This window comes from Neorhizobium sp. R1-B, from assembly GCF_004368875.1.
GTDB classification, from domain to species: Bacteria; Pseudomonadota; Alphaproteobacteria; order Rhizobiales; family Rhizobiaceae; genus Neorhizobium; species Neorhizobium huautlense.
In genome coordinates, this window is record NZ_SOEM01000013.1 from 57437 (window position 1) to 113912 (window position 56476).

The window sequence follows — 56476 nt, forward strand, 5'->3', positions numbered from 1 at the left end:
ACGTCGAGCATCGTGGCGCCGGCTGCGACTTGCTCCAATGCGTCCTTGATGACCGTGTCGAAGTTGCCTTCGATCATCTCGGCCGCCAGTTTCTTGCGTCCGGTCGGGTTGATGCGTTCGCCGATCACGCAGAAGGGCTGGTCGAAGCCGATCACGATTTCCCGGGTTGCGGACGCGACGATGGTACGTGTCATATGTTCCTCCAGGCGCATGGTCTTGGGCGCCGATTGATGTCAGTGCTTGAGTGTCAGGCCGCTTCGCGCCCGCCGGCCTTCACCAGGGTGACAAGCCTGTCCTTGTCGTAAGCGGCCTCCAGATCGGCGGCGGCCTTGTCCGCTTCGGCTTCGAGATCGTCCGATACGGGAAAGGGCTCCGCCTTTCGCCACTCGGCAAGGTAGTCATCCGTCTCCGATGCGCCCGTCCGCATGGCGCACATGTCGATCGCCTCGGTAAAGCGCAGCGACAGCTCCCGCTTGGCGGTTTGCCTACCCTTCTTGACGATCACCTGCGCCGGAATATCCCGCCAGTAGACGATGATGCGGTCGGCCATGAATTCCTCCGTGTTGAGGGCAGCATGCACGGGTGCGCCGGCCAAGACTGCGCTTGCCACGACGTCGCACAGAGCAAAAAGCGACGCGGCTACCAGATGCGCTTCGTAAGGCCGTGATAGAGCCAGGTCCAGATCGGTGGAGGGAACCGCAAGAAGGAGGGGCCTTGAGGCTGACGGGGCTTCAACGTTCCCGTGATGACGTCCTCCAGTGCTTGTACGCTGATGTCGACGCAGGCGGCCGTCATCAGCAGCGGATATGTCGCAAGGCTGTCGCGCGGCGACGGTTTGAGGCGCTTTTCATAAAGCGTGCCGCCGGTATCGATCCCGTTGTCGACGAGGTGCACCGTCGCACCAAAGTTCCCCTCGTCCCGCTCGACCAGGGACCAGTAACCGCCCATCTGGCCGCGATACATGGGGTTGATGCCGGCATGGAAGTTGATGACCGGGCAGGAGACGGCGGCGAGCGTCGCGGGCGACAGGATACGGCAGGAGATGGTGAAGACTGCCGCGGGTTCCAAGGCTGTCACCGTGGCGAGACATACCGGATCGTTGAGTGATGGCACATGCGTGACCGGGATGGCTGGGTTGGGTTCGGCAGCAAGCCCGTACTCGCGGATGATCTCTTCCATGCGCTTGGCAGCAACGCTCTTCCCGAGTCGTGATGCGACCATGGTCGCAAGCTGCCCAAGCGCGGTGAACCAGCCGAACCGCTTGGCACGGCGCCGCAGCAACGTGCTCTTGGATTCTGGTTCTTCCTGAACGACATGCAGGTCCGGAAAATGCCTGGCCAGTGCGTTGATCATCACCTGCGGGTTTGTTCCCCCCGCGGTCATCACCACGATTCGGGAACGGTTCTGTTCCTGCATATGCAACTCCGATATGTGTGGAGCGCAGTTTTCCCGACAAGCAGAAAGAAACGATTAAGCTAGGTGTAACGCCTGCGTGAGGTCGCCATAACCGGTGTAGCGGTATTCATATTGGAGACCCAAGTAATCGGCCGCCGCCCTTGCTTTTTCCTGCAGGGTTTCGTCCTCCTCTTGGGAGAGGTAGACGAGCTTGCGGTAGTTGCCGAAATACATTTCCTTCAGCTGCGGATGCCTGTCGAGGCCGAGCGGCTCGATGACGAAAGCCTCGAATTGGCGCGCGAGAAAGTCTGTGAGGAAGAAGGAAAGCAGGTCGTCGTCCGCCCTGGCCGCAAACGCCTCGTTTCCGGCGAAAAACGAGTAACAGTGGGGGCCTTCGATGCGGGCAATGTTTTCGCGCTGGCAAAGCCTGTCGATATCGCCGCCCGTGCCGCAATCCGCATAGGCGAAAAAGATCTTCTCAAAACCTCTTGCGCGGGCCTCCGCGACGGCTTGTTCCAATCCGGGAACGATTTTCTGCGGATAGGCGTGCCAAATCGCGGGCAGGCAATGGAGGTCGATATGATGAAGGCCGGCCTGCCTGCAGACGGCGAGAATCTCCCGTGCGATGGCGCCGCAGGCGATCACGTGAACTTTTTCACAGTTTGCACGTTCCTTCGGCGGAAGTTCGCTTCCCGGAACAATTTGATCCATATCCATCGGAGTATTCTATCATGACGGCCAAGACAGTCACGGTGATCGCCGCACTTTTTGCGACAATGGTTTCGCTCTCCTCCTGTGGCAATACCATTCGCGGCATGGGTCAGGACACGGCGAATGCCGTCGACGCTACTCAGGATGCCGGCCGCAAGGTTGATCGCGCTGCCCGCTGATGTCTATTCCGGCAACCTCGCCGTGAGCGGCATCAGCTGCCGGCGGCGAGGCTGTTATGCTTGCGGCGGATGAAGTCCTTCGCGGTCTCGACGGCGACTGCCGCATCGCGGCAATAGGCGTCGGCGCCCACCGCCTTGCCGAATTCCTCGTTGAGAGGCGCGCCGCCCACCAGCACGACATAGTCGTCCCTGATGCCCTTTTCCTTCATGGTGTCGATGACGACTTTCATATAGGGCATGGTGGTGGTCAGCAGCGCGGACATCCCGAGAATGTCCGGCTTTTCCCGTTCGATTGCTTCCAGGTAGTTCTCAACCGGGTTGTTGATGCCGAGATCGACCACGTCGAAACCGGCGCCTTCCATCATCATCCCGACGAGGTTCTTGCCGATGTCGTGAATATCGCCCTTCACGGTACCGATGACCATCTTGCCGAGCTTCGGCGCGCCGGTTTCCACCAGCAGCGGACGCAGGATGGTCATGCCTGCCTTCATGGCATTGGCCGACAGCAGCACCTCGGGCACAAAGAGGATGCCGTCCCGGAAGTCGATGCCGACGATCCGCATGCCCTCGACAAGCGCCTGGGTCAGGACATCGTAGGGCGTCCAGCCGCGCTCCAGCAAGATGTTGGTGGCCTCTTCGATTTCTTCCTTGAGCCCGTCGTAGAGGTCGTCGTGCATCTGTTGCACGAGTTCTTCGTCGGAAAGTTCCGAAAGGATGATTTCATCGTCAGACATGGAATACTTCCCTAGGGTTCGAGGGGCCTGCAAATCAGACGCTCACGTCGTCGACTATCTGTACCTTCAAATTGTTTCGCAATTTCTTTCGTATGCGACAGCGGCGCGTCGGAAAAACGACGAAGCGGTCGTCGCAAATGTCTGTCCTGCACAAACCGGTGCCGCAGAAAGGCAGGGTTCGGCTTGCGCCGCAGCTTAGCATGGCGCATCAGAAGGACAGGCGCAAACGATGGCGCAAGGCGAGGAACATCATGGACGACTTGACCCAGCAGACGGAACCGGCAGGCGGCGCAGGACGACGCGGGCGTGGCGAACGGGGAGCGGCAGGGCGCCGCGCCGCGCGTACGGGCAGCGGTCCCGGTCCGTCGCTTCCTTACATCACCCGCAAGATCAACGTCTATGAGGTGCTGGACGAGGAGGGCCTGCAAATCATCGAGCGCAATGCCGATACTATCCTTGAAGAAATCGGCATTGAATTTCGCGACGATGACGAAGCTCTGGATCTTTGGAAAAAAGCCGGCGCCGACGTGCAGGGCCATCGGGTGCATTTCCCGAAAGGTCTATGCCGCGAACTTCTGAAGACTGCGCCTAGGGAGTTCACCTGGCACGCGCGCAATCCGGAGCACAACGTCCAGATCGGCGGCAACGCGACCGTTTTTGCGCCGGTCTACGGTCCTCCGTTCGTGCGTGACCTCGATGGCAAGCGCCGCTATGCGACGATCGAGGATTTCCGCAATTTCGTGAAGCTCGCCTATATGGCGCCGTCCATGCATTCTTCCGGAGGCACCGTCTGCGAACCGGTCGACGTGCCGGTCAACAAGCGCCATCTGGATATGGTCTACAGCCATATCAAGTACTCGGACAAGCCGTTCATGGGTTCTGTCACCGCGCCGGAGCGGGCCGAAGACACAATCGCCATGGCGAAGATCGTCTTCGGTGACGATTTCGTCGAGAACAATTGCGTGACGCTGAACCTCATCAACGCCAATTCGCCAATGGTCTTCGATGGCACCATGCTCGGTGCTCTCAAGGTCTATGCGCGCCATAACCAGGCATCCGTCGTATCGCCCTTCATCCTGTCAGGCGCGATGAGCCCGGTGACTGTCGCAGGCACGCTGGCTCAGATCCTGGCGGAAGTGCTTGCTGGTGCGTCGATGACTCAGCTCATCCGCAAGGGTTCGCCGGTGCTGTTCGGCACTTTCGCAGCCTCCATCTCGATGCAGTCGGGCGCTCCGACCTTCGGGACGCCGGAGCCCTCGCTGGTATCCTACGGCGCGGCGCAGCTTGCCCGCCGTCTTGGTTTGCCGTTCCGCACCGGAGGGTCGCTTTGCGGCTCGAAGGTGCCCGATGCCCAAGCCGCACACGAATCGGCCAATACGCTGAACACCACGCTGCTCGCCGGCACGAATTTCGTTCTGCATGCCGCCGGCTGGCTGGAAGGTGGTCTGGTGTCGTCCTATGAAAAGTTCATGATCGACCAGGACCAGCTCGGCATGATGCAGAAAATGGCACAGGGCGTCGATCTGTCGGAGGAAGGGCAGGCGCTTTCCGCGATCCGGGAAGTCGGGCCCGGCAGCCACTATCTCGGCTGCGCCCACACCCAGGCGCATTTCCAGACGGCTTTCTACCGCTCGGCTCTGATGGACAACAACTCCTTCGAACAGTGGGAAATCGAAGGCGAGAAGCGCATCGAGCAGCGCGCCAATGCGCTCTGCCGTGCATGGCTCGACTCCTATGAGGCGCCGCCGCTCGATCCGGCAATCGACGAGGCGCTGCTCGCCTTCATCAAAGATCGCAAGGATTCCATGCCCGACGCATTCACCTGAAGAGAGCCCGAGGCCGCCAGGGAGCAAGGCGGCGCCAGGCTGGTCGCCGACTTCATCCAGGAAGGGGTCTGGCGCCCGCACTACAAATATCAGGGGCCGCGATGAGCGACCCTTTGGCCATTCCAGGCTCGATTGTCGCTGTGCTCGGCCTGCATGGCATCTTGGTCCGCGGCGTCGCGAATTTCGAGCGGGGCGAGGGGCCGCTTCTGACTAATGGCAATCACGCGCTCGCCGTCGTTCTGCTCGGCAATGCCGGCGGTTCCATCTGGCCATCGTTCAGGAGTTGGCTCCGAGGCTATAACGGCGTCGACCCGCTCGATACCTGGTCGAAAAGGGTGATCCGGCCGCTCGCCGAAAAGCTCGGAGCGACCGCCTATTTCCCATCCGATCCGCCCTGGCAGCCATTTCAGCAATGGGCCATGCGGGCGGAAGGCCTGAAGCCGTCGCCACTCGGCCTTCTCATCCACCCGCAGTTTGGCCTTTGGCACGGCTATCGCGGAGCGTTGGGTTTTCCGTTCGAGATCGAGGCCTCCGCGAAAGCCGCAGGCCCTCCTTGTGATAGCTGCATCAAAAAACCTTGCCTCACGGCTTGTCCCGCTGGGGTGGTCAACCGGTCCGGATTCGATGTTGTGACCTGTCGTTCTTATCTCGGCAGCGAACCCGGTGAGAAGACCTGCGTCGTCTCAGGCTGTCTCGCCCGCAATGCCTGCCCGGTCGGCACAGAATTCCGCTATCTGCCGGAGCAGTTGAAGTTTCATATGCAGGCGCTGATGGGCTGAGCCGAACATTTTTTGCGAGCCACCCCAAGGAATTGCATCGGGAAACGTCTAAGCTGGAAACGGCGGCAATCGGGCGGGAATCGTGAGCGCGGAAATCCTTCAAAGGGCGTGTGACGGCGACAGGGATGCCTTCGGCGTGCTTATCGAAACCCATTACGATTTCATCCATTCCGTCGCGTGGCGCTGGTGCGGGACGCAGGTTGATGCCGAGGACATTGCCCAGGAAGCCTGTATCCGGCTCGGCCGCTCCATCCGGTCCTTCAAGGGCCAGTCCGCCTTTTGCACCTGGCTCTATGCGCTGACACTGAACGTGGTGCGTGACCATCAACGGCAGTCGTTGCGCCGTCGGCGTGACGAGGGCCGGCTCGCCAATGACCCGATCTTCTTCCAGCAGCTCGAGCCGGAGAACGACGGGCGGGGCGAGTGGCTGTGGGCAGCAGTGCGGCTTTTGCCCGAGAAACAAAGAGACGCGGTCCTGCTCGTCCATAGCGAGGGGCTCAGCCACGCCGCGGCGGCAGAGGTTCTGGACTGCAGCGAAAACACTGTTTCCTGGCACCTGCACGAGGCGCGAAAACGATTGAAGGACCTTCTGAAGAAGGAGGCGGTTTGACCATGACGGACGAATTCGAAAAGCTCGGTACTCTGCCCCCGGCTCCGACTGCATCATCCGAGAAACGCGCCCGTGCGCTCGCTGCCGCCATGCAGGCATTCGGCGCCGAAGAAAAAAACGCAAACCGCGCCCAAGGAAAATCCTGGCGGCAGCGTCAAAGCTCCATCCTCAACCGGATCTGGAGCACCAACATGACCACTCAGCATCGTTATCTGGCAGGCTCGGCGCTTGCGACGCTGCTCATTATTCCCGCGGCTGCCTTTCTCACTTTCGAAATCACACGCGGCAACCTGCCGACATCCGGGCAGGTGGCTCTGCCCGAGATGGCTGATGTGCCGAAGGCCCCTGTGAAGCCCGTCGAGGCTAAGCGTCAACGGGAGGAGGAGGCCGCAAGCCCGCTACCTGCGTCGAAGCCGTTGGACTATGAGGCTGGCCCCTCCGGCGGAGCGGCAGAGCGCATGGCGGAGCCTCCCGCGGCCCTCTCGCCGCCCATGCCCGCCCCAGCCCAACCGATGATGGCCGAGGGTGCTGCGCCGCTCGCCGCCGCACCCCGGTTTGCGCCCGCAGAGCGAGAACTGCTGCCGCCGCTGGAGCAAGGGCGTGACCGTTTCGCCAATGCGGATCCCAATCCCGTAAAAAGCGTTGCGACCGATCCGGTCTCGACCTTTTCCGTCGACGTCGATACCGCCTCCTATGCTTTTGTCCGCCGGTCCTTGATGGATGGACATCTGCCCGAGCCGGACAGCGTGCGCGTCGAGGAGATGATCAACTATTTCCCCTATGACTGGCCGCGGCCGCAAACGGCGGGGGAAGCATTCCGGGCCACCGTGACCGTCACGCCTACGCCTTGGAATACCGGCACGCAGCTGATGCAGGTGGCGATCAAGGGTTATGAGAATGCTCCAGCTGCTGCGCCGCCCGCCAATCTCGTCTTCCTGATCGACGTTTCCGGCTCGATGAACGCGCCGGACAAGCTGCCGCTGCTCAAAAGTGCCTTCCGGCTGCTGGTCGGCAGGCTGAAGCCGGAAGACAAGGTGTCGATCGTCACCTATGCCGGCAATGCCGGAACAGTGCTGGAGCCGACTTCGGCCCGCGAGCGGGACAAGATCCTTGCCGCCATCGACAACCTCCAGCCGGGCGGCTCGACCGCCGGTGCGGAGGGCATCGAATCCGCCTATCGCCTCGCGCGCCAGAGCTTTATCCAAGGGGGCGTCAACCGGGTGATGCTTGCGACCGACGGCGACTTCAATGTCGGCGTATCGAGTGACGAGGCGTTGAAGCGGCTGATTGAACGGCGCCGCAAGGATGGCATTTTCCTTTCCGTGCTCGGCTTCGGTCATGGCAATCTCAACGACAGCCTGATGCAGACGCTTGCCCAGAACGGTAATGGCACCGCAGCCTATATAGATACATTGGCGGAAGCGCAGAAGGCGCTAGTGGAGGAGGCCGGGGCGAGTCTTTTTCCGATCGCAAAGGACGTCAAGATCCAGGTCGAGTTCAATCCCGAAAGGATCGCGGAATATAGGCTGATCGGCTATGAAACCCGCGCGCTGAAGCGTGAGGACTTCAACAATGACCGGGTGGACGCGGGCGACATCGGTTCCGGACATTCCGTCACAGCGATTTACGAAATTACGCCCAAAGGCAGCGCCTCGACCCTCAACGATCCGCTGCGATATGAAGCGCCTGCGGCGGCGTCAACCCAGGCTCCGGTGTCGGATGAGCTTGCTTTCGTAAAGATCCGCTACAAGGAGCCGGAGGGCGACCTGAGCAAGCTCATCACCACACCGGTGACGGACGTGAACGCAATTCGCGACTTTGCGGCCGCGCCGCAGGAGGTGCGGTTCGCCACTGCGGTTTCGGCTTTCGGCCAGAAGCTGCGTGGCACGGATACCCTGGAGGCTTACTCCTACGACGAAATCCTGAAGATGGCGCGCGACGCGCGTGGCGACGACCCGTTCGGATATCGCGGCGGTTTTCTTGATCTTGTGAGACTGGCCGAGACGCTCGACCGCCGTTAGGCGGACCAATCCGCTCAGATACTTGCCTTCGGATAAGCCCGCTCCAGCCCGCCGGAGCGGGTGAGCCCGTCCCGGAAGGCGGCATAGGCGGGATGCTGGCTGGATTTCGCCGCTTCCGCCAGCCTGATCTGCAGCCGGGCAGGGGCGGCATTGCCCACCCATTCCCCGCACTTCTGCAGCTTCAGCGAGTTCAGGAATTTCGCCTCGGAAGCCTGGTCGAGATAAAGGTGCAGTCCGTCCAGCAGCAGATCGTCCGACGACGGGTTCTGCATCAGGAGCGTCAGCCAGGACTGGTTTTCAGGCAGAAGTGCGGCAAGGCTTTCCGCCACCGTCTCCCGGCTGCCGATCGGAGATATGTTCGCCATCTTGGTCCTCCTCGGCCCTGTTTTCCAAGCATCGGATTGACCGATCCGCGCCCGATTTGGAGGCCGATACCCTATCCGCGGCGGCGGCGTCTTTCACGGCCGGACTCGCCGCCCGATTCGCTCGCGGTCTTATTGCGCAGCGGGCCGATCTTGTCGACGATTTCCTCGATCGTCGGGCGGGGACGGGGCGTGTATTCGTCAAGCGCCTTGCGCATCGCAGCGAGATGCTCACAAGACGTGCCGCAACAGCCGCCGATGATCCGCGCGCCGGCATCGCGGGCAAGCCGGGCATATTCGGCCATCAGCGGAGGGGTTCCGGAGTAATGGATTTCGGCGCCGCGATATTCCGGAATGCCGCAATTGCCCTTAACGATGGTGATCGCATCCGGCGCTGCCGCCGTCATGTCGAGAAGGCTCGACAGGATATCGGAAGCCCCGACTCCGCAATTGGCACCGACCGCAACCGGCTCGGCGCCGATGTCTTGGACGACGCCATGGATGTCTTTCGGGTCGAGGCCCATCATGGTCTTGCCCGCCGTGTCGAAAGAGCCGGTATACGTGTAAGGCAGGCCGACCTTGACCGCGGCTTCAGCAGCAGCGCGGATTTCATCGGCAGAGGACATGGTCTCGATCCAGGCGACATCGGCGCCGCCGGCTTTCAAGCCTTCGATCTGCTCGGCGAAGGCGGCGACCGCATCTTCGTAGGAAAGGGCCCCGAGCGGAATCAAAAGCTCTCCGGTCGGGCCGACGGAGCCGGCGACGATGACTTTCCGCGGCGCCTTGTCGGCAACAGATCGGGCGATTTCCGCCGCGAGCTTGTTCAGTTCGTGAACCCGGCCCTCAGCCTTGTGCAATTTCAGCCGGTGGCGTGTGCCGCCGAAGGAATTGGTGAGGATGATATCCGCGCCCGCATCGACAAAATCCTGATGCAGCTTTTCGATCTTTTCGGGTGCCGCTTCGTTCCAGAGCTCGGGCGCATCGCCGGCTTCGAGACCCATCGCGAAGAGGTTGGTGCCTGTCGCGCCGTCGGCCAACAGCACGCCTTTCTCGGCAAGCAGTTCTGTCAGTACATTGGCAGCGGTCATGGCGGTTCTCCTGCGACGTAATCCGATCATATAAAGATTGCTTTATATGATGGCAAGTGACAGCAGGCGCGTCCGTGGGCGACGCGGCCCCTTTTTATTCCGCCGCCATCTTCTCCGTCTCGTGGCTGGCGGGACTGACCATTGCCGTGATGATGGTCCGCAGGTCTAGCATGCCGCTCGGTGCACCATTCTCGTCCAAAACCAGCGCACGGCTGTGGCCGGCTTCCGTCATGAGCCTTGCGGCGGATTCGAGCGTTGAGCTGCCGGGAATGGGCATTCCGTCCGGCGCTCCGTCGATCGGCTGCATGACAGTGCTCGCCCGGATCACGCGGCCGCGATTGACCTCCTTGACGAAGGCAGTGATGTAATCGTCGGCCGGCGATAGCACGATTTCCTGACCCGTACCCTGCTGCACCACTTGGCCGTCGCGCAGGATCGCGATCTTGTCGCCCAGCCTCAGCGCCTCATCAAGATCATGGGTGATGAAGACGACCGTCTTCTTCAGTTCGGCCTGAAGCGTAAGGAGAACGGTCTGCATGTCGACGCGGATCAATGGATCGAGCGCCGAATAGGCTTCGTCCATCAACAGGATATCGGCATCGTTGGTCAAAGCTCTGGCAAGCCCGACACGCTGCTGCATGCCGCCCGACAGTTGATTGGGGTAATGCCGCTCGAAGCCTGCAAGCCCGACCCGTTCGATCCAATACTGGCCGCGCTTCATGCTTTCCTGACGCGGGATGCCCTGAATGTCGAGGCCGTAAACTGTATTTTCGATAACGGTGCGGTGCGGCAGCAGCGCGAATTTCTGGAAGACCATCGCCGTCTTGAGGCGGCGGAAATCCCGCAGGTCCTTTTCGTTCATCCGACAGATATCGTTGCCGTCGTAGATGACCTCGCCGTCTGTCGGCTCGATCAGGCGGTTGATGTGGCGGATCAGGGTCGATTTTCCCGAGCCTGAAAGCCCCATGACAACCGTGATGCCGCCGGCGGGCATGGAGATATTGATGTCCTTCAGGCCAAGGACGTGACCATGTTTCTCGTTGAGCTCGGCTTTCGTCATGCCGGCCTTCACGGCGCCCACATACTCCGCCCCCCGCGGTCCGAAGATTTTGTAGAGCCCTTTGATCTCTATTCCATGGCTAGCCACGAGCAGCCTCCAGACTCAACCGCGGCCGATTGCACGCCCGGTAGTTACAAAGGTGCAGCGCCTGAAGGCTATGCGCCATGAAATTCCCCTCTTGTTTATTGTTTTTGCGCTCCCTATCCGGAACGACGTTACCGGCAGAGGCATTTTAGTCAATTCTGCCCTCAAACCCTTCCGGCCATTTATCCGGAAACGGCCACGCATAGGTCTCAGAGCGACGCCTTGACCTTTTCCACGACCCCCGGCGGCACCCATTTGGTCCAGATGTCCGGCAGCGTTTCAAGAAAATGCTTGGCCGTGTCTTCGTTCGTTTCCCGATTCTCATACTGCCACGCCAGGACGCTATTCACCGTGGCATTGGTCCACTTCCGCTTCTTCATGTATTCCATTGCATCCGTAGCCCGGTCTGCCAGTCCCTTTGTGACTATGGTATAGGCCTGCGACGTCGGATAGGAATTGACCGTGGGATTGGGACAATTGGCAACCGAAGTGCAGGCATTCCAGTCGTTGGGGTCGTGCGGCACGTCAAACGAGAGCTTCACCATCTCGTATGTGCCAAGGATGGCGGTTGGAGCCCAGTAATACCCCAGCCAGCCTGTCTTGTTCGCGAAAGCATTTGATATCGCGTCGTCGAGTTCCGCGGCGGAGCTGGTGTCGACCAATTCGAAATTCTTCTCGTTGGCGCCAAGCGCCCTATAGAGGTTGGCAGTGGAAACCTGACAGTTCCAGCCTCGGGGGCAGTTGAAGATTGCCCCCTTTGCAGGATTTCCGGGAGCCGGGAAAAGTTCAGGATGAGCCAGCGCCTGCTGGACGGTTTTGATGGACGGATGAGAGTCGGCAACAAATTTCGGAATCCACCAGCCTTCCACTGCGCCATCGGAGAGAATCTCCGCCGCAATGACCAAACGGCCGTCCGCAGTCGCCTTGTTGAGCTGGATCCGCGCCGAGTTCACCCAGAACTCCGGCGCGATGTCGGGCTGTCCTTTTTCGTTCATGGAGGTGAAGGTTGTCATCGTGTCGCCTGGTACGAGCTTTACCTTGCAGCCGTAACCTGCTTCCAGGATGATCTTGTCGACATTGGCGGCGACACCTGCCGAAGCCCAGTTCATTTCCGCAATCGAGACGGATCCGCAATCGGCTTGTGCGGTCCCGGCAAGAACGAAAGTCCCGACAGCGAACCCTACGGAAGCGAACAGTTTCTTCATTTCAAACCTCCGTCTGGCGTCGCGATCTTCCAGTTTTTGCGCGTGGGCCGCAAGTGCTGATCGCGGCGTGAAGGAGTTCCAGCTTCGATCGAGTGTGATCGGAAGTGTTTCCCTTGTGCCGTCGCGGTGACGCCCGGTTCACATTTCCGCTTTCTAAAAATGAGGGTACGACTTCCCCGCAGGAAATCAACCTTCAAGAGGTCGGCCGGTTGCGATGGACCGCGCCCAACCTCTTGGAAGCACAGGATTTCCGGTTTCGTGCTGCTCTCAAAGGTCACTTTTAAATGATTGCCTCGAAAGGACACGGCTAGAGTGGTATGGGGCCACCGCTGACAGCTCTGTGCGTCTGGGCGCTGGATATTTCTTGGGCTTGCAGCGAGAAATGTTCTCACAGAGCGATCTCACTAACCATCCGGTAAGAATGTCACGCTATTCGTTGTCATGCAGGCGGTCAGCTTGCCTTCGGCGCCGGATCAGGTAGTGCGTACCGGTCGCCCCGTTGTCGGAGCCATGAATTTCGGCTCGTGCTGTGTTGCCCTCGGGTCAATTCGCTTCTTTTATTCGATCTCGATGGCTCGATCCCCGAGAGATTGACACGTCGTTCACGACGCGGCACCATCTGATGGTAATGAAAATCCAGAGCCAACACCAACAGGGCCGGACGCCTCCTTTGTCTACGAATCGTCCGGTCCCCTCTGGAACAGGCCATATTCTGCCATGAAAACCTCCGGTCAGCTGACCCTCGTCCTTGGCGGCGCCCGCTCGGGCAAGTCGGCCTTTTCCGAAACGCTTGCTCGGGCCACGGGTTTCGAGCGGCATTATATTGCCACGGGGCGTGCCTATGACGAAGAAATGCGCGAGCGTATCGCCCGCCATCGCGCAGATCGCGGTAAGCAATGGGTAACGCACGAGATACCCCTTGATCTCACGGTGCAAATCCAGAGCATTGATGGACCGGGCAGGGTGATTCTGGTTGACTGCCTGACGCTCTGGATCACCAACCTGATGATGGAGGAGCGGGATATCGACGCCGCCACGACCGAACTGACAGGCGTGCTGCGATTGCTTTCCGCTCCGATAATTCTGGTGTCCAACGAAGTCGGTCTCGGCATCGTTCCGGAAAACAAGATGGCGCGGGAGTTTCGCGACCATGCCGGCCGGTTGCATCAGAGAATAGCAGCCGTGGCCGATGACGTCTATTTCGTAGCGGCCGGCTTACCGCTCCGGATGAAGGGTTGAGATGACGCAGTATCGGATTTTCGGGCTCTCTTTTAAAAGCCAAACCAGATCCTGATGGGGGGGCGGGATCGGCGATCAGCTTGATGGCAAGCGCCAGGCAGGAGAAGACCAGCAGCGGCTTGATCAGCTTCGCGCCGTTTTTCATCGCGAGCCTTGAGCCGACCTGGGCGCCGAGGAATTGACCGACACCCATCAGCAGTCCGACCTTCCACAGCACCGAACCCGTGGCCGCAAAGACCAGGAACGAGCCGAAATTCGAGCCGAGATTGATGAGTTTGGTATGGGCGGTCGCCTTCAGCATGCCGAAGCCCGCGAGGAGCACGAATCCAAGCATGTAGAAGGAGCCGGCGCCTGGCCCGAATATCCCGTCGTAGAGACCGACGAGTGGAACCACGCTAAGGCCGAAAATGAACGGTGTCACCCGTTGGTGACGGTCGGCATCATTGAGGTTCGGCTTGACGGAGAAGAAGATGGCGATCGCAACGAGCAGGAAGGGAATGGCTGCCGCCAGCCATTCCGCAGGCACCAGCGAGGCCAGGCCTGCGCCGACGGCGCCGCCGATCATCGACATAATCGCCATCGGCATCTGGCTTTTCAGATTGACATGGCCGCGTCGTGCGTAGGCGATGGTTGCCGAGGCGGAGCCGAATTGCGATTGCAACTTGTTCGTGGCTAGGGATTCCAACGGCGGGATCCCTGCGATCAGCATTGTCGGGATGGTGATCAGCCCGCCGCCACCGGCGATGGAATCGACAAAACCGGCGAAGAAGGATGCGAGAAAGAGCAGAAGAACAAGATGCGTGGCGAGGTCGTTCAAGAGTGGACTCGATCGGCGGAGGGAGATGTGAATGACGAGGCGCTTATCGCCCCTGATGAGGATCGGTTCAAGGAGGGCTTCCGGAGAACAGCCATGCCCAAAGCGGGATTGCTCTTCGAGCGTTTGGCGCTATTGTGCGCGGCCTTGAAAGCTGCCGAAGATAGGGATGAAGCACATGCATAAGGTCATTTTCGACACGGATCCCGGCGTCGACGACGCGATGGCACTGCTCTTTCTGCATCGGCATCCGGAGATCGATCTTTTAGGCGTGACGACGGTCTTCGGCAACGTGCCGCTCGACCTCACTACTCGCAATGCGCAGTTTCTGCATCGGGAGTGGGGGATCTCCGCCCCTATTTCGAAAGGCGCCGACAAGACGATCGATCTGTCCCGCACCGACGATCGCGCAGCATCGATTGTCCATGGTGCCGATGGCCTCGGCAATATCGGCGTGCCGCAGGTGATCGATTGGCCGCTCGATTCGCGTCCGGCGCATCGGTTTATCATTGAGACGGTTCGTGCCAATCCGGGGGAAATCACGCTGATCGCGGTGGGACGCATGACCAACCTGGCATTGGCTCTGCGGGCGGATCCGGAGATCGCTCAGCTGGTCAAGGAAGTCGTCGTCATGGGCGGCGCCTTCGACGTCGGCGGCAATGTCACCCCGGCAGCGGAAGCGAATATCCACGGCGATCCGGAAGCGGCGGATATTCTCTTCACCGCGCCATGGAAAGTCACCATCGTCGGGCTCGACGTGACCATGAAGACGATCATGTCGGCGGATTATCTCGCCCATATGGTGAAATCGGGGGAGAGATCGCTGCAGCTTCTCTCCGATCTTTCGCAATATTACATCGATTTCTATCGAAGCCGTGCCGGGGTCTCCGGGATGGCGGTTCATGACAGCACAGCCTGCGTTTATCTGGTCCGGCCGGACCTCTTCACCGTCCGCACCGGACCGGTCCGGGTGGTTTCGGGCGGCATTGCCGATGGCGCAACGATCCAGGCACCGGATAGCGGCCGCAGATTCGTCGGAACGCCCTGGGACGGCCATCCCAGCCAATCGGTCTGCACTTTCGTTCGGTCCGATGCGGTGCTCGAGGTCATCCGCGCTGCACTGGTCGAGGGCCGCCCGGCAATTGCTGTTTAGGCAACAGTTCCCATGCAAATTCGTGCTTGAAAAACGAAGCCATTGGCATTTGGTATCGATTTCCCTATGTGGAACCTTGATTTTGATATTCTTCAGAGGACATGGGCGTGACTGCTACATTCGACAAAGTTGCCGACATCATCGCTGAAACCAGCGAAATCGATCGTGAAACGATCACGCCGGAAAGCCATACCATCGATGACCTCGGCATCGACAGCCTCGACTTTCTGGATATCGTCTTCGCGATTGACAAGGAATTCGGCATCAAGATTCCGCTGGAACAGTGGACCCAGGAAGTCAACGAGGGCAAGGTTTCGACGGAAGAATACTTCGTCCTCAAGAACCTCTGCGCAAAGATCGACGAGCTGAGGGCGGCAAAGGCCTGATAGGCCGCCGGCAATCTTATGTTGCTCGAATATTTCCAGATGATCGACCGCATCGAAGCGGTCGATCTCGGGACCAAGGTATTGAAGGCGCAATCGGTCGTGCCGGCAAAGAGCCCCGTCTTCGAGGGCCATTTTCCCGGCATGCCGTTGGTGCCCGGCGTTCTGCTGATCGAAACCATGGCGCAGGCCTCCGGATTCCTCGTTCTTGCTGCCTCCGATTTTGCGGCGATGCCGTTCCTGATGTCGGTCGACGGCGCCAAGATGCGCACCTTTGTTGAGCCGGATGCGGTGCTCGACATCGAGGCGCTTCTGGAGCATGAGGGCTCCGGCTACGCCGTTACGAAAGCAAAGATTTCCAGCGGCGGAAAAAAGGTCTGTGACGCGCAGCTGAAACTGCGCACCATGCCCTTCAGCGAGATTCCGCTGGCGCCGATCATCCGCAAACGTGCGGAAGAAGTCGGCTTGATAGCTGCGATCGCCGCCAGCGCTTAAAGCCCGGCCGTCGAGACGGCGGGCAAAGAGGACATGATGAAGTCTGACAATGATGTCGTGATTACCGGGATCGGGATTGTCACCTGCCAGGGCGTCGGCAAGGAGCCGCATGTCGCCCTGCTTTCGGCGGCGGAAGCTGGAATCCCGAAAGTCGAGACCGAGCGGTTTTCTCCTTATCCGATCCACCCGATGCCCGAAATCGACTGGTCGACGCAGATCCCGAAGCGAGGTGATCAGCGGCAGATGGAGAACTGGCAGCGGCTCGGCGTATTTTCCGCGGGCCTCGCTCTCGACGATGCGGGCCTGAAGACGGATGCCGACGCCTGTGCCTCGATGGACATGATCGTCGCCGCGGGCGGCGGCGAGCGCGACATCAAGGTCGATTCGCTGATCGTCGACGAGGCGTTGAAGCGCAACGACCGAGAAATGCTTTTGAACGAGAAGCTTACCACGGAGCTGCGCCCGACGCTGTTTCTTGCCCAGCTTTCCAATCTGGTTGCCGGCAATATCTCGATTGTCCACAAGGTTACCGGTTCGTCGCGGACCTTCATGGGTGAAGAGTCGGCTGGTATTTCAGCCGTCGAGACGGCCTTTCACCGAATCAGATCCGGCCAGTCGAGCCACAGCCTCGTCGGTGGCGCCTTTGTTGCCGAGCGCGCTGACATCATCCTTCTCGTCGAGGGTATCCGGGCGCATGCGACAGGCGATTGGCATCCCATCTGGTCACGCTCGGCCGATAACGGCGGCGGCATGATCATGGGGTCGGTCGGCGCTTTCCTGGTGCTGGAATCGCGTGCGCATGCCAAGGCGCGGGGCGCCCATATCTATGCGGTGATCGACGCGATCGAGGGCGATCGCGGCCAGCGCGACGAGGGCAGGCTCGAAAAGCGTCTTGCCCGTCTGGCCGGCCACGCATCCGGTCTTTCTGCAAAAGATACGATCGTCTTCTCGGGCACGAGTGGTATCGTTGACCTTGCAGCTCGCGAAAGAGCGGTGCTGGACAAGGAATTTCCGGGCGCTCCGGTTCGAGCGTTCGGCGGCGTCACCGGCCATGGGATGGAAGCGCAGTTCCCCCTTGGCCTGGCGCTCGCCGCACTCAGCTTGGATGGCGCCGCGTGCGTTCCTACATTCGATGCGCAGAACGAAAAACCGATGACGGCGGCCGTTAAACATGCGGTGGTGACGACGGTCGGTTACACGCGCGGCGAGGGCCTAGCGGTCCTTTCTTCCGAAGCGTGAAGGAGAGCTTTATGAGCGACAATCGCTTCAAGGATCATCTCGGCCGCCCGATCGTCGCGGTCACCGGCATGGGCGTCATTACCTCGCTCGGCCAAGGGCTGCAGGACAATTGGGCAGCGCTCACCTCGGGGACGTCCGGCATCCATAAGATCACCCGCTTCCCGACTGAGAAGCTCTCGACGAGGATCAGCGGCACGGTTGATTTCATCGCGGTGCCGGCTGAAAATTCCGTCGAGCGCTCTTTCGCCTTTGCCCGCGAAACCACCGCCGAAGCGCTCGCGCAGGCTGGGCTTTCGGGCGATTTCGAAGGCCCGCTTTTCCTGGCTGCGCCGCCGGTCGAACCCGAATGGAGCGACCGTTTCGCGCTTGCGGATCGCGCACCGCCATCAAAGGCGGAAGGCGATGCTTATGATCGCTTCCTGGCGGCGATGCGGGAGCGCCCCGATCCGGTCTTTCTCGAAGCGGTACAGTTCGGCTCCATCTCGGAACGCCTTGCCGACACATTCGGCACGCGCGGCCTGCCGGTGACGCTATCGACGGCCTGTGCGTCGGGAGCGACTGCGATCCAGCTCGGCGTCGAAGCAATCCGCCAGGGGCGCACAGATCGCGCACTCACTGTTGCTACAGACGGATCGGTCAGTGCCGAAGCGCTGATCCGGTTCTCGTTGCTGTCGGCGCTGTCGACGCAGAACGATCCGCCGGAGAAGGCATCGAAACCGTTCAGCAAGGACCGGGACGGCTTCGTCATCGCGGAAGGTGCCGCGACGCTGGTGCTGGAATCGCTCGAGTCGGCGGTTGCCCGCGGTGCAAAGGTGCTTGGCATCATGAAGGGCTGCGGCGAGAAGGCGGATCATTTTCATCGCACCCGATCCTCGCCGGACGGCGGCCCGGCGATCGCCACCATCCGCGCTGCGCTCGCCGACGCCGGCATGGACGAGGGCGGGATCGGCTATATCAATGCGCATGGCACGTCGACGCCGGAAAACGACAAGATGGAATATGGCGCCATGCTCGCCGTTTTCGGCGACAGGTTGAAGGACATCCCGGTTTCCTCGAACAAATCGATGATCGGCCATACCCTGACGGCTGCCGGCGCCGTCGAAGCCGTCTTTTCGTTCCAGACGATGCTGACCGGCACGCTGCCGCCCACCATCAACTACACCAATCCCGATCCGACGATCGTGCTCGATGTGGTGCCGAATACGAAGCGCAATGCTCGGCCGAAGGCGGTTCTTTCCAATTCCTTCGGTTTCGGCGGCCAGAACGCCAGCCTTGTCATGGCGCTGGAACCGGCCTAGAGCACCGTGCGTCCCTCGGACGCGCAAAAGGCCCTCTAAATTCTCGAATCTACGCATCGTGCCTTCCAAAAATCATTTCGATTTTGGGGCCGATGCTGTAGAGACCGTCGCCAACCACGTTTGACGAATTTAACGCCTCCGGGCGAAGGAAGACCTATTATGCGCGCTCTGCAACTGATCGATGACCGCAAGCTTGAAGCCGTCGATATTCCGGAGCCTGACGCGCCCGGCCCGGGCGAAGTGACGCTCCGCGTAAAGGCGGTGGCGCTGAACCACATCGACGTCTGGGGCTGGCGCGGTATGGCATTTGCCAAACGCAAGATGCCATTGACGATCGGCGCGGAAGCCTCCGGCGTCGTCGAGGCGATCGGCCCGGGGGTCTCAAGCGTCCTGCCGGGACAGCTTGTGTCGATCTACGGTGCTCGCACCTGCGGCCTCTGCAAGCCCTGCCGCGAAAGGCGCGACAACCTCTGCGAAAACGTATCTGGCGTGCACGGCTTCCATCTCGATGGCTTCGCGCAGGAGAAGACGAATCTGCCCGCCCGCCTGCTGGTCCCGGCGCCTCCGGGTGTCGATGCGGTTGGCGCGGCACTTGCCCCAGTCACTTTCGGCACCGTGGAACACATGCTCTTCGACAACGCAAAACTCCAGCCGGGCGAGACGATACTTGTTCATGCCGGCGGCTCGGGCATCGGCACGGCAGCGATCCAGCTCGCCAAGAAGATGGGGTGCACCGTCATCACGACCGTAGGCTCGGACGACAAGATCGAGCGCGCCAAGGCGCTCGGCGCGGATCACGTCATCAACTACAGGACGGACCGCTTCGAAGGTGTGGTTCGCAAGCTCACCAAGAAGAAGGGCGTCGACGTCGTTTTCGAGCATGTCGGCAAGGATACCTGGGCCGGCTCGATGCTGTGCATGAAGCGGGGCGGCCGCCTCGTTACCTGCGGCTCGACGTCTGGTGTCTCGACTGAGATGAACCTGATGATGCTCTTCCAGCAGCAGCTGAAACTGCTTGGCTCCTTCGGCTGCCGGATGGAAAACATGGCCGACGCCATGCAGAAGATGGCGCAAGGCATCGTACATCCCGTCATCGATACGGAAGTCACCTTCGGTGACATCGACACGGCGCTGGCACGGATGGAAAGCCGGCAGATCTTCGGCAAGATCGTGCTGCGCATGGATTGAGGTTGCCGCCCCGTGAAGATGTTCCTCACCCGTATCGTGATCGCACTCAGAAACTTCCAGCAATGGCTGGTGGCGCAGATCGCCTTCGGGGCTCTCAATCTCCTCAAAGTTTTCCCCGCCGATCCCGCGATCCGCTTTGCCGACCGCATGGCGCATCGCGTCGGTCCGAAGCTCAGCCGGCATAAGCTGATGCTGACCAATCTGCGCAATGCCTATCCCGAAAAGGCCGAGGAGGAGTTGCAGGAGATCGCGGTCGCCAGCTGGGGACATATGGGCCGTCTAGCGGCGGAATACGTATTCCTCGACCGGTTGTTCGATTTTGACCCGGAGCGGCCGAAGCCGGGCAGGGTGGAAGTGTCGGGCATTCCGATCTTCGTCGACCTGCGCGACAATCCGCGTCCCTTCATCGTCTTTACCGGGCACACCGGCAATTTCGAGTTGCTGCCGGTTGCGGGCAAGGCGTTCGGCCTGGAAGTCATGGTTCTCTTCCGTCCGCCGAACAACCCGTACATTGCAAAGAAAATCTTCGATTTTAGGGCAAGCCGTATGGGCCAGCTCGTGCCCTCGCATGCGGGCTCATCTTTCGCGCTGGCGCGCAGGCTCGAACACGGCGGCGGCGTGGGGGTACTCGTTGATCAAAAGTTCCGCAAAGGGCTGAAAACGACCTTTTTCGGGAGACCTGTAAGGACCAACCCGCTGCTCGGCAAGCTCGTCCGGCAATTCAACGCCGAGGTTTATCCCGCCCGCTGCATCCGTCTGCCGGACAACCGCTACCGGCTCGAGATAGAGCCAAAGATCGAACTGCCGCGCGACGAAAAGGGCAATCTCGATGTTCAGGCCACCGCCCAGATTCTCAATGACAAGGTGGAAAGCTGGGTCCGGGAGTATCCCGAGCAATGGCTCTGGTACCACGACCGCTGGAAGATTAAGTGGTCCCTATGACCGCATTACTTTCCAGACCAATGTCCGTATCTGCGATTTTCCTGTATTAAGTCATCGGCCACAAATTGGGTCCGATTTTGAGAAAAGAATCAATGTGATTCGCTTTGAATGGCAGAGACGCCGAGCTTCGGGGGAAGGACCGGCATGTCTCCGAGACGGGAGAGGGTGCATTTTTGGAAGCTTTGATCGATCTTTTCTGGTCCAAGTATGCTGATCTGCGGCAGGCAATCGAACGGGACGATACGCACACCACTGCGGCTCTCGACCGGGAGCTCGACCCACTTCTGCTCGCAATCTTCTCCAATCAGGAGAAAGAACCGGCCAATATCCAGGCCCAATTCCGGTTTGCGATCAACCTCCTGAACGAGGAGGCCGACGACAGGGGCTGCGTACGGCGCACCGGCCACCTGTTACAGATGCTGGTCGAGCGTTATTTGCTGACGGATCCTCCCGTGTCTGTGGATCAGCATACTGATCCGGAGGCAGACGGCGCCACGGTGTTGGCGGACGCCTTGGCTGACGGTTTTCTTAACGACGCGCTTTTAAACCGGATATCCGATCGTATAGTGGTAGTCGGCTCCGGCTACCGGATCCTTTATTCGAACGAGACCAATGCCCGTCGCCTAGACGTGCCGCGTGAAGAACTGATAGGGCGGCATTTTGCCGAGTTCGTCGGCGTTCATCATTTCCAGAAGGAATTCAGGGCTAGTATCGACCGGTGCTTTGCGGGCGAAAATCTCTCGCTGACCTATGCCGACCAGATCGACGGCCAAACGGTCGTCATTCGCTGCCGAATGTCGCCATGTCTTTCGGGCGCAGCGAAGCTCGGCGCGCTCGTGGTGATGCAGGAGACGGCTGATCGCCGCCGCCGCCCTGCCGCTTAACCTGGCTATTTGTCCGACCAGACGGCCAGTTCGTATCCTTCCGGATCGGCGAAGTGAAAGCGCCGTCCGCCGGGAAAAGAGAAGATCGGCTTGAGGATCACGCCGCCGGCTTTTTCGATCCGCGCCTGCGCGTCCTCTATATCGTCGGCAAAGAGGATGACAAGCGGCCCGCCCTTGGCGCTCACGTTTGCAGAATTTGCAAAACCTCCCGTCAGCCGGCCGTCCTGAAACTCGCAATAATCCGGACCGTAGTCCGTGAAGGTCCAGCCGAATGCCGAGCCGTAAAATGCCTTGGCCCTTCCTATGTCGCGCACATTAAACTCGACATAGTCAATCTTCCGGTCTGCTCCCTTGCTACCCATGGCTACGCCCTTCCTATTGCTTATTTTCCAAAATGCTTTTCAGCGTCCCGAGGTCCTTCGAAACGGTTGCGGCGTCCGTCTCGAAAGCAGCGTCGTCAAGGTCGGGGCGCTTCAGGAGCGTGAACATGACCTCGGCGCCATCTCCGTTCGGCACGACACGCAAGGGGTTTTCCACCACGAGGCCGCTTTCCATCGTCACTCGATGATCGAGGATGCCGAACGGGTTGTCCGGCGTGAAGCGAACGCGCACGTTCCCGATCGGACCACCGTCTCCCACCCATTCCTCGCCCTCCCGGGTGAGGCCGGATGCGAGGCCGGATGCCCAGAGGGGCATGTTTTCAGGGCTCTTGGCAAAGGCGTAGACCTCCTGCCAGGGCTTTGCGATGCTGATATGGATGATCCGTGCGGGCAATATCGACATGACCTTCTCCGTCTCTTGCCGTCGTCCCTCCAGATTAACCCGGAAAGATGGAACAAAACAAGATCGTTTCGCTCTATGATCGTTACGTTATGGGCTGACGACGGGGGGTGAGTGTGATGGAAATTTAATCGTTTAGCGTCGTGCCTGCCTTGCTGTTTGAAGGTTTGAATGCGACAACAGCCGCGAATCTTCAAATGGAGGCACATCCGTGGAACAGGCAGAAATCGGCCTTATCGGGCTCGGCGTCATGGGCTCTAACCTCTCTCTCAATATCGCCGAGAAGGGCAACAAGATCGCCGTCTTCAACCGCTCTCCAGAGGCCACACGCAAGTTTTACGCCGAGGCAGGTGACCTGCAGGGGCAAATCGTCCCTTGCGAGACTTTGGAAGATTTCGTCGCCTCCATCCGCCCGCCGCGGCCGATCATCATCATGATCAAGGCCGGCGATCCGGTCGACCAGCAGATGGAGCTTCTGAAACCCTATCTGTCTTCAGGCGATATCATGATCGACGCGGGCAATGCCAATTTCCGCGACACGATGCGCCGCTTCGACAATCTGAACGATAGCGGCCTGACCTTCATCGGCATGGGTGTTTCGGGTGGCGAAGAGGGTGCCCGGCACGGTCCGTCGATCATGGTCGGCGGCACCGAGGAAAGCTGGAAGCGTGTCGAAAAGGTCCTGACCTCGATCTCCGCCAAATTCAACGACGAACCCTGTGTTGCCTGGCTCGGGCAGAATGGCGCCGGCCATTTCGTCAAGACGATCCACAACGGCATCGAATATGCTGACATGCAGATGATCGCCGAAATCTACGGCATCCTGCGCGACGGCCTCGGCATGAGCGCGACGGAGATCGGCGAAGTGTTCGGCAAATGGAATACCGGCCGCCTCAATTCCTATCTCATCGAAATCTCCGAGAAGGTTCTGAAGGCCGCGGACCCGATCTCCGGCAAGCCGATGGTCGATCTGATCGTTGACGCCGCCGGCCAGAAGGGGACCGGCAAATGGTCGGTCATCGAAGCCCAGAACATGGGCGTCGCGGCGACCGCCATCGAAGCCGCTGTTGCCGGCCGTATTTTGTCCTCGCAGAAAAAGGAACGCGTGGCGGCAGAAAAGATTTTCGGCCTCCCGAAGATTTCAGACACGCCAATGGACAAGGCAGCTTTTATCGCCGATCTCGAAAATGCGCTGCTCGCGGCCAAGATCGGCGCCTACGCCCAAGGGTTTGCGGTGATGGCCGCCGCTTCCGCCGAATACGGCTGGAATCTGCCGATGCCGACGATCGCCAAGATATGGCGCGCCGGCTGCATCATCCGCTCGCAGTTCCTGGATGAAATCACCTCGGCCTTCACCAAGGATCCGCATGTGGCGAACCTCATCGTCACCCCGGCCTTCTCGCAGATGGTGAAGGATACCGATGGCGCTCTTCGCCGGGTCGTGTCGTTTGCGGCGCTTTCCGGCCTGCCGGCCCCGGCACTCGCTTCGGCGCTTTCCTATTTCGATGCCTATCGCCGCGGGCGCGGCACGGCCAATCTAATCCAGGCGCAGCGCGACTTCTTCGGCGCGCATGGATTCGACCGCGTCGATGGCGTCGACAAGCACCACGGCCCATGGGGTAGCGGCCTCGCTGAATTTGCCTGATCGGGAAAGCAATTCCTGCAGATCGAAGCCCGCCGGTAAGGCGGGCTTTTTGCATTCGCAATCGACGCATGGCGACGGTGACTCGGTAAGTCAGGCGTGCCGCCCCACATTCACTGCGGAAATCAGCAGGATCAAGGCCAGCGCCGGCAGCAGAAGGGCGTCCGGCACGAGACCCAGAAGCATGCCTCCCAGAAATGTGCCGGCAATCGACCCGATCGCCATTATCATCAGGAACAGTCTGTTTCTGGTGATGGCGAAGAAGCTGTCGTCAAGGCTGTACCGGGTGAAGCCGACGAGCATGGTCGGGAGGCTCACCGCAAGGGACAGGCTGCCCGCCAGTTTGATATCCACGCCGAAGAGTAGCACGAGCGTCGGGATCAGCAGTTCACCGCCTGCTACGCCGAGCAATGCAGCGACGATGCCGATGATGAAGCCCGCAATCACACCCGCGACGAGCTGAGCCGGCCCGGTGACCAGAGCCTGGCTGGATGTCAGCTGATGTTCCAGGACAAGGACCACCGTGATGGCGACCAGCATGGCGGCAATGACCTTGTGCAGCGTTTCCGACCGTAGGCGCGTCGTCCTTCCCGCACCGAGCCAGGCGCCGAGCACGCTTCCTGCAAGAAGGTTGAGAATGACCGGTCAGTGACCGGCGACCGCGCCGAGGGGAACTGTTCCGCTACGGAACGGGATCGCGGTGGCGACCACCACCAGGCTCATCGCCTTGTTGAGTATGGCGGCTTCCAGTGCCGGGAACCTGAACAGGCCGATCGGCAGAGGCAGGCGAAATTCGGCACCTCCAAGGCCTATCAGGCCGCCGACTCCCCCGATCAGTGTTCCGCCGCAGAAAGCGGCGGGCAGGCTACGAGAAACGGGAGTATTGGTAACGTCGCCCATGGCGATATATATGCACAGATATTTCGCACTGGAAAGCCGGCCGGGCGATGGCACGAAACCGTGGCTCCTGCCGTCAAATGGGGTGACAGGGACGACCGTCTCTGCGGTGAAACCCTCAGTCCCTCGGCGCTCTTTTCGACCAGACCGGCTGCGCCACGCTCTGGAGGAGCTCCGGTGCAACACCGTCGATGCGTGCCATCAGCGCCTTGGCCAGTTCGCGACCGGACTGCCGCACATCCTCGTTGACCGTGTAGATTTCCGGGCGGATCCAGTTCAGGAATTCGGCGGACTGCTTCGACACCATATCGAGATCGACGCCAAGCTTCTTGCCTGCGGCTTCCAAACCGGCAACCAAGGCGATCGTCGAAGATCCGCTGATCGAGATAATGCCGTCCGGCGGCTCGGCAGAACGCATCAGTCTCTCGGCATGGGCGCGGATCTCGTCGAGCGGTGTCTCGCTCGTCACGCGTCCCATGGGAACTTCCGTTCCCCCGAAATCCGCCAGGCCACGTTCGAAACCGTTGCGGCTATGGTTGTAGAAGGAAAAGCGGCTCTGCGGCGCGAGAAGGGCAATGCGCCGGCGCCCCTTTTCGACGAGCTTCCGGACGGCCTGATAGACATAGGCCTCGTTATCATAGTCGTGATAGGGGTGGGCGATGCCCATATCGGTGCGGCCATGGGTGACGAAAGGAAGGTTCCGCTCCGTCATCAGCCGCACGCGTGCGTCTTCGGGCTCTATGCGGGATATGATCACTCCGTCGGCGGAGCCGGTGTCGAGGATGTAGCGCACGGGCACCATCGGGTCCTTCTGGAAGGAATGCGGCGTCACCACCAGGTGATACTGGGTGCCGCCGAGCACCTCGGAAATCCCGTGCACGAGCTGGCTCGTAAAGCCCATCAATTCCTCGTCGATGCTCAGGACAAGGGCGATGACGTTTGTTTTACCTGTGCGCAGCCTTACGCCGGCGCGGTTCGGCTGATAGCCGAGCTGGTTGGCGACGAGACGGACACGTTCCTTGGTCTCGGCGCCGATATCCGGAGCGTCCTTGAGCGCCCGCGACACGGTGGTGATCCCCAAACCTGTCATATAGGCGATTGTCTTCAAGGTGGGACGTTCACGGACCACCTGCGATCCGCCCGTCCTTGATCTTCCGCTATCGTCCATTATTTGCCGTCGCTGCCCGAGTCAGGTGGCCACTATAGTGAGCTCAAGCTTGCCTGAAAACGGCGGCGACCCTTTCCTGTCTCCTCACCAGAATTCAATAACTGAAACGATACAGGTAAAATGTCGAGAAGATTTTTGATGTCATTTCGTTTTCTGCCGCCGTAGATTGCACAACGCAGGTGCGAAGTCATTTTTTGCAGATGCTAGGGGAAAAGCCGCAGACGCTTCGAGAAATTTCCGAGAATCTCCTATTCTTTGGGGGTTTTTGCATTGCTCCCTTCACAGCTGAGGTGTCCGTATCAGCACGTTTAAGATGTATTATCCCGCGGCCGAAATTTTTTCTGGCAAAAGCGGTTGCGCGATCCTGACGATTGGCCTAGGTTTTCACGGCAACGTTTCAGTGAGGGAGGACACTCATGAATATTCGTGCGATGGCGGCCGCTTTTGCCGCAACCGTAACGCTGCCGTTCAGCGCTGCTTATGCCACCGATCTGGAAGTCACCCATTGGTGGACTTCCGGTGGCGAAGCTGCCGCTGTTGGCGAACTCGCAAAAGCATTCAACGCGACAGGCAACAAGTGGGTGGATGGCGCCATCGCCGGTTCCGGCAGCACCGCGCGGCCGATCATGATCAGCCGCATCACCGGCGGCGATCCCATGGGCGCCACTCAGTTCAACCATGGCCGTCAGGCCGAGGAACTGGTCCAGGAAGGCCTGATGCGCGACCTCACGGCGGTTGCGGAGAAGGGCAAGTGGAAGGATGTCATCAAGCCGGCGAGCCTGCTTGATTCCTGCACCATCGACGGCAAGATCTATTGCGCGCCGATCAATATCCATTCGTGGCAGTGGCTGTGGCTTTCTAACGAAGCCTTCAAGAAGGCCGGCGTCGATGTTCCGAAGAACTGGAACGATCTGGTTGCGGCGGCGCCTGCTTTGAAGAAGGCCGGGATCCAGCCGCTGGCGCTGGGCGGTCAGGCCTGGCAGGCGAACGGCTTGTTCGACACCTTGACCATCTCGCTTGGTGGCAAGGAACTTTACGAGACGGTCTACGTCAAGAAGGACGCCGAGACAGCCGGTGGTCCGGAGATGGCAAAGATCTTCGCAGCTGCAGCCCAGGCCCGCGACATGGCGAAGGGCAGCAATGTCCAGGATTGGAACCAGGCAACCAACATGGTCCTGACCGGCAAGGCTGGTGGTCAGATCATGGGGGACTGGGCACAGGGCGAGTTCCAGATTGCCGGCAAGAAGGCCGGAACGGACTATACCTGCCTTCCGGGTCTCGGTCTCAACGAGTATCTGACGACCGGCGGCGATGCATTCTATTTCCCGCTGCTGAAGGATGAAGAGAAGTCCAAGGCTCAGGATATCCTCGCTGCGGCAATCGTGGATCCAAAAACGCAGGTCGCGTTCAACCTTAAAAAGGGCTCTCTTCCTATTCGCAGCGACGTCGATCTCGCCGCTGCCAATGACTGCATGAAAAAGGGTCTCGAGATCCTCGGCAAGGGCAATATCATCAAGAGCGTCGATCAGCTCGTTTCGGCCGATACGCAGAAGCAGAAGGAAGACCTGATGTCCGAATTCTTCGCCAATGCCTCGATCACTCCGGAAGCTGCGCAGAAGCGCTTCGCGGATATCATCGGCTCGGCGGATTGATTTCCTCCCGGATGCCCCGGAAACCGGCCCCGTAGCATACGGGGCCGGAACGAGGATTTGTTTTCAGGAAACGGTTCATTCCCTGGAGAGGAGAGACCATGGCGGCACATGCTCCGACCGGCCGACCCAACCAGCTCTTCCGCAACCTCAATGCGAAGATCGCTTCCATCCCGATGATGCTTGTCGCCCTGGTGATCTTCCTCGGCGGCACACTCTGGACGGTGTTTTATTCCTTTACGAATTCCAGGCTTCTGCCACGGCTCAACTTCGTGGGCCTCGATCAATACGAACGTCTTTGGGCATCGTCCCGCTGGATCATCTCGATCCAGAACCTTGCCATCTATGGCATCCTTTCGCTGATCTTTAGCCTGGTCATCGGCTTTCTGCTGGCGGCGCTGATGGATCAAAAGATTCGGTTCGAGAACGCCTTCCGGACGATCTTTCTCTACCCCTTCGCGCTTTCCTTCATCGTTACAGGGCTGGTTTGGCAGTGGGTACTCAACCCTGAATTCGGTATTCAATCCGTCATCCGCTCGCTTGGCTGGACCTCGTTCGCCTTCGATCCGCTCTATGATCCCGACATCGTCATCTATGGCATCCTGATCGCCGCTCTCTGGCAGGGTACGGGGCTCGTCATGTGCCTGATGCTGGCCGGTTTGCGCGGCATCGACGAGGACATCTGGAAGGCGGCGCGCGTCGACGGCATTCCGATGTGGAAGACCTATCTTCTTATCATCATTCCTATGATGCGCCCGGTATTCATCACCACGCTCGTCATCATCGCGAGCGGCATCGTCAAGGTTTACGACCTCGTGGTCGCACAGACCAGCGGCGGTCCCGGCAACGCTTCCGAAGTCCCGGCAAAATACGTCTACGACTACATGTTCCAGGCCCAGAACCTCGGTCAGGGCTTTGCCGCCTCGACGATGATGCTGCTGACCGTCGCTATCATCGTGGTCCCGTGGGCCTACCTCGAGTTCGGAGGACGCAAGCGTGGCTAATATCAGCACCCTCAACACGACCGCCGCGGGTTTTGACGCGGTTTCTTCCCGCCTTGCCTCCGGCCCGAGCGGCCGTAAGCCGCGCCGCATGCTGTCGACCCGCAATATCGTGCTTTACGGGACCCTCACCGTCGCAGCGCTCTATTACCTGCTGCCGCTTTACGTGATGGTCGTCACCTCGCTCAAGGGCATGCCCGAGGTCCGTCTCGGCAACATCTTCTCGCCGCCGATGGAGATTACCTTCGAGCCTTGGGTGAAGGCCTGGGCGCAGGCCTGCACCGGGCTCAACTGCGACGGTCTGTCCCGAGGATTCTGGAATTCCGTACGCATCCTCGTGCCTTCCGTGGTCGTTTCGATCGCGGTTGCCTCGGTCAGCGGGTATGCGCTCGCCAACTGGCGGTTCAAGGGAGCGGAGCTGTTCTTCTCGATCCTCATCATCGGCGCCTTCATTCCCTATCAGGTGATGATCTATCCGATCGTCATCGTTCTCAGGGAGTTGGGGATCTACGGCACACTTACGGGGCTCGTCATCGTCCACACGATCTTCGGCATGCCGATCCTGACGCTGCTTTTCCGGAACTATTTCGCCTCGCTTCCGGTGGAGTTGTTCAAGGCGGCGCGTATCGACGGGGCCGGGTTCTGGCAGATCTATTTCCGGATCATGCTCCCCATGTCGCTGCCGATCTTCGTGGTCGCGATGATCCTGCAGGTCACCGGTATCTGGAACGACTTCCTGTTCGGGGTCGTCTTCACCCGGCCGGACACCTATCCGATGACCGTTCAGCTCAACAACATCGTCAATTCGGTTCAGGGCGTGAAGGAATACAACGTCAACATGGCGGCGACGCTTTTGACGGGTGCCGTTCCGCTCATCGTCTATTTCCTGTCCGGCCGGCTTTTCGTTCGCGGTATCGCCGCCGGCGCAGTCAAAGGGTAAGCCTGATGCACAATATGGTTTCCATCGGCAAGCAGAGCAGCGTCTCCATTCGCGATCTGTCGCTTTCTTTCGGCTCGGTGAAGGTTCTCGAGAACCTCAATCTCGACATTCGCGATGGCGAGTTCCTGGTGTTGCTCGGGTCTTCCGGCTGCGGCAAGTCAACGCTGCTCAATTGTATTGCGGGGCTTCTCGAACCGACCGAAGGCCAGATCTTCATCAAGGACCGGAACGTCACCTGGGAAGAGCCCAAGGACCGCGGCATCGGCATGGTTTTCCAGTCTTATGCACTCTATCCGCAGATGACAGTGGAGAAGAACCTTTCCTTCGGTCTTCAAGTGGCGAAAGTCCCGAAGGAGGAGATCGATCGCCGCGTCGCGCGCGCTGCCGGCATCCTGCAGATCGAGCCGCTCCTGAAGCGCAAGCCGGCCGAACTTTCCGGCGGCCAGCGCCAGCGTGTGGCGATCGGGCGGGCGCTGGTGCGCGACGTCGACGTATTCCTGTTCGATGAACCGCTGTCGAACCTCGACGCCAAGCTGCGCTCGGAACTGCGTGTCGAAATCAAGCGTCTGCACCAGTCGCTCAAGAACACGATGATCTATGTGACGCACGACCAGATCGAGGCGCTGACGCTCGCCGACCGGATTGCGATCATGAAGAGCGGTGTGATTCAACAGCTTGATGACCCGGTGATCATCTACAACCGGCCCAGAAACCGGTTCGTGGCTGGCTTCATCGGCTCGCCGTCGATGAACTTCCTGACCGGAGAATTGGTGGATGAGGGCGGCCGCATCGTTTTCAGAACGAACGACGTCAGCTTCTCGCTCGACGGTTACGATGCGTCGGGGCCGCTGAGGGCAGGGCGCAAGGTAATTTTGGGCGTCCGGCCCGAGCATATCAAGGTGGATGGCGACATTCAGGGTGGCGAGGTCCACGAGGCGGTAGTCGACATCGAGGAGCCGATGGGCGCCGACAACCTTCTCTGGCTCAAACATGCGGGCCATACCATGTCGGTGCGCATCGGCGGCGCTCGCCGTTATGCCGTCGGCACCAGGGTCCGGCTTGCTTTCGATATGACGATGGCCTCACTTTTCGACGCCGAGACAGAAGACCGCATCTGAGCAGAGCCAATGGAATCTTCCCTAGACCTTTCCGGCTCCTGGCAGCTTGCGTCCGCCGACGGAGCGCACCGCACCGAGATGCAGATCCCGGGCGACGTTCACAGCGCGCTGAAGGCGGCCGGCATCATTCCCGACCCCTATTTTGGCCGCAACGAGAACGACGTACAGTGGGTGGCGCATCAGGACTGGGTGATTGAGCGGCAGTTCATCGTCGATGATCCGGACGGCAGCTGGTATCTCGACATCACCGATCTCGATACGGTCGCCATCGTCTTTGTAAACGATGTCCCGGTACTTTCGGCCGACAATTGCTTCCGGCGCTACCGGCCGGATGTTTCGTCGGCCCTTCAGCCCGGCGAAAATACGATCCGCATCCACTTCCATTCGAACATAGAAGCTGCGGCCGAGCGTCAAGCGCGCCAACCCTTCTATATTCCGTATTCGACGGGAAACTGCCCGATCCCGAACGGCAATATGCTGCGCAAGCCGCAATGCCATTTCGGCTGGGATTGGAATATCGCACTCGCGCCGCTCGGCCTCTATGGCGAAATCTCGCTGAACAAGCTCGATACGGCTCGCATCGAACATATCGTCACCAGGCAGAGACACGGTGAAGGCAAGGTCGAGCTTCACGTCGCTCTGACGCTTTACGCAAAAGATCCCGGCATCGTACCGGTGCATTTCGAGCTCGAGGGGGACCGGGTGCGGCTCGATTGCGGTATCGAGGCTGGCGAGACGATTGTCCACCATGTCTTCGAGATCGAAAGCCCGAAACTCTGGTGGCCGGCGGGCAGCGGCGATCAGCATCTTTACACGCTGACGGTGGATATTCCTGGCGAGACTGTCACCCGCCAAATCGGCCTACGGACCGTCGAACTCCTCACCGATCCCGACGAGGCCGGCAGTCGCTTCGCCTTCCGCATCAACGGCCGCGAGATCTTCTGCCGCGGTGCGAACTGGATTCCGGCTGATGCGCTGTTTTCGTTGACCAGTCCCCAAAAGACCGAGGATCTGTTGCAATCGGCGGTCGACGCGAACATGAACATGCTTCGCGTCTGGGGCGGCGGGTTCTATGAAGCCGACTGGTTCTACGATCTCTGCGACCGGCTCGGCTTGATGGTCTGGCAGGACTTTCAGTTCGCCTGCAATCTTTATCCATCCACGCCCGATTTCCTCGAAAATGCCGAGGCGGAGGTGGATTACCAGGTGCGGCGCCTGATCTCGCATCCATCGATCGTCGTCTGGTGCGGCGATAACGAACTGGTCGGCGCGCTCAACTGGTTCAAGGAGTCTCTCGAAAACCGGGATCGTTATCTGGTTTCTTATGACCGTTTGAACCGGGTGATCGAGCAGGCACTGAAGAAGGCGGCTCCGGAAGCCATCTGGTGGCCCTCGAGCCCGGCCTCCGGCTACCTCGATTATGGCGATGCATGGCATGCGGACGGGTCGGGAGACATGCATTACTGGTCGGTCTGGCACGAGAACAAGCCGTTCGACAATTACCGTTCGGTCCGTCCCCGTTTCTGCTCCGAATTTGGTTTCCAGTCCTATACCTCGTTGCCAGTCATCGAGACCTATGCGGCGAGCAAGGACATGAACATCGCGTCGCCGGTGATGGAGCACCACCAGAAGAATGTCGGCGGCAACGAGCGCATCGCCGGCACGATGTTCCGCAATTTCCGCTTCCCGAAGGATTTTCCGAACTTCGTCTATCTGAGCCAGGTGCAACAGGGCGTGGCGATCAAGACGGCAGTCGATTACTGGCGGTCCTTGAAGCCCCATTGCATGGGCACGCTCTATTGGCAGCTCAATGACACCTGGCCGGTCGCCTCCTGGTCGAGCCTTGACTATGGCGGCAGCTGGAAAGTGCTGCACTACATGGCCCGGCGCTTCTTCCAGCCGGTTGCGGTGGCTGCAATTCCATCCCAAGATGGCAAGGATATCCAGATTTCGCTGGTCAACGACACGCCTGCCGATATCACGGTCACCATCAATCTTTCCCTGCTGACGCTTTCGGGCGAGCGCAAGCTGCTCAAGAGCATCGAAGCCGTCTGTACGCCGGACTCTGCGGTAACGGCTTTGAGGCTGCCGGTTTCAGATCTGCCGGAGAACTCAATCATGGCCTGGACCTTTACCGCATCCAACGGGATGGGCGGAGAGGGGCACTATGTCCACGGCACCTACAAAGCCCTCGACCTGGAGCCGGCGGGCCTTGAGTTCTCCATGTCTCCTGCCGGTGACGGCGCGATCGATCTTCTCGTACAGGCGAAGGGGCTTGCGCTTTTCGTATTGATCGAAAGCGATACGGCCGGCCGCTATTCCGACAATGCCTTCGACCTTGCTGCCGGCGAAAGCCGCCGGATCACCTTCACGCCCGCCGCACGGACGGACGCGATCCCGAATTTCCGTATCTACGATCTCCATTCCTGCCAGACGGCAGGCTGACGCTCTTCTCAAGGAGGATCACCATGACGAAACTTGGTTTCCAGCTTTATTGCGCCCGCAACTTTCCGCCACTGTCCGAAACTTTGAAAAAGGTCGCCGCAGCGGGGTATGCGGAAGTCGAGGGTTACGGCGGCATTTACGCCACCATGGACGAGCTGTCGCTCAAGGCCTTGCGGGCCGATCTCGATGCCAACGGGCTCACCATGCCCACCGGCCACTTCGGCCTCGATCTTCTCGAAAAGGAGCCGCAGCAAGCGCTGCTGATCGCCAAGACGCTTGGCATGGAAGCGATCTACTGCCCCTATCTTCTGCCCGATCAGCGGCCGGCGGACGCCGCGGGCTGGTTCGCCTTCGGCAAGCGTCTTCAGGAGGCCGGCAAGCGTTATCAGGATGCCGGCTACGTCTTCGGCTGGCATAACCACGACTTCGAATTCAAGGCGCTTCCCGATGGCTCGACGCCGCAGGAGGAAATCTTCGCCGGCGGTCCTGACCTCGCCTGGGAAGCTGATATCGCCTGGGTCATCCGCGGCGGCGCCGACCCCTTTGCCTGGATCGAGCGTCACGGTGATCGGATTACCGCCGTGCATGTCAAGGACATCGCTCCGGCCGGCGAGAATACGGATGAGGACGGTTGGGCCGATGTCGGTCACGGCACCGTGCCGTGGAAGGATCTGGCGGCAGCGCTAAGGAAGACCCCGGCCAAGCACTACGTCCTCGAACACGACAATCCGAAGGATATCGACCGGCTGCTGACGCGGTCCATCGCCTCCTTCAAGACCTATTGATCACTGAGATTTCGGAGTTTTTCATGCCCAAGGAACTTGGCGTCGGCATCATGGGATGCGGCAATATTTCCACGACCTATTTCAAGCTGGCGCCGCTTTTCAAAGGCCTGAAAGTGCTGGCCTGCGCTGATCTCAACGACGAGACGGCGGAGGCTCGAGCGGAAGAATACGGCGTCAAGGCGCAGTCGATCTCAGATCTGCTGGCCAATGACGAGTTGGACGTGATCGTCAACCTGACGATCCCGGCTGCGCATTTTTCCGTTTCCAAGGCGATCCTGGAAGCTGGCAAGCACGTCTATTCCGAAAAGCCGTTGACGGTGACGCTTGAGGAGGGCAAGGCGCTCCAGGCGCTCGCCAGGGAAAAAGGCCTCTCGGTCGGCTGCGCCCCGGACACATTCCTCGGCGGTTCGCATCAACTTGCCCGTAAATATATCGACGAGGGCGGCATCGGCCGCATCACGTCCGGGACCTGCCATGTCATGAGCCCCGGCATGGAGATGTGGCATCCCAATCCGGGCTTCTTCTTTCTGGAAGGCGGCGGGCCGATCCTCGACCTCGGACCCTATTACATTGCCAACCTGATCAATCTGATTGGTCCGGTGAAGCGCGTCGGGGCGCTGACCTCCATGGCAAGCCCAACGCGGACGATCACCAGCGAGCCGCTGAAAGGCCAGGTGATCCCGGTCGAAACACCGACCACCATCCACGCACTCCTCGAATTTGTCAGCGGCGCTACGATCACGCTCTCGGCCAGCTGGGATGTCTGGTCGCATCGCCATGCGAATATGGAGCTCTACGGCACTGAGGGTTCGCTTTTCGTCCCCGATCCGAATTTCTTCGGCGGCGTGGTCGAGGCAAGCGGGCGCAACAAGGATATCCAGCCCCTGGAGGACTGGGACCATCCCTTCGGCGTCCTGAACCAGGAAAGCCCCCAGGGGCCGCGTGCCAATTACCGCACGGCAGGTCTTGCGGATATGGCGATCGCCATCATCGAGGGTCGCGATGCCCGTTGCTCGCTCGAGCGGACACTGCATGGCGTGGATGTGATGACCTCGATTCTCAAGTCCGGCGAGGAGGGCCGCTTCATCGAACTGTCCACCACCTGCACCCAGCCCGCGGCTCTCGGCATCAACGAGGCACTGGCGCTTCTGCGCTGATCCGCTATGTGTTTGACGCGGGCCGTTCGCGCCCGCGTCCATCCAAGACATGAGGAGGGCGTCATGGCCTGGCAACCGGCGGAAGACCGCTATTCCAAGATGAAATACAACCGCTGCGGCCGTTCCGGCCTGCAGCTACCGGCGATCTCGCTCGGCCTCTGGCACAATTTCGGCGACGATACCCCGCATGAGCGGAAGGTCGCGATCTGCCGAAGGGCCTTCGATCTCGGCATTACTCATTTCGATCTCGCCAACAACTACGGCCCGAAACCGGGCAGTGCCGAGACAGCCTTCGGCCAGATCCTGCGGGAGGACTTCAGGGGCTATCGCGACGAGCTGATCATTTCGTCCAAAGCCGGCTACAACATGTGGCCCGGTCCCTATGGAGAATGGGGTAGCCGCAAATATCTGATCGCCTCCTGCGACCAGAGCCTGAAGCGGATGGGTCTCGATTATGTCGACATCTTCTATTCGCACCGCTTCGATCCCGATACGCCGCTCGAAGAAACCTGCGGCGCGCTGGACCATATCGTCCGGTCGGGCAGGGCGCTCTACGTCGGGATTTCCTCCTACAACTCCAGGCGCACCCGCGAGGCTGCGGCAATCCTCGAGCAGCTCGGCACGCCCATTCTCATCCATCAGCCCAGCTATTCCATGATCAACCGTTGGATCGAGGAAGACGGCCTTCTCGATGCGATCGAAGATCTCGGCATCGGCTCGATCGTCTTCTCGCCCCTGGCGCAGGGCATGTTGACGTCGAAATATCTCGGCGGCATTCCGGAGGGCAGCCGAGCGGCCCAGGGCAAATCGCTACGGTCGGAATTTCTGAACGAAAGAAATATCGGGAATCTTCGCGGCTTGAACGCCATCGCCGAAAAACGTGGCCAGACGCTTGCCCAGATGGCGCTTGCCTGGGCCCTGCGCGGCGGACGGGTTACCACCGCGCTGATCGGCGCCAGCCGTCCCGAGCAGGTCGAAGATTGCGTCAAGGCGCTGGAAAAGCCCGATTTCACGCCACAGGAGCTGGCCGAAATCGATACTTTTGCAAAGGATGCGGATATCAATCTCTGGGCGGCTTCGGCGGAGCGCCAGGGGCCATCCCGCAACAAGTGAATGAAACAGCGCCCGGCGGCCCGCCCGCCGGGCTTATCCCCCTGTGTCGTTGGAAAAAGACATGATCCGCAATCCGATCCTGCCGGGCTTTAATCCCGATCCGTCCATCTGCCGTGTCGGGGAGGATTATTACATCGCGACCTCGACATTCGAGTGGTATCCGGGCGTGCAGATCCATCACTCGCGGGATCTGGCGAACTGGACGCTGGTACGCCGGCCGCTTGAGCGCGCGAGCCAGCTCGACATGCGCGGCAATCCGGACAGTTGCGGCATCTGGGCGCCATGTCTTTCCTATGCCGACGGTTTGTTCTGGCTGGTCTACACGGACGTCAAGCGGCTCGACGGCAACTTCAAGGATGCACACAATTACATCGTGAGCTCGCCGACCATCGAGGGTGAATGGTCCGATCCGGTCTATGTCAATTCGTCGGGTTTCGATCCGTCGCTCTTCCATGACGACGACGGGCGCAAGTGGTTCCTCAACATGCAATGGAACCACCGGACCGAGAGCTATGGCGGCGCGCCGAAGCACCCGGCCTTCGATGGCATCCTGCTGCAGGAATGGGACCCGGGGACGAAGGCGCTAAAGGGGCCGATCAGGAACATCTTCGCCGGCAGTCCGCTTGGCCTGGTTGAAGGCCCACATCTCTTCAAGCGTAACGGCTGGTACTATCTGACGACCGCCGAGGGTGGCACGGGCTATAGCCACGCCGTGACCATGGCCCGCTCGCGCACGATCGACGGTCCCTATGAGATGCATCCGCAGACCCATCTGATCACGTCGAAGGATCATCCGAAAGCTGCTCTTCAGCGGGCAGGGCATGGGCAGTATGTGGAAACGCCGGATGGTGAGGCCTATCACACCCATCTCTGCGGCCGTCCGCTTCCGCCGCAGCGGCGCTGCACCCTTGGCCGCGAAACGGCGCTGCAGAAGTGCATCTGGGAGGATGACTGGCTTTATTTGGCCCAGGGGGGCGTGGTCCCGGACGTCGAGGTGCCGGCTCCGACAGGGGCCGTGGCCGAGGAGAGGCCTGTCAGGATCAGACGGGACTTCGATGACCCCAAGCTGCCTTCCGAATTCCAGTGGCTGCGAACGCCTTACCCGGAACGGCTTTTCAGCCTGACCGAGCGGCCGGGCCATCTGCGGCTTTTCGGTCGCGAAAGCATCGGTTCCTGGTTCGAACAGTCGCTCGTCGCGCGCCGACAGGAGCATCATTCGTTCCGAGCGGAGACGGCGGTGGATTTCGCAGCCGAGACCTATCAGCAGGTTGCGGGCCTGACGCATTATTACAATCGCCACAAGTTTCACGCGATCGTCGTGACGCTCCACGAGAAGCTTGGCCGTGTCGTAACGATCTTCTCCTGCCCCGGCGACTATCCGAACAGCCGGATGACCTTTCCGGTGGAAAGCGGTGTTTCCGTGCCAGAGGGCCCAATCCACCTCGCCATGGAAGTCCGCGACAACGAACTGCAGTTCTTCTGGCACAGCGCCGGCTCGGCAGAATGGCGGGCGCTCGGTCCCGTGCTGGATGCGGGGGTTATTTCGGATGAAGGCGGCCGGGGCGAACACGGCTCTTTTACTGGCGCATTCGCCGGCGTTTTCGCCTTCGACACATCCGGGCGGGCAAAGAGTGCCGATTTCGATTATGTCGTCTACCAGGTGCTTTAGGATCGGCGTACCGATCGGGGGAGAGCTGCGGTGGCGGACTGCAGGTTTACGCTAGAGCAGATATTTGATCAGCACGACCATATCCCCATAGCCTGCTTTGACCGATTTGCTGAACATTCTGGGTCCCAGCACAGAGAATCCCCATTTCAGATAAGCGGCCTTCGCGCGGTCTGCGGATGCCATGACATCTAGCCAAATGTGGCTGAGTTCCCTCGCACGAGCCTCGGCGGCGGCGACTTCATGGAGTTGTTTGCCCAATCCGGAACCTTGGGCCTGGGGCAGGAGGTAAATTCTTGGAATTTCGGCACCATTGATTTCCCGGGTGATTGGGTTCTGGGAACCGATGATCATCGACAAAAATCCAACGATGGACCCGTCTATTTCGGCCACCCAAAGTTGCGTATCTGTCCGTTCCAGAAATTTCTCAAAGGCCCGGTTGCCGAAAGTGGCAAGATGTCCGGCAAACTCGGCGCCGTTATCCCACAGATAGCTGTAACTAGCGGCATAGGCTGCGGGTCCTATAATGGCCAAGGAGTCTACATCAGCAGCGGACGCCTTTCGAACGATTGCCGGAGCACGCTTTACGTTTTCGGGCATCGCATTTTTCCTCAGATTCCTCTCGTTTGGAATTCCAAGCGTGCAATCACATTGGTGCCCGTAGAACGTAGGCCCGCGAATGCTGCCTTCAAGCGTCCGCAGGCCTGGCGTGATCGCCGAAGTTGTCCGGCGATCTTGGTGGTTACAGCCGTCACGTTCCCTGTGACAAGCAGTTCTTCATGGAACTCGCGAGCCCACGCATCAACTCGAAATAGAGGTTCGGCCCTTCCTTCAGTGTCGCGGCTTCCGGATCCAGCGTGCCGGAGCGGGCAGGTGTTCCTTCCGTCACCACTGCCACGAGTTTCGGTTCAAACTGCGGTTCGGCGAAGACGCAGGTCGCGCCGAGTTCGGTGACTTTCTTGTGGATCTCGCCGATGCGCTCCGCACCCGGGATCGTTTCGGGGCTTACCGTGATGGAACCCGCGACGGCCACGCCGTAACGATGTTCGAAATACTGATAGGCATCATGGAAAACGACGAAGGGCTTGTCCTTCACGGGTGCAAGCGCCGTTTTCAGTTCCGCGTCCAGCGCGTCCAGGTCCTTCATCAAGGCGGCACCGTTGGCCTGATAGGTCGCGGCATTGGCCGGGTCGGCAGAAACCAGCACCTTGGCGATTTCGGCGGCGATCGCCTTGGCGTTCATCGGGTCGAGCCACAAGTGAGTGTCGTATCCTTCATGGTCATGATCCTCGTGACCTTCCGCATGGTGTTCGGCGTCGTGATCTGCGTGATCTTCGCCTGCATGCCCGCGTTCCTCAACCTCGTCTCCGTCGTCATGGGCCTCGAACGCGCCGCCCTCGCGGAACGGCAGCTTCTCCAGTCCCGGTGCGTCTTCCAGCGTTGCGACCTTAGCCTTCGACGCCAGAGCCTCGAGGGGCTTTTCCATGAATGCCTCCATGCCGTGACCAACCCAGAACACCAGGTCGGCATTCTCCAGCGTCCGCGCATTGGACGGCTTCATGGTAAAGGTATGCGGGGAGGTCGCACCCTCCACGATGAGCTTCGGTTCGCCGACACCTTTCATGATGGACGCCACGAGAGAGTGGATCGGCTTGATGGAAACCACGACATCCGGCGCGGCGAAGGCGCTCGGTGCGTTCACCAGGGCGGCGGAAGACAAAAGAAGGGCGGCGGCAAATTTCATGACATGCTTCCTTGTTTTGATGTGTAATGTTATTACATCAATTGCGTTATGCTATAACGTGTGCCATGAGGGCTGACAACAGGATTTTTGGAAAAACATGCTGATGACCGATCGGGCCCTGGGCGCCCAATCCGAGAACCGGCTGGTATCGCTGACGAATGCCGGGCTTCTACGCGACGGCCGCTGGCTTGTCCGCGGCATCGACTTCTCGATCCGCCGCGGCGAGGTGGTGACGCTGATAGGCCCAAATGGGGCCGGCAAGTCGACCACGGCAAAGCTGGCGATCGGCGTGCTGCGGCCCAACGAAGGTGCCGTTGACCGGAGGCAGGGCCTGCGGATCGGTTATGTGCCGCAGAAACTGGCGATCGACTGGACCATGCCGCTTTCGGTACGCCGCCTGATGCGGCTGACCGGGCCGCTTCCCGATATCGAATTGGCTGCCGCGCTGAAGGCGACCGGCATTCCGCATCTGGTCGATGCCGAGGTCCGTCATCTCTCGGGAGGCGAATTCCAGCGGGCTTTGCTTGCCCGTGCGATCGCCCGGAAGCCGGATCTCATGGTATTGGACGAGCCTGTGCAGGGCGTCGATTTCGCGGGTGAGAGCGCCCTTTACGAACTGATCCGCGAGATCCGCAATTCGACCGGCTGCGGTATCCTGATGATCTCGCACGACCTGCACATGGTCATGGCCGGTACGGATACAGTGATCTGCCTGAACGGCCATGTCTGCTGCCGCGGGACGCCGGAGGTCGTCAGCCAGAGCGCCGACTATCTGAAGCTCTTCGGTGGTCACTCCCGCTCGCTGGCGGTCTACAGCCATCATCACGACCACACCCACCTGCCGGATGGTCGCGTCATGCACGGGGACGGCTCGATCACCGATCACTGCCATCCGGACGACGGACACCACCACGACGCTCACGACCACCATCACGATCATAGCCATGATCACCATCAACATGGCCATGTCGGACATGATCACGCCCACCATGCGCCCACCGCAGACGGGAGGAGCGATCGTGCTTGACGATTTCTTCACCCGCGCACTGCTGGCAGGCGTCGGTGTGGCATTGACCGCCGGACCGCTCGGCTGTTTCGTCGTCTGGCGGCGGATGGCCTATTTCGGCGACACCATGGCGCATTCGGCATTGCTGGGTGTCGCGCTGTCGCTTTTCTTCGGGATCAACCTGCTGGTCACGGTTTTCGGGGTTGCGGTCGCGGTTTCCCTGCTCCTTCTGATGCTGCAGCGGCGCCAATCGCTTTCGGCCGATGCGCTGCTCGGCATCCTTTCCCATTCCGCCCTCGCGATCGGTCTGGTGCTCGTCGCCTTCATGACCTGGGTGCGGATCGATCTCATCGCCTTCCTGTTCGGCGATATCCTGGCGGTCACACCAGGCGACATCGGGCTCATCTGGGGCGGCGGCGCGGTGGTGCTCACAGCGCTTGCCTTTCTATGGCGTCCGCTGATCGCGTCGACGGTCAGCGAGGACGTGGCGGAGGCCGAAGGCATGAAACCGGCGCGGGCGCGGCTTTTCTTCATGCTGCTGATGGCGCTGGTCATCGCGATCGCCATGAAGATCGTCGGCATCATGCTGATCACCTCGCTCCTGATCATTCCAGCGGCGACCGCACGACGGTTTTCGTCCAGTCCGGAGGTGATGGCGGTGCTGGCTTCGCTGATCGGCGCCTTCGCCGTGATCGGCGGATTGTTCGGCTCGCTGCACTACGACACGCCATCGGGGCCTTCAATCGTGGTCGCAGCGCTCCTACTTTTCGTTCTAAGCCTTTTCCCGGCCCTGGGGAAAAATACGGCCGAGAAGGCCGGCAACCAAGGAGTGCGATGATGAACGCACCAGTATCCGCCCCGGTATTGACCAAGAACCAGTCGCTCGTCTTCGACGTACTCAACCGCACCGACGCGCCGATGAGCGCCTACACGATCCTCGACAAGCTGCGTGACCACGGTTTTCGGGCGCCGCTGCAGGTCTATCGAGCGCTCGACAAGCTTCTGGAATTCGGCATGGTGCATCGGCTGGAAAGCCTCAATGCCTTCGTCGCCTGCGCCCATCCGGAAAGCGAATGCTGCGGGCATGGTCATGGCCACGGCTCGGTCGCCTTCGCGATCTGCGAAAGCTGCGGCCATGTCTCGGAGTTCCACGACCACGAGGTGGACCATCGCCTGAGCGATTGGGCGAAACGCAAGGGCTTTAAGCCTGCCAAGACGACGATTGAGATCCGCGGGCTGTGCAGCGCCTGCGCTGCCTAGAGCTGCCGCAGGTCGCGGGCGAAGCGCTTCCAGTTCTCGATATAGCGCAGGGCGGACTGCCTCAACTTCTCGACTGCCTCGTCGTCCAGGGTGCGGATGACTTTTGCCGGTGAGCCGACGATGAGGGAGTTGTCGGGAAATTCCTTGCCTTCGGTGATGAGGGCGTTGGCGCCGATCAGGCAGTTCCTGCCGATCTTCGCACCGTTCAGGATCGTCGCCCCCATGCCGACCAGCGAGTTGTCGCCGATGACGCAGCCGTGGATGATCGCGTGGTGGCCGATGGTACAGCCTTCACCGATCTTCACCGGATAACGCGGATCGGTGTGGATCATCACGCCTTCCTGGATGTTCGATCCTGCGCCGACGACGATCGGCTCGTTGTCGCCGCGCAGCACCGAGCCGAACCAGATGCCGACGTCCTCGCCAAGCTCCACCTTGCCTATCACGGTCGCATCCGGGGCAATCCAGAAGCGATCTGGGGCAGGGGTTTTCGGCTGGAATTCTCCAAGGGCGTAGAGCGGCATGGTTTTTCTCCCCGGGGTTTGATCAGGCAACCGACAGCGACAACCGACCGACGCCGTCGATGCCGCAGGTGACGTTGTCGCCCTTGACCACCGCGCCGACACCCGCCGGCGTTCCGGTCATGATGACGTCGCCGGGCGCCAAGGTGAAATAACTTGAGAGTTCGGCGATGATTTCGGCTGGCGACCAGATCATCTGATTGAGGTCTCCCGACTGCCGGCGGGTGCCATTGACGTCAAGCCACACGGCGCCTGTCTTGGGATGGCCTATACGGGCGGCCGGCACGATGGCGGATAGGGGGCCGGACTTCTCGAAGGCCTTGGCGGCCTCCCAGGGGCGGCTCATCTTCTTAGCCTTGTCCTGCAGGTCGCGGCGGGTAAAATCCACGCCGACGGCGTAACCGTAGACCTTGGAAAGGGCATCCTCGACCGCTATCCCCGCGCCGCCTTCGGCGAGGGCCATCACCAGTTCGACCTCGTAGTGGACATTGGACGACGCCGATGGATAGGGAAAGGTGTCGCCGTTGTAGAGGTTGTCGGCGTTCTTCTGAAAGAAGAAGGGCGGTTCGCGGGATGGATCGTGACCCATTTCGATCGCATGGTCGGCATAGTTGCGGCCGACGCAATAGACCCGGCGCACCGGAAACTGTTCCGTCATCCCATCGACGTCGAGAAGCACGGGTTGGGGGGCGGGGATTACGGTAGCGCGCATGCGGACATCCTGAAGCAGTGGCATAAGACAAGGCCCGTCTTTGTCTCTCGATTCACCAGACAATCCTAGCCCTTTTTGGAAGGGCAGCAAAAACTTGCGAAAAATTTGCAGCTGTATGGAAGCCGCCGACAGAAGGATCGATCTCGGGAACGAAATATATCTGCAAGCCTCTCATGAACGAGCTGTCGCGCACTTATCCGCTCGATGCGCATTCCTCTTGCCCAAAAATATGCAGAAACTTGCCCGTGCGTGGCACATCGTGGACTTCATGTCCTGCCGCAGCAAGCCGGGAGTATAAATCCGTAGTTGATTTTGAGCATGTTTTTACGCATATTTTGATGACGAATAGTATATTTCAAATATTGAAGTATATTTTACGATAATTACTGCTGGGGAGCCGGATGCTCGTATTTTCAGATGAAAATTTGGAGGTGATACATCGTCCGGGATCATCTCCCTATCTTCTCGTAACCTTTAACGAGATGGAAATGGAGGCGAACGGCAGCCGCTTTTGGGGGCAGCGGTTCTGCGAGAAGGTTGATATCTCGGCCCTCGGCTTCATCAGTCGACGACCGAACTGGTTCCCGGCGGCGAGTGTCGTCAAGGCTGTCGAGGTGGTCGCGCCCATCCTTCGCGCCGCACCGGAGCGGATCCTCTACGGGCATTCCCAGGGCGGTTACGCGGCCTTGCGGTATAGGAGGCGCTTCAACGCCGACGTTGCGATCGCCTTCTGTCCCCAGATATCGATCGACCCGAAAGCCGTGCCTTTCGATGGCAGGTTTGCGCGACATTTCTCACCCGAACTTCACGCCAACATGAGGATCGCGTCCGATCACGCGGCTGGCCGGGCCTATCTCTTCTTCGATCCGTTCCATGCGGTGGATCACCAGCATGCGGTCCGGATCAGCAGGATGCAGGACGCCGTGCGCCTCGTGCCAGTGCATATGACTGGCCATGGAACAGTCCGGGCGTTCGCCGGAACGGCACGCGCCTTGTCACTGATAGAAGCCTGCAGGAAAGACGATATTCAAAGTCTCCGCGCGCTCGCCCGTGCCGCCCGGGTTACGGCGCCGATGCGACCCTATCAGATCGCCGTTGCTGCGATCGCCCGGCATGGCGCCTGGGCCGACCGGTTTCATGAACATTTCGGCGCGGCCTTCTCTCCGGTCGAGCGAGCGAATTTCCTCTATCATCGGGCCAATCGCCACATTCGTGACGGGGAGCTCGCGACGGCGCGGACCATGCTTGTGGACGCGATGACATACCAACCGGGAAATGCCGGCTTTGCCCGGCGGATCGAGGAGCTGGACGGCCGTATCGCACGCGGCCTCGGGTCGCGGAGTGCGGTACAGTCGTAAGATCAGCCAGGTCCGTTCGGCGCCTGATCTGCCAGCTGACGCAACTTCCTACAAGGGGCCGGTCCGAGAAGGCTAGCGAAACGGAATAGCCGAGCGGGCCACGGGTTGAAACCCGCGGCCTCTCCGAACGCGTTTTTCAGGCGACAGCCCTGCGCGCCGAGGTCAGGGCCTCGATTTCCATACTGACATGATCGGCGAGATCAGCGCGGGCAATGGCCATATGCAGGTTGGCGCTGACGAAGCCGGCGGGCGAACCGCAATCGAAGGTGCGGCCGCAGAACTCGAACGGCCTGATCGTCTGTGTTCCCATCAGGGCGATCATGGCGTCGGTCAGCTGGATCTCGCCACCGGCGCCCGGCGTCTGGTTCTCCAGCAGATCGAAGATTTCCGGCTGCAGGATGTAACGTCCTGAGATGAAGAGGTTGCTCGGCGCCTTACCGGGCGCCGGCTTTTCCACGAGACCGGTCACAAGCGGGCCTTCAGCCGTGGACTTAAGCGACACGATCCCGAATTTGTGGGTCTCCTCGGGCGCGCATCTTTCCACTGCGACGATGTTGCCGCCGTGACGGTCATGGAGATGCATCATGGACTTGAGGCACGGTTCGTCGTCGACCATTAGCATGTCGGGGAGCAGGACGGCAAAGGGTTCGTCGCCGACGATCTGGCGGGCCGTCCATACAGCGTGTCCCAGGCCGCGCGCCTGCTGCTGACGGACGAAGGAAATGCTCCCGGTGTCCGGCGTGCCCTGGGTCATCCGGTCGGCCAGACCGTGCTTGCCGGCGCTGCGCAGGCAGGCGTCGATTTCGAAGGCGTGGTCGAAATAGTCCTCGATCGCACCTTTCATGCGACCGGTGACGATGACGATATGCTCTATCCCCGACGCGAAGGCTTCCGCGACGATGTAATCGAGGATTGGCCGGTCGACGACGGGGAGCAGTTCCTTGGGAACGCTCTTGGTTGCCGGCAGCATCCTCGTTCCAAAACCGGCGGCGGGAATGATGGCCTTGCGGACTTTCATGTGCATGTGGGGAAGTCTCCATTTCATGCGAGCTTGCGAACGAATGCTTAAGGGTTCGGTCGATCGCTCTTCCGGCGATCAACGCCTTTCCAACGGTCCCGAGACGAGAACCGTCAAAGCGCGTGCGAGAGAAGCGCGGGGCTCTCGGTCATTGCAGCATCGAGCTTCCGCCGCAGCAGCGCGCGATAGAGCTTGACGTGGTCGCTCGCGCAGGCGAGGTGGTCGGAGGGCCGCCGCATAGAGCCGCGCAGCCGCTCCCAGGTCCGGTTGTCGCCCAGGACCTCGACGATACGGTCCGCAAGGTCCTGGCTGCTGCCGGCGCGGAAGTGGAGGCCATCTTTTCCGTCCCGCACCTTCTCGGCCATCCCGCCGATGTCGGAGCAGATCATCGGCCGACGATGAAGTAGGGCCTCCTGGATCACGACGGGCGAATTCTCCCACCAGACTGACGGCAGGACCACCCAGTCGACCGAACGCATCAGCCGCGGCACGTCCGCGTTCTGATAGGCGCCGTAGAAGCGGACGCGGTGGCCGGCATCCGCGATCAGCTTTTTCATCCGCTCCTGGAATTCGATCGGCTGCCGTTCGAGATTGGCGCCGAAGATCATCAGGCAGGAATCCTCCCCCCATATTTCCTTGGGAATGCGGGTAACGGCATCGACCAGGACGTCGGCGCCCTTGAAGGGGGTCATCTGGCCGAAATAGGCGAAGCGGTTGCGGCGCGGGTTCGGACCCTGCATCTCCCGCGCGGGTGCGGATGTTTCCGCGGCGATGCCGTTTTCGATGACGGTGAACTTGTCCTTTTCGATGCCCCATGTGGCATAGCGCTCCACCAGGAACCGGCTGGGTGAGATGAAAGCGTCGGCAAGGCCGAGCATCCCGCGCGCAAACACTTCCCGTTTCAGGAAGCGAGAGACGGGAATGTCGGGAAAGCAACCGTGGCAGGCGACGGGGGACGCCGTTTCGCAGAGCTGGCCGGAGGGCCGTTTCACCATCTGTCCGTGATTGTGGCAGATGGACAGGTATTCGTGGAACGTCACCACGATGGCTGCGTGCGGAAACGCCTCTCTCAGGGCATAGAGGGCTTCGAGACCGATGCCCAGCACGTGATGAAAATGCACGACATGAGGCCTGAGATCGCGCGCGAAACGCAGGAGGTCGCGGGTGATCGACTGGGTATCGCCGTTGGACAGGAAGAAGTGGTCGTAGTCGTCCGCGTGGAACAGGAGCTCATCCTCGGCAAGGCGCAGGCTCATCAGCGCCGATGCCGCATGACGCGGCATCGGATGGCCAACGCGGGCGAGATAAACCGATTGCACGTTCGGTAATGCATTCAGGCCGCGATGCAGGTTATGGGAGGCGATTTCCGCCCCGCCGAGCGAGACAGTCGGGTGCCCATGCGAAACAACAAGGACGCGAAGCTGTTCGTTCATGCCGACCTCTTTTCGGCGGTGAGGATGGGCGACCACTGGCTCCTGAAGATCTTTCGATCGATCTCTTCCACACACGCCGACATAGTTGCGCTGATACCATGGCGCGCGTCGTCGCTGCCCCACATCTGCACAGATGGCAGCAGGTAGGCGTCAAACCCGGAGCGGCTGAGGCGGAGGCCGAGATCGAGTCCCTTTTCCTGCGCGCCCAGATAGCCGCCGGATAGGCCGCCCGCGTGCGACAGGGCTTCGCGCGGCATGGCGCAGCACTCGAGCGAAGCGGCCGGAATCCGGGTCGGCTTCATGTCGGTAACGGCCTTGAGCGGGTAGCCGGCATAGCGGCCCACGACCGGCTCATCGCTGTTGCCGTCATCGATCCAGTATCCCGCCCAGCGGATGGAATAATCCTCGTAGGCCAGGACGGGCGAGAGGATGCTTCCCCTGAGCGTCGCGGCGGTGGCCAGCAGCTTGCCATACCATCCCGCCTCGCGTGGGATCAGTGAGGCGGAAAGCGAGACGACGGTTTCACAGGAAAGGGCCTGCGTGCCGGCTTCCAGCATTTCGTAGACGTCGCCTGTTCCCTTTGCCGACACCAGCCTGGCCGAGAGACCATAGAAGCGCGCAAGTTCCCTGAGGCGGGCACTCTGCCTGCGAAAGCGCTCCGCCGGCATGGCGATGACGATCGGCGCACGCCGGGTTTCCGGATCGAGCGCGAGCAGGGCGAGCAGCGGGAAGATCTCCTCATCGCTTTCCCCGGCCCCGATGACGATCGGCGGGCTCGCCTCCTCGTCGAAGGAGCCGGCATCCAGGACCGTCTCGATGACCGGTGTCGATCCTCTGGATTGTCTGAGGAACGGGACGATCTGCGTATCGACGATCGCCGGCAGCGCGGGGGTTGCGGGGTCGATGGAGCCGATCTGGCGCAATGCCGCCTGGCGCGCCGAAGCTCGCGTGAGCTTCACCGGCAGAAACGCGCGGCGCGTATCGTGCAGCGTCAGTTCGAAATAGAGCGGCGCACCCGCATCTTCACTCGGCAGTTGCGCATGGGTTATGAATCCATGGGGGAGTTGTTCGCTCAGCAGGCCCGGCGCGAAGTCCTGCTGGTCCTTGAAGCTGTCGGTAACGTCGGGGCGGTCGAAACGCGTCCAGCGTTCGTCGAGGCGGACCGCGGCATTGTGGCGGCGCAGTCTGACCGTTGCGATATGAGTGTCGGGGTCGTAAAGCCAGCCGGTGACGAGGAGATTTCCTCCATCGGCTTCGAATGCGCTGTCTATTCCCATTCGGACGGGATAGGGCAGGCCGGAAACGGTCTCCTTGCCCTCGAAGCTGTTGGCGGCTGCCCGCAGGGACAGGAGCAGGTCTGGCGCGCCGTGAGTCCGCAGCAGAATGGAGCGGATGTGTTCGGGTGTTTCCAGCGGTCCTGCAATGCGCTTGCGGGAATGGACGGCGGCATACCTCCAGCCGGCGCGTCCTCGAAAGACGAGGCCTTCGATCTCGGGTGAGGGGCCCGCCTGGTCGGCACGGACAAGGCAGACGAAGCCGGTCCCGCCATCGGGAGCGTCCGGGCGGGGAAAGGTGGCGATGCCGCATTCCGCGACCACCGGCGTGACGTTGCCGACCACGGACATCCGGCAATGTCCTGGAGCCATGCCGCGGCTCCAGCCCTGCAGGAACGTCGCACCATCATGGCTCTCGCCGATCAGCTCGATGAAACCGTCGCTGGCGTGGGCGGCTCGCAAAAGCGCCGTCACTGTTTGAAGTCTGCGGCGATCGACATCTCCAGCCATCAGCGCGTCCAGGAGCCGGTTGAGGACGGCGACGGACTGAGAGCCTGCGGACTCCACGACAAGCGCGGCCGCTTCCTCGGCAGGGGCGAGGCGCGGCGAGAAGATGTAGCGTGTCGCCGTCTCCTCTTCTCCGAACCGGATCGTGGTCATGGCCAAGTCCATGTCGCCAGCCGTCAGGAGCGCCGCAAACCCGTGCCTGACTCGCGGCGAGGACGCGGCCAGCCGCCATTCCGTGACGAAAGAGCTTCGCGTGACGGCCTGATCTTCACCGATACCCAGCACCACATCACGAGCCGTGACGTGGCCGAGGCCAATGATCAGCAAGGTCGTTTCGTCGACGCGGCAACCGATAACCCTTCCGGAGCGCATTGCCCTGCCGGCTCCATATCTGGCGGGCGTGGGATTGGGGGTTTGGGGATTGACGGTTGGGGGACTCGCGACCGGAGAGTTGGTGGTCGCCGCGGGCGATTGTTCCGTATCGAGCACGCCGTTATCCTCCCTCGGTCAGATTCTGGCGGCCAGCACAAGGCTGGCGCCAGCGGCAAATCCCACGAGAACGAACAGCAGCAGCAGCAGGGGCTTCAGTTCGCCATTGGCGCGCTTGCGCAATGCCGTCAGGTTCTTTTCCATCCCCGCGACGACCCCATCCAGCCGCATCAGGTGGACATCGAGATCGTTCAGTCTTTGGCCGATATCCACCTTGAGGCTTTCGATGGCGTTGTTGACATCGGTCAGGCCGGCGGTCTCGGTCTTCTCGGCATCGATTTCGGGTGCGCGCTGCAGTGAGCGCTGCGAGACCTGCAACTGCCGCTGTGCCGCCATCAGGAGATCGAGTTTGTCGAGCACTTTCGCCAGCGGTGCGGCTATCAGAGCCTCAGCCGCCTGCTCGTTTGGCTGGGGAACGCGCAGGGCCTGTTCGGAACCGCTTCCATTTCGCGCCACGACGACGATGTCGCTCGCCCGGGACTGAACGGGATCCGGCAGGGCGATTTCGAACGCGTGTTTGCCGTCGCCGATACCGTTGCGCCGCAAGTCGGGGCGATTGCGGTCAGCGATGGCCTCGGCAATCACCTTGCCGTCGAGGAGGACGCGAATGGTCAACCGTTGATCCGGCGCCATCGGGTCAAAGGCCCAGCCGAAGATCTTGCCCATGTCGACGGCATCCACCCTACCGTTCATCGGCTTGGCGTTGTCCTGCTCGGATGCGACATCCGGCCGTTCTGCGGGACTGGTCATACGCTCTCCCATGCCTGAACCTGTGCCGTCTCCATCCACTTGAGATAGCGGCGCGCGGTCGTGTCGATGTCGTCGGGCCTGCGCGCATTTTCGGAGAACCGGCGCAGCAGGTCCGGCTCTTCCACGATGCTCCGCATCGCCGCGGCGAGCGCCCGGGCATCGTTGGGCGGGACCGTCAGGCCATTGACGCCATGCTCGACCATCTCAGCCATTCCCCCGATGTTGCTGGCGATCACCGGCCGGCCCTGAGCCTGGGCTTCCTGAATGACGAGTGGCGCGTTCTCCCACCAGACGGAAGGAACGATAGTGCAGTCGACCGCGGCTACGAGATCACCGATATCCTCTCGTCGGTAGGGTCCTCGGGACTGCACGGAGTCTGACGTTTCGGCAAAGCGCCGGTTGATCTCATCGACGAAGGCTTCGCTCTGGAATGGCGCACCGCCATGGACGCGGAGTTCGAAATCCAGGCCGTCTGCCAGAAGCTGGCGCGCAGCGTCGAGCAAAACGGTGACCCCCTTCCAGGGATTGAGATTTCCGAAATATCCGAAGACCGGCTTTCCGCCCTGGAGCAGTTCTCTGTGCGCGCCGGCATTTCTACCGGGGATGCCGTTGGGAATGACGCTGATCCTGTCTTCCTCCAGTCCCCACCGCACGAAACGGTCCCTCAGGAAGGCGCTTGGCGAGACGAAGTGGTCAACGGTGCTCAAGAGGGCCTTCAGATGGCGCTCGCGCAACGCGAAGCGGTCGAGCGGGATGTCCTTGAAACAGGCGTGGCAGCGGTCGGGGCTGGCCTGGTAACAAAGCTCCTTACTGCCGGTGCGCACCATAAGGCCGTCATGGTGGCAGATCGGGTAGTAGTCATGCAGCGTCATGACGATCCGGCAGTCGGGCAGGGTGCGGCGGACGATATGAGGGAACTCAGCGCCGAGCAGCAGCAGGTGATGGAGGTGAACCACGTCCGGCTGGAAATCGCGCAGCAGTTCCGTCACGTCCGGTACGACACCGTAGAGATCAATCTGGCTCATGAAGAAGCGATCGAAGTGTCCCGACCACAGCAGGATCTCGTCTCCCGCCGAACCGATGCTCTGAAAGCTTGTGCCCGGTCTGGCCTCGCGATGGATCTGGTTCGTGGCGCCGAGAAATAGGGCTTCGTGCCCCTCGCGCTGGTAGGCCCGAAACAAGTCGTGAGCGAATATCTCCGTCCCGCCGGGATGAAGGGACGGATGGTTGTGGGCGGCCACCAGGATACGCTTGCTCATCGGCCATTTCCCCGGCGCTTTGCCACGATGAAGTCCTGATGGTGGCCCGCGGTGGTGCCACGCCAGTGGCCGAGCGATTTCAGAGCGACGGAGAGGCCCGCCCGTTCGAGTGCCCTGTCCAGAAAGCCGTCTTCGAAGCCGACCGCGGCAAGCGGCGGCTGGTTGGGCACGAACCAGCATGGGCTTTCGCCGTAGCGGCGGAAAGCGAGGCGGGGATCGCGCCGCCCGTGTTCGTTTGCCGCCGCGATCCGGTCGACCACGAAGGCAGTCATGAACAGGCGGCCGCCGGGCGACAGGACCCTGCGGACTTCGGCGAGGTAGACAAGGATTTCCGCGGGCGGCAGATGAGTGACCACGGACGTCATGATGACGAAGTCGAAATGACGATCCGGAAACGGAAGCCTCAAGGCCTTCCCGCTGATCTTGCCGTTCGGATTGTAGAGTTCGTGCGCGATGTCCAGGCGCTGGAACGCGAAATTGGGGTAGGCGGGCGTGATCGTCCGCTGGCACCAGCCGATACCGCCTTCGACCGGGTCGATGCCATCGTAGCGGCTCGTCTGCGGATCGAGATATTGGGTGAGCGGCACGGCCATCCGGCCGATACCGCATCCGATGTCGAGCACGCGGCTGTCTTCGCGCAGGCCGCCGATGCGGATGAAGTAGCCGAGAAATTCTGCTCCTATCGCACGGAAATCTCCGTCCCCGACGAAGACGTTGGTGGATTCCGGTTGCGGCAGGAAACGATTTTCCCGAACTGATTCGATCAACCAGCGAACACGGTCTTCATCGATCAGCCGGGCCGGTTTCGTGGAACGCAGGAGTGCTGCCTGGGTCACGCTGCGTTCCTTTCCCGGATTCTTACACCTTTGGCGACGGGCCGGTCATTGTCCTTGCCGAATTGGCCAGCCATCAGCTCGGTGATGTCGTCTTCCCAGCGCTGCGTGTGCAGCCATGAATTGTACTGGCTTGCAACGCCACGCATGTAGTCCTGGCTGCGGCGGATCGAACGGCGCTCGAAATGATACAGGCAGGCCGCCGGCTCATAGGCTATCCGCAGCCCGAGGCGGCGGATCTTGAGGCACAGATCGCTGTCCTCGTAGTCGCCAATCACATAGTCCTCGGTGAAGCCGCCAACGCGTTCGTAGGTCTCCCTGCGGGCGACGAGGCAAGCCCCGGTGACGCCCGGAACCTCGCGGGCATGCTGCGCCGGCGCATAGTCGCCGGGCATGCCCTTGTGGAAATGGTGGTTCAGCCAGATCCCGCGCTGGTCCCGGCCGAAATACAGGCCGGCATGCTGCAGCGAGCCGTCTTCGAAGATCAGTTTCGGGCCGACGGCGCCCAGTTTGCACCTTTCCAGCAGCCCCCGCGACAACACCTGAAGCCAGCCGGGTGCGCTCGGAACGACATCCGAATTGAGCATGACCAGTATGTCGCCGCGTGCGAAACGTGCGCCCGCATTGCAGGCACGCGCATAACCGCCGTTGTGATTCATGGTCACCAGCTTCATCGGCAACCCGTGCAGAAGGTGCAGGCCGCCCAGCAGGTGCTCCGTCTCATCCTGGATCTCCGGCGAGTCGAGTACATAGATGACCTCCGCATTGGCCACGAGCCAAGGATCCGTGGCCATTCCCGACAGCTGGAAACGCAGGAAATCGAGGACCTTGTAGAGGGGCACGACGATGGAGACGAGGGGCGCGCTCCTGGGCAGACTGTAGTCCTTCGTGCAGGCGACCTCGATGGTCCTGCCCAGCCGCCGCTCTATGTCTTGCAGGGCAGGCGCGAGGATCGTGCGGAAGGCACCGTCGACCGCATGCTGTGGCGGCACGGCGCGCAGGAGATGGTTCCGTTGTGCCGGAGGCTCGAAAGGTTGCGGCGTGGGTATCAGCGGCCTGATTGCTCCCGAGGCAAGGCGCATCTGAAACCGCGGCTGCAGGAGAGGCCCCGGCGACTCCGACAGCGGGACCCAGGCAACAAAACCGGTCACATCGGTCTTGCTCTTCTCATCCTTGCCCTGAGCCCATGCCGGAAATTCATAGCTGTTGCCATCGAGCGGCACGACCGTGCCGTCCTCCCTGACGTAGTCTATACCGGCGAATGCCGATGACGGCGCATGGAACCAGCCGCCGGCCAGCAGACCGCCGTCGAGCGTCAGAGCTAGATCGACCTCGCCGGAGGGATGCATCGATGACTTGGCGATCCGGCTTGACGCCAGCGGCGAACGCACCTGAAGGTCGATCGCGGTGGCGGCACCACTTTCCGGCAACGCGGCGAGCTGACGGACGATCATTTCGCGCAGCTCTACCGCCTCAGGATTTTTGCCCCACCAACTCTGAAGACTAGGATAGCGCGGCTTGCCGTCCGCAAGCTGGCGGATGGCGGTGCCGTTCTTGCTCAGGAGCACGACCAGAAGCGGAGGGGAAGGAGAGGGCGCCTCCGCGATGAAATGGCATGGCTGCAGGCCGTTTTTCCCGTTCCGTCCGAGGACAAGCCTTACGGCGATGCGGGTGATCGAAGCTGCGCCGACCGCATAGATCGCCGTGATGTCGCCGAGATCCGGGTTGATGGCCGTCTCGATCAGATGGCGCCCCTGGGCAACCTGGCAGACGATGATGGCCGGCTGCGGTTCGGGCACGAGCGCATGAAGGGCGTCTTCGACCACCATGTGGAAAAGATGGTCGCCGGCGATGCGGAAGGCGCTTCGCCACACGGTCAGCAGGTTGTTGACAAACTTGATGCGGGCAGCCGGCGCGAGATCGTCGAACAGCGCCTCCACATCGAGGGGCGCGAGCATCCGCGCCGGCTGCATCACCAAGGTTTCGGCTGTGCTGCCGTGTTCCGTGCAAATGCCCACGCTCACCGGTTGCTTTTCCGGTCTCATCGCCCAGAACATGCGTTGCCTTCCGTCGCCGAGCGGCAGCATCATGCTGACGAGCGGTACCGGCGACGGCTCCATCGAGAGCAGGAATTTTGTGTTGGGAAGGGTTGGGGGAATATCCCAGATCAGGACGGCCAGGTCAGCGCCGAGCCGGAAAATCTTTGCGCTTTTGAAAACGTCAGTGGCGTCTATCGAGTCGTCGAACGTCACACGCTGCCCCTCTGGATCAGAGTTGCGCGCCCCGCGGGAGGAGGCAGGGCGCGCAGAAATCATATTCAGTGAACGGTGAAGTAGTTCTCAGGATTGGCATGGATGTCGTCGGCGTCGACATTGACCAATGTGAGTGTATCCCCATGGCCGAGGTCCACGACGACATTGCCGCCGACCTGCGTGACACGGGAGGCCAGGTCTTCGGGCGAAGATACGTCGAGGCCATTGATGCCCTTCGAGATCTGCAGCAGATCCTCGCCGGCGTTGAAGTCGAGGATGACGTCATTTCCGCCGCCGCCGTCGAAGACGAAGACGTCATGGCCGGCACCGCCCACCAGGAGGTCGTTGCCAGCGCCGCCATCGATGATGTCGGCACCATCGCCGCCATAAAGGATGTCGGCGCCCTTGCCGCCGGACAGGAGGTCGTTGCCATGTCCGCCAAGCAGGGTATCGCTGCCCTTGTCGCCGTACAGAAGGTCATCCCCCCAGCCGCCGACAAGGTTGTCGTTTCCATCTTCACCGTTCAGCAAGTCGCTGCCCTCGCCGCCGAACAGGGAATCATGTCCCTTTCCGCCGAACAGCAGGTCGTCACCTTCACCACCGAACACGATGTCGTGCCCGTTGCCGCCGCTCACGAAATCATCGCCCGCATGGGCGCGAATGAAATCGTTGAAGCGCGAGCCGAACAGGGCATCGTCGTATGCTCCGCCTTCCAATGTGGCCATCTGCCTCTCCTCTTCGGATTTGTGTTCTGCGTCCTCGGCGCGGGTGCGACGATTTCGCGCCTGAACACTGCACTGCAACAAAGAACGAGGCAAGCATTTCCTGGAACTAAAATGTCATATCTCGGGAAATAAATTTCCTAATATGAGTACTATTGGTACATTGTTTCGGTAGTATCGGTTATTACGAAGTATAATTTCGGTATTTTATTTCTTTATTACTTCAATTTTTGAATCATTTTGCGCTGCGGTTGTTTTGCTGCCACGGAAGGTCAGTCTTCCCTGAAGGCCCTGTTGAAGCTTTCGAGGACAGGAGAGGTGATGTAGTCGATCGCACGCCGCGACGCGTGGAGGATCAGCACCTCGGCGGGCATGCCCGGGTAAAGGCGGACATCGGGGTTCGCCTTAAGGGATGCCGGATCGAGTTTCGCGCGCGCAACGAAAAACGCGCTGTTAGACTTTTCATCTACAGACTGGTCGGCGGCGACATAGGTGATCGTGCCTTCCATCGGCAGGCGGGAGCGCTGATTGTAGGCCGTGAGCCGGACCTGGGTATGGGAGCCTACGCCAATGCTGTCGATGTCGCGGGGATTGACTCGCATCTCGACCAGCAGCGGCTCGTTTTCCGGAACGATCTCGAGCAACGGCTGGCCGGGCGTGACCGCGCTGCCGGGGGTGCGCAACAGGATATCGCTGATGATGCCATCCTGCGGAGAGCGGATCTCAAGGCGCCGCAGCACGTCCTTCGAAGCAGTGATCTGCTCCTCGACGTCGGCGAGATCGATGCGTGCCGTGGTGATTTCGCCAGCAATCGTCGACTGAAAGTCGCTTTCGATCCCGGTCAGTGCGAGCTGTGCGCCTGCTGCGGCTTTTTCGGCCTGTGCCCGGTTGCCGACGAGTTCCCCCCGTTCCCTCGCAAGCTCGCTTAGCTTGGAGTCGATCTCGATGAGTTGCGTGCGCGGTATCGCGCCTTTTTTCACCAACATTTCCGTCGCCGTCCGGTGTTCTTTGATGAAACCGATTTGCTGGTCGGCGGCCTGGATCTGGATATCCAGTGACGTTGCATGTTCGAGGTGCTCCTCGATGGTCTTTTGCTGGACCTCGACACGTCCGACTTTGGTGTCGCGCCGCTTTTCGAAAAATATCGTCTCCGCCCTGACGGCATCATCGATCGTAGCGTCCCGAGCGTCGCCGAACTCGCGCGGAAAGCTGATTTGAGGCGCGTCAGTCTGCTCGGCTTTCAATCGCGCCAGTTTCGCGATTAGGCCGATGCGTCGGATCTGGAGTG

Annotated in this window: 54 protein-coding genes and 2 pseudogenes (2 of these 56 cut by a window edge); 29 read left to right on the top strand and 27 right to left on the bottom strand. The window is 60.7% G+C overall.

All coding sequences use genetic code 11. The features are described 5' to 3' along the window. The 4 genes from EDE05_RS17825 to EDE05_RS17840 all read right to left on the bottom strand — a co-directional run. Nucleotides 1–194: the beginning of a methyltetrahydrofolate cobalamin methyltransferase gene (locus EDE05_RS17825; protein ID WP_105373482.1), read on the bottom strand. The gene continues 769 nt to the left of window position 1, outside the view; the window shows 194 of its 963 coding nt (coding positions 1–194); it begins with the start codon at nucleotides 192–194; the stop codon falls past the left edge of the window. 53 nt (nucleotides 195–247) lie between these two features. Beyond that, entirely contained in the window at nucleotides 248–550 is a 303-nt protein-coding gene (locus EDE05_RS17830; protein WP_112796589.1) for a virulence factor, read from the bottom strand. A gap of 89 nt (nucleotides 551–639) precedes the next feature. Next, a complete protein-coding gene (locus EDE05_RS17835; protein WP_112796591.1) occupies nucleotides 640–1416 on the bottom strand; it encodes a formyl transferase in 777 nt (258 codons plus the stop codon). Between the two features lie 54 nt (nucleotides 1417–1470). After that, nucleotides 1471–2112 carry a DUF1638 domain-containing protein gene (locus EDE05_RS17840; RefSeq protein ID WP_162712210.1) on the bottom strand — a complete coding sequence of 214 codons (642 nt, stop codon included), beginning with the start codon at nucleotides 2110–2112 and terminating at the stop codon, nucleotides 1471–1473. Nucleotides 2113–2171: 59 nt separating this feature from the next. Here EDE05_RS17840 and EDE05_RS17845 point away from each other — a divergent pair, with 59 nt between their 5' ends. Beyond that, nucleotides 2172–2285 carry an entericidin gene (locus EDE05_RS17845; RefSeq protein WP_245422967.1) on the top strand — a complete coding sequence of 38 codons (114 nt, stop codon included), beginning with the start codon at nucleotides 2172–2174 and terminating at the stop codon, nucleotides 2283–2285. Nucleotides 2286–2317: 32 nt separating this feature from the next. On the opposite strand, the gene EDE05_RS17850 is transcribed toward EDE05_RS17845, so the two are convergent. After that, nucleotides 2318–3019, bottom strand: coding sequence for a B12-binding domain-containing protein (locus EDE05_RS17850; protein WP_105373478.1), 702 nt, complete (start codon nucleotides 3017–3019; stop codon nucleotides 2318–2320). A gap of 251 nt (nucleotides 3020–3270) precedes the next feature. Between EDE05_RS17850 and EDE05_RS17855 the strand changes: the two genes are divergently transcribed. The 4 genes from EDE05_RS17855 to EDE05_RS17870 all read left to right on the top strand — a co-directional run bounded on the left by EDE05_RS17855 (nucleotide 3271) and on the right by EDE05_RS17870 (nucleotide 8255). Further along, nucleotides 3271–4845 carry a trimethylamine methyltransferase family protein gene (locus EDE05_RS17855; RefSeq protein WP_105373534.1) on the top strand — a complete coding sequence of 525 codons (1575 nt, stop codon included), beginning with the start codon at nucleotides 3271–3273 and terminating at the stop codon, nucleotides 4843–4845. Nucleotides 4846–4946: 101 nt separating this feature from the next. Further along, nucleotides 4947–5624: a 4Fe-4S dicluster domain-containing protein gene (locus EDE05_RS17860; RefSeq protein WP_112796594.1), complete on the top strand. Its 678-nt coding sequence runs from the start codon at nucleotides 4947–4949 to the stop codon at nucleotides 5622–5624. An 82-nt stretch (nucleotides 5625–5706) separates the two neighbouring features. Then, a complete protein-coding gene (locus tag EDE05_RS17865) occupies nucleotides 5707–6234 on the top strand; it encodes an RNA polymerase sigma factor (RefSeq protein WP_112796598.1) in 528 nt (175 codons plus the stop codon). 2 nt (nucleotides 6235–6236) lie between these two features. After that, nucleotides 6237–8255 carry a VWA domain-containing protein gene (locus tag EDE05_RS17870; protein ID WP_112796600.1) on the top strand — a complete coding sequence of 673 codons (2019 nt, stop codon included), beginning with the start codon at nucleotides 6237–6239 and terminating at the stop codon, nucleotides 8253–8255. Between the two features lie 14 nt (nucleotides 8256–8269). Here EDE05_RS17870 and EDE05_RS17875 read toward each other — a convergent pair whose 3' ends face one another. The 4 genes from EDE05_RS17875 to EDE05_RS17890 form a co-directional block, all read right to left on the bottom strand. Next, nucleotides 8270–8620: a hypothetical protein gene (locus EDE05_RS17875; protein ID WP_105373474.1), complete on the bottom strand. Its 351-nt coding sequence runs from the start codon at nucleotides 8618–8620 to the stop codon at nucleotides 8270–8272. A gap of 71 nt (nucleotides 8621–8691) precedes the next feature. After that, nucleotides 8692–9705: a betaine--homocysteine S-methyltransferase gene (bmt, locus tag EDE05_RS17880; protein ID WP_112796602.1), complete on the bottom strand. Its 1014-nt coding sequence runs from the start codon at nucleotides 9703–9705 to the stop codon at nucleotides 8692–8694. 94 nt (nucleotides 9706–9799) lie between these two features. Continuing rightward, complete coding sequence (locus tag EDE05_RS17885) at nucleotides 9800–10852, bottom strand: glycine betaine/L-proline ABC transporter ATP-binding protein (protein WP_105373472.1); 1053 nt, start codon at nucleotides 10850–10852, stop codon at nucleotides 9800–9802. Between the two features lie 206 nt (nucleotides 10853–11058). After that, nucleotides 11059–12054: a glycine betaine ABC transporter substrate-binding protein gene (locus EDE05_RS17890; RefSeq protein WP_112796604.1), complete on the bottom strand. Its 996-nt coding sequence runs from the start codon at nucleotides 12052–12054 to the stop codon at nucleotides 11059–11061. A gap of 717 nt (nucleotides 12055–12771) precedes the next feature. On the opposite strand from EDE05_RS17890, the gene cobU reads away from it, so the two are divergent. Next, nucleotides 12772–13293 (top strand): bifunctional adenosylcobinamide kinase/adenosylcobinamide-phosphate guanylyltransferase, encoded by a 522-nt coding sequence (gene cobU / locus EDE05_RS17895; RefSeq protein ID WP_112796606.1) that lies wholly within the window; start codon nucleotides 12772–12774, stop codon nucleotides 13291–13293. A gap of 32 nt (nucleotides 13294–13325) precedes the next feature. Here cobU and EDE05_RS17900 read toward each other — a convergent pair. Beyond that, a pseudogene (locus tag EDE05_RS17900) lies at nucleotides 13326–14110 on the bottom strand (TSUP family transporter). Here EDE05_RS17900 and EDE05_RS26920 point away from each other — a divergent pair. The 9 genes from EDE05_RS26920 (at nucleotide 14090) to EDE05_RS17940 (ending at nucleotide 21689) form a co-directional block, all read left to right on the top strand. Continuing rightward, nucleotides 14090–14293 (top strand): hypothetical protein, encoded by a 204-nt coding sequence (locus EDE05_RS26920; RefSeq protein ID WP_165924234.1) that lies wholly within the window; start codon nucleotides 14090–14092, stop codon nucleotides 14291–14293. The pseudogene EDE05_RS17900 and the gene EDE05_RS26920 sit on opposite strands and share 21 nt — an antisense overlap. Then, nucleotides 14286–15260 (top strand): nucleoside hydrolase, encoded by a 975-nt coding sequence (locus EDE05_RS17905; protein ID WP_112796687.1) that lies wholly within the window; start codon nucleotides 14286–14288, stop codon nucleotides 15258–15260. Before EDE05_RS26920 ends, EDE05_RS17905 begins: the two co-directional genes overlap by 8 nt. Nucleotides 15261–15361: 101 nt before the next feature. Further along, complete coding sequence (locus EDE05_RS17910; RefSeq protein WP_105373468.1) at nucleotides 15362–15646, top strand: acyl carrier protein; 285 nt, start codon at nucleotides 15362–15364, stop codon at nucleotides 15644–15646. Nucleotides 15647–15664: 18 nt separating this feature from the next. Beyond that, complete coding sequence (locus tag EDE05_RS17915; protein ID WP_112796612.1) at nucleotides 15665–16138, top strand: 3-hydroxyacyl-ACP dehydratase FabZ family protein; 474 nt, start codon at nucleotides 15665–15667, stop codon at nucleotides 16136–16138. Between the two features lie 33 nt (nucleotides 16139–16171). After that, nucleotides 16172–17377, top strand: coding sequence for a beta-ketoacyl-ACP synthase (locus tag EDE05_RS17920; protein ID WP_112796614.1), 1206 nt, complete (start codon nucleotides 16172–16174; stop codon nucleotides 17375–17377). Between the two features lie 11 nt (nucleotides 17378–17388). Continuing rightward, nucleotides 17389–18675, top strand: a complete 1287-nt coding sequence (locus EDE05_RS17925) for a beta-ketoacyl-ACP synthase (RefSeq protein WP_112796616.1) — start codon at nucleotides 17389–17391, stop codon at nucleotides 18673–18675. 159 nt (nucleotides 18676–18834) lie between these two features. After that, nucleotides 18835–19863: a zinc-binding dehydrogenase gene (locus tag EDE05_RS17930; RefSeq protein WP_112796618.1), complete on the top strand. Its 1029-nt coding sequence runs from the start codon at nucleotides 18835–18837 to the stop codon at nucleotides 19861–19863. Between the two features lie 12 nt (nucleotides 19864–19875). Then, complete coding sequence (locus EDE05_RS17935) at nucleotides 19876–20805, top strand: lipid A biosynthesis lauroyl acyltransferase (RefSeq protein ID WP_134102162.1); 930 nt, start codon at nucleotides 19876–19878, stop codon at nucleotides 20803–20805. 173 nt (nucleotides 20806–20978) lie between these two features. Beyond that, entirely contained in the window at nucleotides 20979–21689 is a 711-nt protein-coding gene (locus EDE05_RS17940) for a PAS domain-containing protein (RefSeq protein WP_112823787.1), read from the top strand. Nucleotides 21690–21694: 5 nt separating this feature from the next. Here EDE05_RS17940 and EDE05_RS17945 read toward each other — a convergent pair whose 3' ends face one another. Continuing rightward, nucleotides 21695–22051: a VOC family protein gene (locus tag EDE05_RS17945; RefSeq protein ID WP_112796622.1), complete on the bottom strand. Its 357-nt coding sequence runs from the start codon at nucleotides 22049–22051 to the stop codon at nucleotides 21695–21697. Nucleotides 22052–22064: 13 nt separating this feature from the next. Beyond that, a complete protein-coding gene (locus tag EDE05_RS17950) occupies nucleotides 22065–22472 on the bottom strand; it encodes an SRPBCC family protein (protein WP_112796624.1) in 408 nt (135 codons plus the stop codon). 208 nt (nucleotides 22473–22680) lie between these two features. Here EDE05_RS17950 and gndA point away from each other — a divergent pair, with 208 nt between their 5' ends. Then, nucleotides 22681–24114, top strand: a complete 1434-nt coding sequence (gene gndA, locus EDE05_RS17955) for an NADP-dependent phosphogluconate dehydrogenase (RefSeq protein ID WP_112796626.1) — start codon at nucleotides 22681–22683, stop codon at nucleotides 24112–24114. A 90-nt stretch (nucleotides 24115–24204) separates the two neighbouring features. Here gndA and EDE05_RS17960 read toward each other — a convergent pair. Together EDE05_RS17960 and EDE05_RS17965 are read right to left on the bottom strand one after the other, a co-directional pair. Then, nucleotides 24205–25011, bottom strand: a pseudogene (locus EDE05_RS17960) (sulfite exporter TauE/SafE family protein). 115 nt (nucleotides 25012–25126) lie between these two features. Then, the gene (locus EDE05_RS17965; RefSeq protein WP_112796629.1) at nucleotides 25127–26176 is read right to left on the bottom strand and encodes a LacI family transcriptional regulator; all 1050 of its coding nucleotides are present in this window, start codon (nucleotides 26174–26176) and stop codon (nucleotides 25127–25129) included. A gap of 416 nt (nucleotides 26177–26592) precedes the next feature. On the opposite strand from EDE05_RS17965, the gene EDE05_RS17970 reads away from it, so the two are divergent. The 9 genes from EDE05_RS17970 to EDE05_RS18010 all read left to right on the top strand — a co-directional run bounded on the left by EDE05_RS17970 (nucleotide 26593) and on the right by EDE05_RS18010 (nucleotide 38053). Continuing rightward, on the top strand, nucleotides 26593–27828 hold the full coding sequence (locus EDE05_RS17970; RefSeq protein ID WP_112796632.1) for an ABC transporter substrate-binding protein: 1236 nt from the start codon (nucleotides 26593–26595) through the stop codon (nucleotides 27826–27828). 98 nt (nucleotides 27829–27926) lie between these two features. Then, nucleotides 27927–28829, top strand: coding sequence for a sugar ABC transporter permease (locus EDE05_RS17975; protein ID WP_112796634.1), 903 nt, complete (start codon nucleotides 27927–27929; stop codon nucleotides 28827–28829). Continuing rightward, on the top strand, nucleotides 28822–29766 hold the full coding sequence (locus EDE05_RS17980) for a carbohydrate ABC transporter permease (protein ID WP_105373455.1): 945 nt from the start codon (nucleotides 28822–28824) through the stop codon (nucleotides 29764–29766). The genes EDE05_RS17975 and EDE05_RS17980 overlap by 8 nt, the downstream gene beginning before the upstream one ends. Before the next feature lie 14 nt (nucleotides 29767–29780). After that, nucleotides 29781–30884 carry an ABC transporter ATP-binding protein gene (locus tag EDE05_RS17985; protein ID WP_112796689.1) on the top strand — a complete coding sequence of 368 codons (1104 nt, stop codon included), beginning with the start codon at nucleotides 29781–29783 and terminating at the stop codon, nucleotides 30882–30884. Nucleotides 30885–30893: 9 nt separating this feature from the next. Continuing rightward, a complete protein-coding gene (locus EDE05_RS17990) occupies nucleotides 30894–33329 on the top strand; it encodes a glycoside hydrolase family 2 protein (protein WP_132412429.1) in 2436 nt (811 codons plus the stop codon). Nucleotides 33330–33352: 23 nt separating this feature from the next. Further along, complete coding sequence (locus EDE05_RS17995; protein ID WP_112796639.1) at nucleotides 33353–34114, top strand: sugar phosphate isomerase/epimerase; 762 nt, start codon at nucleotides 33353–33355, stop codon at nucleotides 34112–34114. 23 nt (nucleotides 34115–34137) lie between these two features. Further along, nucleotides 34138–35271 carry a Gfo/Idh/MocA family oxidoreductase gene (locus EDE05_RS18000; RefSeq protein WP_132412431.1) on the top strand — a complete coding sequence of 378 codons (1134 nt, stop codon included), beginning with the start codon at nucleotides 34138–34140 and terminating at the stop codon, nucleotides 35269–35271. Nucleotides 35272–35334: 63 nt separating this feature from the next. Next, nucleotides 35335–36384: an L-glyceraldehyde 3-phosphate reductase gene (mgrA, locus tag EDE05_RS18005; RefSeq protein ID WP_112796641.1), complete on the top strand. Its 1050-nt coding sequence runs from the start codon at nucleotides 35335–35337 to the stop codon at nucleotides 36382–36384. A gap of 61 nt (nucleotides 36385–36445) precedes the next feature. After that, nucleotides 36446–38053, top strand: coding sequence for a glycoside hydrolase family 43 protein (locus tag EDE05_RS18010; RefSeq protein WP_112796643.1), 1608 nt, complete (start codon nucleotides 36446–36448; stop codon nucleotides 38051–38053). 51 nt (nucleotides 38054–38104) lie between these two features. On the opposite strand, the gene EDE05_RS18015 is transcribed toward EDE05_RS18010, so the two are convergent. Both EDE05_RS18015 and znuA read right to left on the bottom strand, forming a co-directional pair. Further along, a complete protein-coding gene (locus EDE05_RS18015) occupies nucleotides 38105–38650 on the bottom strand; it encodes a GNAT family N-acetyltransferase (protein WP_112796645.1) in 546 nt (181 codons plus the stop codon). Nucleotides 38651–38801: 151 nt separating this feature from the next. Further along, complete coding sequence (gene znuA / locus EDE05_RS18020) at nucleotides 38802–39794, bottom strand: zinc ABC transporter substrate-binding protein ZnuA (RefSeq protein WP_134102165.1); 993 nt, start codon at nucleotides 39792–39794, stop codon at nucleotides 38802–38804. Nucleotides 39795–39891: 97 nt separating this feature from the next. Between znuA and EDE05_RS18025 the strand changes: the two genes are divergently transcribed. The 3 genes from EDE05_RS18025 to EDE05_RS18035 are packed head-to-tail and all read left to right on the top strand — an operon-like array spanning nucleotide 39892 to nucleotide 42060. After that, nucleotides 39892–40821, top strand: coding sequence for a metal ABC transporter ATP-binding protein (locus tag EDE05_RS18025; protein WP_112796649.1), 930 nt, complete (start codon nucleotides 39892–39894; stop codon nucleotides 40819–40821). Then, a complete protein-coding gene (locus EDE05_RS18030; protein ID WP_205839358.1) occupies nucleotides 40784–41638 on the top strand; it encodes a metal ABC transporter permease in 855 nt (284 codons plus the stop codon). Before EDE05_RS18025 ends, EDE05_RS18030 begins: the two co-directional genes overlap by 38 nt. Next, entirely contained in the window at nucleotides 41638–42060 is a 423-nt protein-coding gene (locus EDE05_RS18035) for a Fur family transcriptional regulator (RefSeq protein ID WP_105373529.1), read from the top strand. Before EDE05_RS18030 ends, EDE05_RS18035 begins: the two co-directional genes overlap by 1 nt. Here EDE05_RS18035 and EDE05_RS18040 read toward each other — a convergent pair. Both EDE05_RS18040 and EDE05_RS18045 read right to left on the bottom strand, forming a co-directional pair. Then, nucleotides 42057–42584, bottom strand: coding sequence for a gamma carbonic anhydrase family protein (locus EDE05_RS18040; protein ID WP_132412435.1), 528 nt, complete (start codon nucleotides 42582–42584; stop codon nucleotides 42057–42059). The genes EDE05_RS18035 and EDE05_RS18040 overlap by 4 nt on opposite strands. Before the next feature lie 22 nt (nucleotides 42585–42606). Beyond that, nucleotides 42607–43293, bottom strand: a complete 687-nt coding sequence (locus tag EDE05_RS18045) for a fumarylacetoacetate hydrolase family protein (protein WP_132412437.1) — start codon at nucleotides 43291–43293, stop codon at nucleotides 42607–42609. Nucleotides 43294–43694: 401 nt separating this feature from the next. Between EDE05_RS18045 and EDE05_RS18050 the strand changes: the two genes are divergently transcribed. Beyond that, nucleotides 43695–44651: a hypothetical protein gene (locus tag EDE05_RS18050; RefSeq protein WP_112796655.1), complete on the top strand. Its 957-nt coding sequence runs from the start codon at nucleotides 43695–43697 to the stop codon at nucleotides 44649–44651. Between the two features lie 136 nt (nucleotides 44652–44787). Here EDE05_RS18050 and EDE05_RS18055 read toward each other — a convergent pair whose 3' ends face one another. From EDE05_RS18055 to EDE05_RS18095, 9 genes are all read right to left on the bottom strand, one after another. Next, a complete protein-coding gene (locus EDE05_RS18055) occupies nucleotides 44788–45675 on the bottom strand; it encodes a UTP--glucose-1-phosphate uridylyltransferase (RefSeq protein ID WP_132412439.1) in 888 nt (295 codons plus the stop codon). Between the two features lie 107 nt (nucleotides 45676–45782). Further along, on the bottom strand, nucleotides 45783–47102 hold the full coding sequence (locus EDE05_RS18060; RefSeq protein ID WP_132412441.1) for a glycosyltransferase family 4 protein: 1320 nt from the start codon (nucleotides 47100–47102) through the stop codon (nucleotides 45783–45785). Beyond that, nucleotides 47099–49255 carry a hypothetical protein gene (locus tag EDE05_RS18065; RefSeq protein WP_134102174.1) on the bottom strand — a complete coding sequence of 719 codons (2157 nt, stop codon included), beginning with the start codon at nucleotides 49253–49255 and terminating at the stop codon, nucleotides 47099–47101. The genes EDE05_RS18060 and EDE05_RS18065 overlap by 4 nt, the downstream gene beginning before the upstream one ends. A 135-nt stretch (nucleotides 49256–49390) precedes the next feature. Beyond that, nucleotides 49391–50122, bottom strand: a complete 732-nt coding sequence (locus EDE05_RS18070) for a hypothetical protein (protein WP_105373442.1) — start codon at nucleotides 50120–50122, stop codon at nucleotides 49391–49393. Next, nucleotides 50119–51381 (bottom strand): glycosyltransferase family 4 protein, encoded by a 1263-nt coding sequence (locus EDE05_RS18075; protein ID WP_132412443.1) that lies wholly within the window; start codon nucleotides 51379–51381, stop codon nucleotides 50119–50121. The genes EDE05_RS18070 and EDE05_RS18075 overlap by 4 nt, the downstream gene beginning before the upstream one ends. Beyond that, nucleotides 51378–52217, bottom strand: a complete 840-nt coding sequence (locus EDE05_RS18080) for a class I SAM-dependent methyltransferase (RefSeq protein ID WP_112796668.1) — start codon at nucleotides 52215–52217, stop codon at nucleotides 51378–51380. Before EDE05_RS18080 ends, EDE05_RS18075 begins: the two co-directional genes overlap by 4 nt. Then, the gene (locus EDE05_RS18085) at nucleotides 52214–54466 is read right to left on the bottom strand and encodes a glycosyltransferase family 2 protein (protein WP_105373526.1); all 2253 of its coding nucleotides are present in this window, start codon (nucleotides 54464–54466) and stop codon (nucleotides 52214–52216) included. The genes EDE05_RS18080 and EDE05_RS18085 overlap by 4 nt, the downstream gene beginning before the upstream one ends. A 65-nt stretch (nucleotides 54467–54531) precedes the next feature. Continuing rightward, on the bottom strand, nucleotides 54532–55191 hold the full coding sequence (locus EDE05_RS18090; protein ID WP_105373439.1) for a calcium-binding protein: 660 nt from the start codon (nucleotides 55189–55191) through the stop codon (nucleotides 54532–54534). A gap of 269 nt (nucleotides 55192–55460) precedes the next feature. After that, a protein-coding gene (locus tag EDE05_RS18095; protein ID WP_105373438.1) for an HlyD family type I secretion periplasmic adaptor subunit crosses the window boundary here: on the bottom strand, nucleotides 55461–56476 show its 3' portion. The gene runs 385 nt beyond the window's last position; only the last 1016 of its 1401 coding nucleotides appear in the window; the start codon falls outside the window, past its right edge; the stop codon is at nucleotides 55461–55463.

What these genes read in the sequence shown, in the direction of transcription:
- EDE05_RS17830 (WP_112796589.1), bottom strand. Translation starts at nt 550, where the DNA reads ATGGCCGACCGCATCATCGTCTACTGGCGGGATATTCCGGCGCAGGTG.
- EDE05_RS17835 (WP_112796591.1), bottom strand. Translation starts at nt 1,416, where the DNA reads ATGCAGGAACAGAACCGTTCCCGAATCGTGGTGATGACCGCGGGGGGA.
- EDE05_RS17840 (WP_162712210.1), bottom strand. Translation starts at nt 2,112, where the DNA reads ATGGATATGGATCAAATTGTTCCGGGAAGCGAACTTCCGCCGAAGGAA.
- EDE05_RS17845 (WP_245422967.1), top strand. Translation starts at nt 2,172, where the DNA reads ATGGTTTCGCTCTCCTCCTGTGGCAATACCATTCGCGGCATGGGTCAG.
- EDE05_RS17850 (WP_105373478.1), bottom strand. Translation starts at nt 3,019, where the DNA reads ATGTCTGACGATGAAATCATCCTTTCGGAACTTTCCGACGAAGAACTC.
- EDE05_RS17855 (WP_105373534.1), top strand. Translation starts at nt 3,271, where the DNA reads ATGGACGACTTGACCCAGCAGACGGAACCGGCAGGCGGCGCAGGACGA.
- EDE05_RS17860 (WP_112796594.1), top strand. Translation starts at nt 4,947, where the DNA reads ATGAGCGACCCTTTGGCCATTCCAGGCTCGATTGTCGCTGTGCTCGGC.
- EDE05_RS17870 (WP_112796600.1), top strand. Translation starts at nt 6,237, where the DNA reads ATGACGGACGAATTCGAAAAGCTCGGTACTCTGCCCCCGGCTCCGACT.
- EDE05_RS17875 (WP_105373474.1), bottom strand. Translation starts at nt 8,620, where the DNA reads ATGGCGAACATATCTCCGATCGGCAGCCGGGAGACGGTGGCGGAAAGC.
- bmt (WP_112796602.1), bottom strand. Translation starts at nt 9,705, where the DNA reads ATGACCGCTGCCAATGTACTGACAGAACTGCTTGCCGAGAAAGGCGTG.
- EDE05_RS17890 (WP_112796604.1), bottom strand. Translation starts at nt 12,054, where the DNA reads ATGAAGAAACTGTTCGCTTCCGTAGGGTTCGCTGTCGGGACTTTCGTT.
- cobU (WP_112796606.1), top strand. Translation starts at nt 12,772, where the DNA reads ATGAAAACCTCCGGTCAGCTGACCCTCGTCCTTGGCGGCGCCCGCTCG.
- EDE05_RS26920 (WP_165924234.1), top strand. Translation starts at nt 14,090, where the DNA reads ATGCGTGGCGAGGTCGTTCAAGAGTGGACTCGATCGGCGGAGGGAGAT.
- EDE05_RS17905 (WP_112796687.1), top strand. Translation starts at nt 14,286, where the DNA reads ATGCATAAGGTCATTTTCGACACGGATCCCGGCGTCGACGACGCGATG.
- EDE05_RS17910 (WP_105373468.1), top strand. Translation starts at nt 15,362, where the DNA reads ATGGGCGTGACTGCTACATTCGACAAAGTTGCCGACATCATCGCTGAA.
- EDE05_RS17915 (WP_112796612.1), top strand. Translation starts at nt 15,665, where the DNA reads ATGTTGCTCGAATATTTCCAGATGATCGACCGCATCGAAGCGGTCGAT.
- EDE05_RS17920 (WP_112796614.1), top strand. Translation starts at nt 16,172, where the DNA reads ATGATGAAGTCTGACAATGATGTCGTGATTACCGGGATCGGGATTGTC.
- EDE05_RS17925 (WP_112796616.1), top strand. Translation starts at nt 17,389, where the DNA reads ATGAGCGACAATCGCTTCAAGGATCATCTCGGCCGCCCGATCGTCGCG.
- EDE05_RS17930 (WP_112796618.1), top strand. Translation starts at nt 18,835, where the DNA reads ATGCGCGCTCTGCAACTGATCGATGACCGCAAGCTTGAAGCCGTCGAT.
- EDE05_RS17945 (WP_112796622.1), bottom strand. Translation starts at nt 22,051, where the DNA reads ATGGGTAGCAAGGGAGCAGACCGGAAGATTGACTATGTCGAGTTTAAT.
- EDE05_RS17950 (WP_112796624.1), bottom strand. Translation starts at nt 22,472, where the DNA reads ATGTCGATATTGCCCGCACGGATCATCCATATCAGCATCGCAAAGCCC.
- EDE05_RS17965 (WP_112796629.1), bottom strand. Translation starts at nt 26,176, where the DNA reads ATGGACGATAGCGGAAGATCAAGGACGGGCGGATCGCAGGTGGTCCGT.
- EDE05_RS17970 (WP_112796632.1), top strand. Translation starts at nt 26,593, where the DNA reads ATGAATATTCGTGCGATGGCGGCCGCTTTTGCCGCAACCGTAACGCTG.
- EDE05_RS17975 (WP_112796634.1), top strand. Translation starts at nt 27,927, where the DNA reads ATGGCGGCACATGCTCCGACCGGCCGACCCAACCAGCTCTTCCGCAAC.
- EDE05_RS17985 (WP_112796689.1), top strand. Translation starts at nt 29,781, where the DNA reads ATGGTTTCCATCGGCAAGCAGAGCAGCGTCTCCATTCGCGATCTGTCG.
- EDE05_RS17990 (WP_132412429.1), top strand. Translation starts at nt 30,894, where the DNA reads ATGGAATCTTCCCTAGACCTTTCCGGCTCCTGGCAGCTTGCGTCCGCC.
- EDE05_RS17995 (WP_112796639.1), top strand. Translation starts at nt 33,353, where the DNA reads ATGACGAAACTTGGTTTCCAGCTTTATTGCGCCCGCAACTTTCCGCCA.
- EDE05_RS18000 (WP_132412431.1), top strand. Translation starts at nt 34,138, where the DNA reads ATGCCCAAGGAACTTGGCGTCGGCATCATGGGATGCGGCAATATTTCC.
- mgrA (WP_112796641.1), top strand. Translation starts at nt 35,335, where the DNA reads ATGGCCTGGCAACCGGCGGAAGACCGCTATTCCAAGATGAAATACAAC.
- EDE05_RS18010 (WP_112796643.1), top strand. Translation starts at nt 36,446, where the DNA reads ATGATCCGCAATCCGATCCTGCCGGGCTTTAATCCCGATCCGTCCATC.
- EDE05_RS18015 (WP_112796645.1), bottom strand. Translation starts at nt 38,650, where the DNA reads ATGCCCGAAAACGTAAAGCGTGCTCCGGCAATCGTTCGAAAGGCGTCC.
- znuA (WP_134102165.1), bottom strand. Translation starts at nt 39,794, where the DNA reads ATGAAATTTGCCGCCGCCCTTCTTTTGTCTTCCGCCGCCCTGGTGAAC.
- EDE05_RS18025 (WP_112796649.1), top strand. Translation starts at nt 39,892, where the DNA reads ATGCTGATGACCGATCGGGCCCTGGGCGCCCAATCCGAGAACCGGCTG.
- EDE05_RS18030 (WP_205839358.1), top strand. Translation starts at nt 40,784, where the DNA reads ATGCGCCCACCGCAGACGGGAGGAGCGATCGTGCTTGACGATTTCTTC.
- EDE05_RS18035 (WP_105373529.1), top strand. Translation starts at nt 41,638, where the DNA reads ATGAACGCACCAGTATCCGCCCCGGTATTGACCAAGAACCAGTCGCTC.
- EDE05_RS18040 (WP_132412435.1), bottom strand. Translation starts at nt 42,584, where the DNA reads ATGCCGCTCTACGCCCTTGGAGAATTCCAGCCGAAAACCCCTGCCCCA.
- EDE05_RS18045 (WP_132412437.1), bottom strand. Translation starts at nt 43,293, where the DNA reads ATGCGCGCTACCGTAATCCCCGCCCCCCAACCCGTGCTTCTCGACGTC.
- EDE05_RS18050 (WP_112796655.1), top strand. Translation starts at nt 43,695, where the DNA reads ATGCTCGTATTTTCAGATGAAAATTTGGAGGTGATACATCGTCCGGGA.
- EDE05_RS18055 (WP_132412439.1), bottom strand. Translation starts at nt 45,675, where the DNA reads ATGCACATGAAAGTCCGCAAGGCCATCATTCCCGCCGCCGGTTTTGGA.
- EDE05_RS18060 (WP_132412441.1), bottom strand. Translation starts at nt 47,102, where the DNA reads ATGAACGAACAGCTTCGCGTCCTTGTTGTTTCGCATGGGCACCCGACT.
- EDE05_RS18065 (WP_134102174.1), bottom strand. Translation starts at nt 49,255, where the DNA reads ATGCGCTCCGGAAGGGTTATCGGTTGCCGCGTCGACGAAACGACCTTG.
- EDE05_RS18070 (WP_105373442.1), bottom strand. Translation starts at nt 50,122, where the DNA reads ATGACCAGTCCCGCAGAACGGCCGGATGTCGCATCCGAGCAGGACAAC.
- EDE05_RS18075 (WP_132412443.1), bottom strand. Translation starts at nt 51,381, where the DNA reads ATGAGCAAGCGTATCCTGGTGGCCGCCCACAACCATCCGTCCCTTCAT.
- EDE05_RS18090 (WP_105373439.1), bottom strand. Translation starts at nt 55,191, where the DNA reads ATGGCCACATTGGAAGGCGGAGCATACGACGATGCCCTGTTCGGCTCG.